Genomic DNA, 55998 nt, shown 5'->3' with positions numbered 1-55998 from the left:
CGGGCTGCTGGACGCACAGCCAGGCGCTGGGCATGAGCGTGGGTCTCTACCGTGACCTGGCGGTTGGCGTGGCGGAAGGCAGCGCCGAAACCTGGCACGACCCGGAGCTCTACCGCCTTAAAGCCTCTGTCGGCGCACCACCCGACCGCCTCGGTCCGCTGGGGCAGAACTGGGGCCTGCCGCCAATGGACCCGCATGTGATGCAGGCGCGCGGCTATCAGCCCTTTATCGACATGCTGCGAGCCAACATGCGTGACTGCGGTGCATTACGCATCGATCATGTGATGTCGCTGCTGCGTCTGTGGTGGGTGCCCGCCGGAGAGACGGCGGATAAAGGCGCTTATGTCGCCTATCCGGTCGACGATCTGCTGGGGATTCTGGCGCTGGAGAGCCACCGGCTGCGCTGCATGGTGATTGGCGAAGATCTGGGCACCGTGCCGGAGGCGATAGTCAGCCTGCTGCGCAAAAGCGGCGTCTTTTCATGGAAGGTGCTCTGGTTTGAGCAGGAGAAAGATCAGCGCTATCGCGCGCCGCAGGACTATCCGCGTCAGTCGATTGCCAGTGCCAGCACGCACGATCTGCCCACCCTTACCGGTTTCTGGGAGCAGGGCGACCTGGCGCTGGGCGAGAAGCTGGGCCTCTATCCGGGCGACGCGGTGAAGGCACTGCATGAGCAGCGGGCGACGCAGAAGCAGGCTCTGCTGGATGCCCTGCATCAGGCGGGGGCCCTGCCGGCTCGCAGTCAGAAAAAGGCGGAGAAGCTGGCGATGACGCCTGCACTGAACCGGGCAATCCACCGTTTTCTGGCCGACACCGACAGTGCGCTGCTGGGGCTGCAACCGGAGGACTGGCTCGGCATGACCACGCCGGTCAACGTGCCGGGCACGGTAGATCAATATCCCAACTGGCGGCGTAAGCTGAGCAAAACGCTGGAGGCGATCTTTGCCGACAGGGAAGTGAATGCACTGCTGAAGGTGGTCAGCCAGCAGCGTCAGTCAGGCAGGAAAGAGAAGTAACAAGAGCGCGGCAGTCTGACTGCCGCGCTCTTATCCTGTGCGTTAACATCAGTAGAAGGAGTGTTCGCCGCGCTGATGCTCGGTAATATCCCGCACGCCTTTCAGTTCCGGGAAGGCAGCCAGCAGCTCTTTCTCGATACCATCTTTCAGGGTGACGTCGATCATCGAACAGCCGTTACAGCCGCCGCCAAACTGCAGAATGGCGTAACCGTCATCGGTGATCTCCATCAGTGACACGCGTCCGCCGTGACCGGCCAGCTGTGGGTTGATCTGCGCCTGCAGCAGATACTCCACGCGCTCTACCATCGGCGCATCGTCAGACACCTTCCGCATTTTGGCGTTCGGCGCTTTCAGCGTCAGCTGTGAGCCGAGATTGTCGGTCACGAAGTCGATTTCCGCATCTTCCAGATAAGGTTTGCTCAGTTCATCAACATACGCAGAGAGCTTTTCGAACTTCAGCTCGGTGTCAGTCGCTTCAACGGCATCAGGCGGACAGTAAGAGACGCCGCACTCCGCTGTTGGCGTACCCGGGTTAATCACGAATACGCGAATCTGGGTGCCATCTTCTTGTTTGGATAGCAGTTTAGAAAAATGTTCCTGGGCAGAGTCAGTAATTCGGATCATGTCGATTGCTCAATAGTTGACTAATTTAGTTGGTTATAATACGCCCATCAATGACGCTCTACAAGGTACGGCACAGGCACCAGACCTGCACGCTGGCCGCGCCCTGCGCCAGTAACAGACGACTGATTTCGTCGACCGTACTGCCGGTGGTGATGACGTCATCCAGCAGGGCGATATGGCGACCCTGTACCGCCATTTCAAGGCGGAAGGCATCCCGTAAGTTAGTGCGGCGCTGGCGGGCAGTGAGCTGATGCTGCAATGCTCCCCTTCGCTGGCGGGAGAGGCCGTCACGCCATTCGCACCGCAGCCAGTGCGCCAGCGGGGCGGCCAGCAGGGCGCTCTGGTTGTAACCGCGCCGCCAGCGTCGCCGCCAGTGCAGCGGCACCGGCAGCAGCAGGTCGGGACGCACCACACGACCGTGCCGCCAGACATCCAGCCAGCTTAGCAAAAGCAGCCGCGCTAGCATCACCCTGAGTGCGGTTATATGAGAAAACTTAAGCTGATTAACCCACTCACTGAACGGCGGGCGATAGTCATTGACGCAGACCAGCGCCTGCCAGGCGGGCGGTTTGCGCTGGCAGCGGCCACAGGCGACCCGCGTCGTCCCGGCGGGTAACCCGCAGCGTGGACAGAGCAGGGGCAGCGGCGGTAATTCACGCAGACATAAGCTGCACAGACCGTGACGGGCGATCTGTAACGGCATCTGGCATAGCCAACACAGGGCAGGCATTGCTAGCATAGCGACCTCCTTATCATTTTCGGGATAGTAACTGATGACGTCGCTCTACTGGCACACCTGCGGAGAAGGAAAACGCGATCTTGTGCTGCTGCACGGATGGGGGCTGAATGCCGAAGTCTGGCAAAGCATTATTCCGCGACTCAGCCCGCATTACCGCCTGCATCTGGTCGATCTGCCGGGCTATGGCCGCAGTCAGAATGCGGGTGCCCTGACGCTGACACAGATGGCAGAGGCGCTGCTGCCTGCGCTGCCCGCACAGGCGATCGTCATGGGGTGGTCTCTGGGCGGACTGGTGGCAACGCAGCTGGCGCTGACCGCGCCAGACAGATTGGGTGCCCTGATCACCGTCGCGTCGTCGCCCTGTTTCACCGCCACAGAGCACTGGCCCGGCATTAAACCCGAGACGCTGCAGAACTTTCAGCAGATGCTCAGCAACGATTTTCAGCGCACGGTGGAGCGCTTTCTGGCGCTGCAGACGCTGGGCACCGAAACGGCGCGCGCCGATGCACGGCAGCTGAAAGAGGTGGTGCTGTCGCAACCGATGCCGGAAGTGGCGGTGCTGGATGGCGGACTGGAGATTCTGCGTCAGGTCGATCTGCGCAGCGCGTTACCGCAGATCGGGCTGCCGTTCCTGCGTCTCTATGGCGCACTCGATGGGCTGGTGCCGCGCCGGATTGCTGCAGAGATTGATGAAATGTTGCCAGCCTCGCCTTCAGTCGTTATCGATAAGGCAGCACATGCACCTTTTATTTCCCATCCAGACATCTTTTGTCAGCATATTATTAACTTTATCAGTGATTTGCCGGGATAATGAGGCTTTAAGTTGGCAAAATCGCTGGCAGCAGCAATACTTCTCTCTGTGAGCAAGGCCGCTGCAAATTTATGTGATTAGTCACGGAAATGACTATGCCGTTCCATACTGCCTTACGCGTTTAGCGGCTGCTTACATCTCACAATGGATCATGAATGAGGGTAAACATAATGAAGGTTTTTAAATGGGTTGTGGCTTCAATGATGATGGGCGCGATTTCATTTTCTGCGATGGCAGCGAAAGAAGTCACCAAAGAAGAAGTTAAATCAATGAACCTGCAGAAGATTGGCACTGTTAACACCACAGCGGAAACCACCTCGCCAATGGATGCTAAAAAAGTGCTGTCTCAGCTTGCTGACGAGAAAGGCGGTAAATACTACCTGGTGATCGCGGGTCGCGAACACGGTAAATTCAGCGCCACCGCTGAAGTCTACAAGTAATCAGCGTAGCCACATGAACTGCCAGGCATCCAGCTTAACCGGCTGGGTGCCATCCATCTTCTCTCCGCTTATCAGATCCTGCCACATACGTGCCTCCGGTAGCGGTGTCTCCACCGGCCGTCCACTGAGATTAAACACGCAGAGCAATCCTTCATCGCTGTCCGGCGAATGACGTCTGAGCACCAGCAGGGCATTTTCGCTCTCTGAGATCGTCATCGGATTATCGGGATGAAAAGCAGGCTGGCGACGGCGCAGCTGGATCAGCTGACCGAGCCGGGTATAGATCTGCTGACGCAGCCACTCTTCCCCCGCCAGCGCCGCTTCTATCGTCTGCAGATCATACTTCTGGCGATTAATCGCCCGGTTGTGTCCGGCGGCACGTACCCCATCGTAATCATTTCGCCCGCCCACAATGCTCTGGATATAGATGGCCGGCACGCCAGGGAACACCAGCAGAATGGCATGGGCCAGTAAAAAACGTTTCAGCCGCGTGGCGTCGTCGTCCGCCTCACGGTTTAACGCATCCAGATAGGTGACGTTGATTTCATAGGGGCTGGTGGTGCCGTCCGGATTATTTTTGTAGGAGACCAGCGCACCCTCCAGTGCCAGGTCGCGCACCAGCGCCACGATCTCCACCTCCGACAAAATTCCGCGCGCCGGATTCAGGCCGATACCATCGTGGGACGCCAGAAAGTTAAAAAAGGTGGTGTCATTGCTGCTGAGATCCAGCGAGCTGGCCCACTGCCGCAGCGCGCGCGCCGAGCCGGTATGAATCGCATGCAGCACCAGCGGCGGCAGCGAAAACTGATAAACCATCTGCGCCTCATCGTGGCCGTTGCCCAGGTAACTGATGTTGTCCCGATGTGGCACGTTGGTCTCCGTGATAATCACCGTGCCAGGGGCGACCTGGTCGGCAATCGCGCGAAAGAGCTTCACCAGCTGATGGGTTTTTTCCAGGTGAATACAGCGCGTGCCGGGCGTTTTCCACATGTAGCCGACCGCATCGAGCCGCACGTAGTCCGCGCCGCGTATCAGGTAGTCAAGCAGGACCCCGACCATGCGCAGCAGCACCTCAGGATTGGCAAAGTTCAGGTCGATCTGATCGGCGCTGAAGGTGGTCCAGATAAAGCGGGTGTCGCCATCGGCCATCTGAAAAGGGGTCAGCAGCGGCGAAGTTCGCGGACGGGTGACGGCGCTGAGGTCAGTGGCGGGCGGCATGCTGATAAAGAAATCGTCCCAGCCGGGGTCCTGCGCCAGAAAGTGACGGAACCAGGCGCTCCGCGACGACATATGGTTGCAGACAAAATCGAACATCAGCCGGGTTTCCTGATGCAGGCGGGCAACATCCTGCCAGTCACCGCACAGCGGATCAACCTGATGGTAATCAATGACAGAAAAGCCGTCGTCAGACGACCAGGGAAAGAAAGGCAGCAGGTGAACCAGCGGAAAGAGGGATTGCAGATGCTGCTGATAGAAGCGGGAAAAGGTCGTGAGCGTGGGCTTGCCGGTTTCCCGAAACTGATCGGCATAGGTGATGAGCACCACATCCTGCTCGTCCCAGTGCGCCTTGCGCGGCAGCTTGATGGCGTCGCGGGCGGTGGCGATCTCACTCAGCAGGCGCGTCAGGGTAGCCTGGGGAAAGGTGCCGGCATAAATCTTATCAATCAGATCGGTGATCGTTTCCATCGTGAGTTGGATGCCACAGCAGATGTTGTTTTTATGACAGGCGTCTTTTTAGCGTAGCGTTATGGCGGGGATTTTCAACCGGGGAAAGTGGCGGGAACAGGGGGCCAGCGTGCGGCCCCCTGATAAGCTTAGCGTTTTTTACCGAACGCGGCGGCCAGGGCATCACCCATCGCGCTGTTACCCGCAGAGGCGCTGACCGGACGCGGACGGCCTTTCGCGGCAGCCGGACGTTTCTCGTCACGCGGCGCGCCATTTTTCGCGCCGCCACGTGCATTGCCTTCGCCGGGCTGCTCATCGAGACGCATGGTCAGGGCAATACGTTTGCGCTGCAGATCGACTTCCATCACTTTGACTTTGACGATATCGCCCGCTTTTACCACCTGATGAGGATCTTCCACAAAGCGGTCAGAGAGCGAGGAGATATGCACCAGGCCATCCTGATGCACGCCGATGTCCACAAACGCCCCGAAGTTGGTGACGTTGGTAACGCTGCCTTCCAGAATCAGGCCCGGCATCAGGTCGCTCAGCGTCTCGACGCCTTCGGCAAACTGCGCCGTCTTAAACTCAGGACGCGGATCGCGGCCCGGCTTCTCCAGCTCTTTCATGATGTCGGTTACGGTCGGCAGACCAAAACGGTCATCGATGAAATCGCGCGGGCTGAGATTGCGCAGGCTGCCCGCATTACCCATCAGGTCGCTCAGCGCCTGCTCGGTAGCGGCCAGAATGCGCTCGACCACCGGATAGGCTTCCGGGTGGACCGTTGAGGCGTCGAGCGGGTTATCGCCGTGATTGATACGCAGGAAGCCCGCGCACTGTTCAAAGGCTTTTGGTCCCAGGCGACTCACTTTCAGCAGCTGCTGGCGGTTGCGGAAGCGGCCATTTTCATCCCGCCAGCCGACAATGTTCTGCGCCATCATGCGCGTCAGGCCCGCGACGCGGGTCAGCAGCGGCACCGAGGCGGTATTCAGATCCACGCCGACGGCGTTCACACAGTCTTCCACCACCGCGTCGAGTTTCTTCGCCAGCTGGCTCTGGCTGACATCATGCTGATACTGACCGACACCGATCGATTTCGGATCGATTTTCACCAGCTCAGCCAGCGGGTCCTGCAGACGTCGGGCAATCGACACCGCGCCGCGCAGAGAGACATCCAGATCCGGGAACTCCTGCGCCGCCAGTTCAGAGGCGGAGTAGACGGACGCGCCCGCCTCACTGACAATCACTTTCTGCGCCGTGACCTGCGGGAACTGCTTCTGCAGATCGAGGAAAAAGCGCTCGGTTTCGCGGGATGCGGTACCGTTACCAATCGCCACCAGCTCCACCTGATGCTTAACGCAGAGGGCCGCAACGGCGGCGGCGGCTTTCGCGGCCTGACCGGTGTGCGGATAGACGGTATCGGTCGCGACCACCTTGCCGGTGGCATCAACGACGGCGACCTTAACGCCGGTGCGCAGGCCCGGGTCCAGTCCCATGGTGGCCCGCATGCCCGCAGGCGCGGCCATCAGCAGATCGTGCAGGTTACGGGCAAACACGTTGATCGCTTCATCTTCTGCGCGTTCGCGCACCGTGCCCATCAGCTCGGTTTCCAGATGCAGCATCACTTTGATGCGCCATGTCCAGCTCACGACCGCTTTACGCCAGCTGTCTGCCGGGGCGTTGTTCAGACGCAGGTTCAGGTGTTCCGCAATCAGCGTTTCGCCGTGGCTTTCACGCGGCGCTTCATCAAACTGCGGGTCGGCATTCAGCGAGAGTTGCAGAACGCCTTCGTTACGGCCGCGCAGCATCGCCAGTGCACGGTGTGACGGCACGCTGCTCAGCGCTTCATGGTGGTCAAAGTAGTCACGGAACTTCGCGCCCGCTTCCTCTTTCCCTTCCACCACGCGCGACACCAGGTGGGCATTTTTCCACAGATAGTTACGCACTTTCGCCAGCAGCGCCGCATCTTCAGCGAAACGCTCCATCAGAATGTAGCGGGCGCCATCCAGCGCGGCACGCACGTCAGCCACCCCTTTGTCGGCATCGACATATTGTGCAGCCAGCTGCTCAGGGGTGTGAGACGGATCCTGCCACAAGGTGTCCGCCAGCGGCTCAAGACCCGCTTCAATCGCGATCTGTCCACGCGTACGGCGCTTCTGTTTGTAGGGCAGGTAGAGGTCTTCCAGCTCGGTTTTGCTGAGGGTGGTGTTGATCGCGCGGGCGAGGTCGTCGGTGAGTTTTCCCTGCTCGTCAATCGACTTCAGAATCGACTGGCGTCGCTCTTCAAGTTCACGCAGATAGCTGAGGCGGGTTTCCAGCTGGCGCAGTTGGGTATCATCCAGCCCGCCGGTGACCTCTTTACGATAGCGTGCGATAAACGGCACGGTATTCCCTTCATCCAGCAGGCGAACGGCGGCGTCAACCTGTTCGGGACGCGCCTGCAGCTCACTGGCTATTATCTGGCTCAGAACGTTCATCATCAGGACTGTCTTGCTTTCCGGGTTGAGAAATAGCGGACAGTTATACGGATTGATGGTCAAAATTGCCAGAGACGCGGGCGGCTTTCAGCCATAATCTGAAACGTTATTGCGGGTAGTCAATCGCGTTGACATACCAGAGCGCCGGACCCACTGGCGTCTCGACGGTGGCGGCATCGCCCACCTCTTTTTTCAGCAGTGCCCGCGCCATCGGCGAGTCGATGGAGATGTAATCCTTGCGGCCAAAAATCTCATCGTAGCCCACGATGCGGAAGCGTTTGAGGTCACCCGCATCGTTTTCAATTTCCACCCAGGCACCGAAGAAGACTTTGCCATCCTGCTGGGGCGAGTAGTCAACGATGCGCAGCTGCTCAAGACTTTTGGTCAGGTAGCGAACGCGACGGTCAATTTCCCGCAGCCGTTTCTTGTTGTACTGATAGTCGGCATTTTCACTGCGATCGCCAAGGCTGGCAGCCCAGGTCACCTTTTTGGTCACTTCCGGTCGCTCTTCACGCCAGAGGTAGTCGAGTTCCGCTTTCAGCTTATCGAAGCCTTCGCGGGTAATCAGTCGGGTTTTCATGCTAATCCGGCCAGCCAAATCAAAAGAGAAACAGTGTAAGGCAAACAGGGCGCGGCAAAAAAGAGTCGGGGAAGGGGTTTTTAAAGCTAAAAACCCGCGTTGACTTCCCCGGCGGCGAAAGGGGTGCTGCTGAAGCGTAATCTGGAGCCAGTCACAGGACGCTGGCCAATAAAACAGACTTATTTTCCGGCGTGAGTCGCCGTGGTGGTCGAGGTGCCGGTGCCATGTCCGTCACCGCCGCCGCCGCCCATGGTAGCCAGCGCAACGCCCAGCAGGGCCGCGACTGCGCCAACGCCAATGGCGTCAGAGTTACCTTTAGCGGTTGAGGTTGCCGCTGCACCGGCCGCTTCACCGGTCGCTGTGGCAGCATAACCTGGGCTAACGCTGCCTAATGCCAGCGCGCTCAGCAGTAAAATCGTTTTTTTCATTGTGTAATCCCCGTTGAGACGTCGAATGGTGCCTGAGCAGTCTGGTTGAAAACGGAGAAGGCGAAAAGTTGGCTTTACTGATTGATTTATGTGACTTTAATTTCAACTGGCCTTGCTGTGAGAAGCACTGAAATTAATCCGAGATGAGGATGGCGTCCCGGACGCTTTTGCTGGAATATTATGCTGTCTGAATGCGGGCAGGGTAGATTATCTGGAGCTTATCCATAATGATGACTCCGTTTTAAGCCAAATTAACTGCTAAGCCGCTGAATTTCTTAATCGAATAAATGCCGGTCCGCTTCTGACGCCAGCGATTCTGAGAAACAGGGCCGTTTTTTCAGATTTGCCGTATCCTGCCCTGTCGCCGGTAAAAAGGGTGAGCCTGGCCCCGAAATTGGCCCGAAATTAAATATAAGCTCCTGTTTAATATGCTTTGTAACAATTTTGGCTAGAATATAAACCATTAATGACTGTCACTATAAGGCATCTTTTTTTAACAATGTTGGCTCAGGCAATAGCGCCTTTGGGAGTTGAAAATGCAAGAGAACTACAAAATTCTGGTCGTCGATGATGATATGCGTCTGCGTGCTCTGCTTGAACGCTATCTCACCGAGCAGGGCTTTCAGGTGCGCAGTGTCGCTAATGCCGAGCAGATGGATCGTCTGTTAACCCGTGAATCCTTTCATCTGATGGTGCTCGACCTGATGCTGCCAGGTGAAGATGGCCTCTCTATCTGCCGTCGTCTGCGCAGTCAGAGCAACCCGATGCCTATCATTATGGTGACGGCCAAGGGTGAAGAGGTCGATCGTATCGTCGGGCTGGAGATCGGCGCGGACGACTACATTCCTAAACCCTTTAACCCGCGCGAACTGCTGGCGCGTATCCGCGCGGTGCTGCGTCGTCAGGCCAATGAACTGCCCGGCGCACCGTCGCAGGAAGAGGCGATTATCGCCTTTGGTAAATTCAAACTTAACCTCGGCACCCGCGAGATGTTCCGTGAAGATGAGCCGATGCCGCTGACCAGCGGTGAGTTCGCCGTGCTGAAAGCCCTGGTGAGCCACCCGCGTGAGCCGCTGTCGCGCGACAAGCTGATGAACCTGGCGCGTGGCCGTGAATACAGTGCCATGGAGCGTTCGATTGACGTTCAGATCTCCCGCCTGCGTCGCATGGTGGAAGAGGACCCGGCACATCCACGCTACATTCAGACCGTCTGGGGTCTGGGCTACGTCTTCGTGCCGGACGGCAGTAAAGCATGAGGCGACTGCGCTTCTCGCCACGCAGTTCGTTTGCGCGCACCCTGCTGCTGATCGTGACCCTGCTGTTTGTCAGCCTGGTCACGACCTATCTGGTGGTGCTGAACTTTGCCATCCTTCCCAGCCTGCAGCAGTTCAATAAGGTGCTGGCATACGAAGTACGTATGCTGATGACCGACCGGCTGCAGCTGGAGGATGGTACGCAGCTGGAAGTGCCTCCGGCGTTTCGCCGGGAAATCTACCGCGAACTGGGGATCTCGCTCTACACCAATGCAGCAGCAGAGGAGAGCGGATTGCGTTGGGCGCAGCACTACGAATTCCTGAGTGAACAGATGGGGCAGCAGCTGGGCGGGCCCACCGATGTGCGGGTCGAGGTCAACAAAAACTCGCCTGTGGTCTGGCTGAAAACCTGGCTGTCGCCTGATATCTGGGTGCGGGTGCCCCTGACGGAAATCCATCAGGGCGACTTCTCGCCGCTGTTCCGCTATACCCTGGCGATAATGCTGCTGGCGATTGGCGGCGCCTGGCTGTTTATCCGCATCCAGAACCGGCCGCTGGTGGATCTGGAGCACGCCGCTCTGCAGGTCGGACGCGGGATTATTCCGCCGCCGCTGCGCGAGTATGGCGCGTCCGAGGTTCGCTCGGTGACCCGGGCCTTTAACCAGATGGCGGCCGGGGTAAAACAGCTGGCGGATGACCGCACGCTGCTCATGGCGGGGGTCAGTCACGACCTGCGCACGCCGCTGACCCGTATTCGTCTCGCCACCGAGATGATGAGCGAGCAGGATGGCTATCTGGCCGAATCGATTAACAAAGATATCGAAGAGTGCAACGCCATCATCGAACAGTTCATCGACTACCTGCGCACCGGTCAGGAGATGCAGACCGAGCGCGCCGACCTGAACAGCGTGCTGGGCGAGGTGGTGGCCGCAGAGAGTGGCTACGAACGTGAGATCGAAAATGCGGTGATGCCGGAAGAGTTAATGCTGGATATCAACCCGCTGTCGATCAAGCGCGCACTGGCTAACCTGGTGGTCAACGCCGCGCGATACGGCAATGGCTGGATTAAAGTCAGCAGCGGACGGGAACTGCATCGCGCCTGGTTTCAGGTGGAAGATGACGGGCCGGGTATTAAGCCCGATCAGCTGGCGCATCTCTTCCAGCCGTTTGTGCGCGGCGACAGTGCCCGCAGCACCAGCGGAACCGGTCTCGGCCTGGCGATTGTACAGCGTATTATTGATGCGCATCAGGGGTCGCTGGAGATTGGCGAGAGCGAGCGCGGGGGATTGCGTATTCGCGCCTGGTTGCCGTTAACGGAAAATATGGCGCTGAGCCATAACAACGGCAGCAACAGCGTCTCAGGCGGATAAAACCGGCGCGGCAGAGTGACTGCCGCGCCCGTTCCGTCAGCGTTGCGGGCCCGCTTTTACCAGCGCCGCACCGGCTGCGTTATCGGTGTACTTATCGAAGTTATCAATAAAGCGCTGCGCCAGCCCTTCGGCGGCGGCGGTCCACTTCTCTTCACTCTCCCAGCTGCGACGCGGATCGAGCGTCTCACTGTCCAGCTCACCCAGTGTCACCGGCATCTGCAGATTGAAGATCGGCAGGGTTTCTACCGGCGCATCATCCAGTTCACCCGCCAGGATCGCGTTGATGATGGCACGGGTATTCTTCAGCGAGATGCGCTTGCCGCTGCCGTTCCAGCCGGTATTGACCAGATACGCCTGCGCACCGGACGCCTCCATCCGCTTCACCAGCACTTCGGCATACTGCGTCGGGTGCAGCGTCAGGAATGCCGCGCCAAAACAGGCAGAGAAAGTCGGTGTTGGCTCAGTCACGCCACGCTCGGTTCCGGCCAGTTTGGCGGTAAAACCGGACAGGAAATGATACTGCGTCTGCTCCGGCGTCAGACGGGAAACCGGTGGCAGCACCCCAAACGCATCGGCGGTCAGGAAAATCACCTTCTTCGCATGGCCCGCTTTTGAGACCGGCTGCACGATGTTGTCGATGTGATTGATCGGGTAAGAGACGCGGGTGTTTTCGGTTTTGCTGCCGTCGGCGTAATCCACGCTGCCATCTTCGCGTACCACCACATTCTCCAGCAGCGCATTACGGCGAATGGCGCGGTAGATCTCCGGCTCAGCCTGCTCTGAGAGGTTGATGGTTTTGGCGTAGCAGCCGCCCTCGAAGTTAAACACGCCGTCATCGTCCCAGCCATGTTCATCATCGCCAATCAGCTGGCGGTCAGGATCGGTCGAGAGAGTGGTTTTCCCGGTGCCCGACAGGCCAAAGAAGACCGCCACGTCGCCCGCTTTGCCAACGTTGGCAGAGCAGTGCATCGAAGCGATGCCTTTCAGCGGCAGCAGGTAGTTCATGATGGCGAACAGACCTTTCTTCATCTCGCCGCCGTACCAGGTGCCACCAATCAGCTGCATGCGTTCCGTCAGATTGAAGGCGACAAAGTTCTCAGAGTGCAGACCCTGCGCCTGCCAGTCCGGGTTGGTGCATTTCGCGCCGTTCATCACCACAAAATCGGGCGTGAAGTCGGCCAGCTCAGCGTCGGTCGGCTGGATGAACATATTTTTGACGAAGTGGGCCTGCCAGGCCACTTCGGTGACAAAACGCACGCTCAGACGGGAGTCAGCATTGGCACCGCAGAAGGCATCCACGACAAACAGGCGCTTGCCGGAGAGCTGCCGGGTGACGCAGCTTTTCAGTGCGTTCCAGGTCTCCTGCGACAGGGGCTGGTTGTCATTTTTGCCGGTGCCCTGGTCGTTCCACCACAGGGTATCGCGCGTGGTGTCGTCACGCACAATGTACTTATCCTTTGGCGATCGCCCGGTGAAAATCCCGGTGTCTACTGCAATCGCACCGCTCTGCGTCAGGGTGCCACGTGCAAAACCTTCGAGGTCCGGGCGCGTCTCTTCCTGAAAGAGCGTGTCGTAATCAGGGTTGTAAACCACTTCCGTGGTATCCACGATGCCCAAAGCGGCAAGGTCTTGCGAGGTCAGGCCGTTAACGCGCATTTTACTGCTCCTTAAATCGGTGTCTGTTCTGCAAAGCAGAGATAGGTTGGGATCGTACGGCCGGCTGTTGCACTGATGCGACGACGCACTGAAAAGTCACAGCGCGTCGTCACCTCAGCCTGCAGGCACAACCAGGCTTATCAGGGCTTCTGCCTCTGCCTTCCGGGCGGCTGCACGATCGCGCGCAGTTTACTCTTCTGCGTTGAGGGAAAAAGGGCAGCGATCTAAAAATGCGACTCAGGGCGCGTTAAGGCTATGTTTCGAACGTTTTAAAGATGTTATGAAAGTAAAAAAAGATAATTTGTCTGAGAAATTATGGGGATAGGAGGGGGAGAGGAAAACGGGGCGGCAGACGCCGCCCGGTGAATCAGTGCAGACGCTCGTCATTCCCGTGAGAATGGCTGCGAATCGCCGCGATATCGACTGCGTCAAACACGTAGTCTGAACCGCAGTAGTCGCAGTGCATGTCAATTTTGCCATCTTCCGCGATGATCTCATCCACCTCTTCCTTCGGCAGCGTGGTCAGCACTTCACCACAGCGTTCACGCGAACAGGTGCATTTGTAGATGACCGGCTGCGGATCATAGAGGGTGACCTCTTCCTGATGGTAGAGACGCCACAGCACCTCATTGGCCGGCAGGGTGATCAGCTCGTCGGTTTTGATGGTTTCCGTCAGGGTCGCCAGGTGGTCGAACGCCTCTTTCTCTGTCTCCTGTGCCGGCAGAACCTGCAGCAGGATACCAGCGGCACCCTGGTCACTGGTGCGGATAAACAGCCGCGTAGGCAGCTGCTCAGAACGCATGAAGTAATCTTCCAGGCATTCCGCCAGCGTTTCACCTTCCAGTCCCACCACGCCCTGATAGCGTTCACCTTTTTCAGGAGAAATGGTGATCACCAGGTAGCCGTTGCCCACCATGCTTTTCAGGGTGCTGTCGGCCGGGATGTCGCCTTTAATGCGCGCCACGCCACGCAGCTCCTGATTGTTGTTGCCGTTGATCACCGCCAGAGAGAGCGGACCGTCACCCTGCAGCTGCACGGTAATTTCACCGTCAAACTTCAGCGTGGCGGTCAGCAGGCTGGTGGCGACCAGCATCTCACCCAGCAGCGTCTTAACCGGAGCCGGATAGTCGTGGTTCTTCACGGTTTCACGCCAGGTGTCGGAGACGTTCACCAGCTCGCCGCGCACAGCGGCATTTTCAAACAGATAACGGTGCAGTTGATCCTGGACTGACATATTTTTTCTCTCACTGGAACGGGGCGATGGCGCGTCCGCGAAGACGGCATTACTCATCGCCCGATAATTTAAACTTCATCAAATCGCGACGCTCTTTTTTGTCAGGTCGCCGATCGGGATGGGGCATAGTCAGCGCATTCAGTTTGCGTGCCTGCGCCATTTTTTCGCGTTTCTCAATACTGGCATCGGTTTCGCGGTAGAGCTGCTGTGCCTCGCTGGCGGGGCGGCGCTGAGCGCTGATATTCGCCACCACCACGGTGCGTTCATCGTTGCCCTGACGCACGGTCAGTTCCGCATTCAGCTCGACGATCTTGCCGGGTTTACTGCGCTGACCGTTGTAGTGCACTTTGCCGCCTTCAATCATCTCCCGCGCAATCGCCCGGGTTTTGTAAAAGCGCGCAGCCCACAGCCATTTGTCGAGGCGAACCTCTTCGCTGCTTTTCTCTTTCATTGCTGCTCCTGACTCAGATCAGCGTCCGGTAGTCGCCGGTGGCGCGGTGACGCTGAAAGATTTGCTCAGGACGACCCGAATCGGGATTTTTTACGCCTAAGCACCAGCCGATGCCCCATGACGCCGCAGCATCCAGAATCACTTCGCTGTCGTCGATAAACAGCGTGCGCGGCGCAGAAAAGCCGGTGTGCTGTTGTACCGCCTGCCACAGACGCGGGTCTTCTTTCGGATACCCAAAGGTATGGGTGGAAAGTAATAAATCAAGGTGTGGCGCTAAACCTGTCTGCGCCAGTTTGACGTCGAGATTATAGGGATGCGCGTTGGTCAGCAGGATGGTGCGCTTGCCAGCGCGACGCAGCGCCTGCAAAAAGGGCAGGGTGTCGTCACGCAGTGCGACCCGGCTGCGCATCGCCCAGGTCATGGCACGAATGTCCAGCGCCAGCGCCTCTGCCCAGTAATCCAGACAATACCAGTTTAGCGTATGGGCGACGGCCTGATACTTTTCCGTGATGATCCGGTCAGCGTCAGCCAGGGTGATGCCGCGCTGCTGGCTGAGCACCGCGGGCACATGCTCCAGCCAGAAATGACGATCAAACGCCAGATCCAGCAGCGTGCCATCCATGTCGAGCAGCACGGTGTCAATTTCAGACCAGTTGAGCATCGTGGCTCTCACCCTGTAAAAAAACCGGGCGACAGGGTAGCACAGAAGGGCAGGGCTCAGAATATCGAGCGCACGCTCTGCAAAGTGCTGAGGTTATGGTTGAAACACTTGTCGTAATAGAGCTGGATGTCGATCATGCGCTGGCGATTACGGTGCATGCGGCGCAGAGCCAGCAGTCCGTTGATCACGCCGCAGGCCAGCAGCACCATCAGCAGCAGTACGGTGCCGAGATAGCGCCACTGCGCCATAGCATCGGGTTCATTGTGCAGCGCGATGTGACGCGTGCCGTTGGCATCGGTGGTGATGCTGGTGATGATGCCGCTGGCGCTGAATGGTGTATGCAGCAGCATGGCGGAGATGCGCTGCAGCTCATGCCACTGAGCGGGCGGATCGAGATCGAACAGTGACACGGCAGGCTGAGGCTGACTGACCAGCTGGCGCCCCTCGTCACTGACGATCAGGAATCCTCCCGGCGGCGGGCTGTTGAGGTTTTCAGCCGCACGGCGGGTTTCGCGGAAAAAGAAGGTCGAGGTGGCGGTATTCACCAGGTTCTCCAGCGCTTCCGCACTGACCGGTCGCAGCAGCACATTCATGCCGTTTAGCTGGCCGGAGTCGGCGCGGCGCATCAGCGCCTCCCAGTCTTTGGCGTTGCCCAGGTTTACCAGCGCGTTTTTCAGGCGCACGCAATCCTGCGGCTGATTACAGAGATCCTGGGTCTTCATGACCAGATCGGAGAAGTCATCCAGCAGAATCATGCCGGACTTCTGGATCGCTGACGCCAGCTGCGGGTTCAGTTTGGGATCGGTATTGGTTTCCGGGTGCAGCTGCCGGGTCGTGGTATCCAGCAGGGCAGCGGCTTTATCAATAATGTCAGATTGCGGCTGCGGCAACGGCTTCGCGTTATTCCAGTAGATGGCCGAGCAGTCGAACGGCATAAAGGCGTAATTCCGATTGCTCTGGTAGTTATCCGGCACTGAACACATGCCGGTACCGCTCACCTTCAGGCTGTCACCAATATTCAGGGCCACGCTGCTGAGTTTATCGACGCTGTTGACCTCCAGGCTGTCGGTGCCTCTGGCCCAGGCGAGACTGAGCTTGATCGGCATCCCGAGCGGGATCCAGGTAACCAGCAGGGTCAGCACCAGCAGCGAGCCGCAGGCCAGCACCACATTTTTCCGCCAGCGCTGAATCGGGAAATTTTTGACCTCATCCTGCAGGGATAAAAAGCGGCCCTGACGCACCACCTGACGGTTAAGGTAGATCTCCACGTCGGTCACCTGACCGAGGTCGTGCGCGACATAGGGCTGCCAGTGCGCCGGATAGGCGAGATCGATAATTCCCAGCGTGATGTTGCTCTGCTCCTGGTTCGATTCGCTGAACAGACCCCAGCGCTTCGGCGCGCCGCGCAGGCAGTGGATGTCACGCAGGCCGCGCTCACCCGGAATGCGATAGAGCAGCCACAGGCTGGCGGCGATCATTCCCGCACCGGCCAGCACCAGCCAGATCATCAGAGTCGTGGGCACCAGCAGACTGAAGAAGAACAGTAAGAAGGCAAGCGAGATGATCACCCCTTCACGCGTGCCGTCTGGCCGCGACAGGCGATACTCTTCCGGGGTCTCTTTACGCACCTGCAGCAGTTCAACGTTTTCCGTTTCTGCTTTGCGGATCGAGGCGTTGGTCGACACCGGACGCATCAGCGTCGGCAGGGACTGCTGATCCACCGCGTAATCCACCAGCGAATGGCCGTTGAGCGAAATCACCAGCGGAATGGATTGGGTGCGGATTAACTCGACGTAGTTTTCGTCGGTGATGTACTGCTCCCACAGCGGCGGCAGATGAACTTCGACTTCATCCAGATAGTAACGCCATTTATGGGGATCGTCCGTTGAGAGGCCGTAGCGGGTAATGGCGCGGGTCACTGGATAGACGTTGTTGCTCTGCGCGGTCAGCGTCAGACGTTCAGACGCGCTGCGCTTGTCGGTCGTCACGGCGGTGCGGGGCTGTTTTGCCAGTGCGGTGACATATTTGTCTACCGCCTCGCGCTCCTGAGGGGAAAGCTTACGGCAGGGCGGACTGATAAATGGCAGCGGTTTCGCCAACGGCGGACGATGCCGCATAGCGTACCAGAACCCAATACCTGCCAGGATTGAACAGGTCAGCACTATGGCCAGGATCATAAAGATTGTGCTCATGCTCTGCTCAATTCAGCCAAAATGCTGCCTTCACTTTAAACGTACGCTCCGGGGGATGCTCACTTCTGAAGAGGCATTCCGGAAGATTATATAATCCTGAGGAGTCAGACACCCGATTAAATAGTGCCAGGGAATATCTGATTAGCATTTATTAAACCCTGCCTTGTCCGAATGGTAACCGGCTCAGACTGGATTAAATATCGGTATTATCTGAAACTTATCGCAGCATATTGACTAATGCAAATTCAGTCTTAACTGATAACCAAAGGCTGTTATTCAATTGCCGGAATCTATGTAACGATATCGTTATGGTGAGACTGTCGCACAATTGCCTGGGGTTAGGTATGCTAATTCGTTCCTGATAGCCGGCGCAGAAACTTTTGAGGCTGATATGAAAATTCCAAAAAAACCTGACATCCTCAATATCACCGCCGTGGCGCGTTCGCGGCTGTTTACCGTCGAATCGGTCGATCTCGCCTTCAGTAATGGGGCGCGTCGCGTCTATGAGCGGATGAAGCCGTCAGAACGTGAAGCGGTCATGATTGTGCCCATTATTGATGACCATCTGATCCTGATTCAGGAGTATGCCGTCGGACTGGAAACTTATGAACTCGGGTTTCCCAAAGGGCTGATTGATGCAGGCGAAACCGTGAGTGAGGCGGCGGTGCGGGAACTGAAAGAAGAGGTCGGTTTTGGGGCTGAGCACCTCACGCCGCTGGGCAAGCTCACGATGGCCCCCTCCTACTTTTCCAGCAAAATGAATATCGTGGTGGCAGAAGGCCTCTATCCCGATAAGCTGGAAGGTGACGAGCCGGAGCCGCTGATTGTTCACCGCTGGCCGCTGAGCGATATGCTGTCGCTGCTGGAGGAGCCCGATTTTCGCGAGGCACGCAACGTCAGTGCGCTCTTTATGGCGCGCGAATGGCTGGTGAAGCAGGGGCGTCTGCGCTACTGAATAAAAAAGGCCGACTGATGTCGGCCTTTTAACAGGTTAAGTGTGCGGGTCACATCAGAACAGCTCGTGACTCTCGCCGTTGTCCATAATGGTGGTGCCCACATCATGAACGGAATATTCGGTCGGCTGGGTGCCGTTGATGAAGTACTCCTGACGCGTATTGCCTCCGCCATTTGCCAGCTTGCCGGTGCTGCGGTCAATCGTGACCGTGACCACGCCATCCGGCGGAGTTAACGGCTGCACCGGTACCCCCTCCAGCGCACTCTTCATATATTCATCCCATGCCGGTTGCGCACTCTTAGCGCCGCCCTCATAGCCTGAAATCTGATCGGGAATCGCGCCGGAAAGGGTGCTGCGGCCTAAATTGCGGCGCGCATCATCAAAACCGATCCAGACGGAGGTCACGACACCAGGGCCATAACCCGAGAACCAGGCATCTTTCGAGCTGTTCGTGGTACCGGTTTTTCCGCCTATGTCATTACGCTTCAGGTCACGACCGGCACGCCAGCCGGTTCCCATCCAGCCCGGTTCACCGAAGATGTTGCTGTTCAGGGCGCTCCTGATGAGGAAGCTGAGCGGGGTGTTGATGACATGCGGGGCATATTGCTGTTCGCCCTGCTGTGCCTGGGCCGGAACCTGCTCCAGTGCAGGCTGTGGCACCGCCTGGTTCTGATTGCTGTCTGACGCGGCCACGTTCTCAACGCTCTCTTCGTTCAGCGCCAGCGCTTTCTTCGTTTCGCCGTAGATCACCGGCAGATTGCACTGCGGACAGGCGATCTTCGGTTTCTCTTCAAAGACAATGCCGCCCTGTTCATTCTCAATCCGGGTGATGAAGTACGGGTCAATCAGAAAGCCGCCATTCGCCATCACGGAGTAGCCGCGCACCACCTGTAACGGGGTGAACGAGGCCGCCCCCAGGGCCAGCGACTCGGTATGAATAATGTTCTGCGCCGGGAATCCAAAGCGCTGCAGATACTCTGCGGCATAATCCACGCCCATGGCGCGCATCGCACGCACCATCACCACGTTTTTCGACTGGCCAAGTCCCTGACGCAGGCGAATCGGTCCATCGTAGGTTGGCGGTGAGTTTTTCGGACGCCAGTCGGCACCCGCACCGGCATCCCAGCGTGAAATCGGCACATCGTTCAGGATCGACGCCAGCGTCAGTCCGCGATCCATCGCGGCGGTGTAGAGGAACGGCTTGATGTTAGAGCCGACCTGGCGCAGTGCCTGGGTTGCACGGTTAAACATGCTCTGGTTAAAGGCGAAGCCGCCTACCAGCGCCCGCACCGCACCATCATTCGGATCGAGTGAGACCAGCGCCGAGTTCACATCCGGTACCTGGCCCAGCCACCACGCATCACCCACTTTGCGCACCCAGATCTGCTGGCCTGGCTGCAGCACCTGCGTCACGCTTTTCGGCGTCGGGCCCTGCACGGTGTCAGACTTATAAGGACGCGCCCAGCGCACACCCGCTAAGGCCAGCGACACATTGCTGCCATCTTTCATCATCACGGTTGCTTCATCACTGCGTGCTTCCGTGACCACCGCCGGATAGAGCGGGCCATAGACCGGCAACGCACTCAGCGCTTTCTCGATCTTAGTCTGATCCCAGGCGGGCTCGCCCACCCGCCACAGCACGCTGGTCGGACCGCGATAGCCATGACGCATATCGTAGGCGATGACGTTGTTACGTACTGAAGTCTGAGCCGCTTCCTGCAGGCGACGGGTCACGGTGGTGTAAACCTTATAGCCGTCGGTGTAGGCGTTGTCGCCGTAGCGCTTCACCATCTCCTGGCGCACCATCTCGCTGAGATAAGGGGCAGAGAAGGCGATTTCCGGGCCATGATACTTCGCCACCAGCGGCGTATTGCGTGCCTCATCATACTGCTGCTGCGTGATGTAGTGCTGATCCAGCATACGCGCCAGCACCACGTTGCGACGCGACAGGGCGCGGCTCGGCGAGTAGAGCGGGTTAAAGGTGGACGGCGCTTTCGGCAGACCGGCAATCATCGCCATTTCACTCAGCGACAGCTGGTCAACCGGCTTACCAAAATAGACCTGCGAAGCAGCACCGATGCCATAAGCCCGGTAGCCGAGGTAGATCTTATTCAGGTAGAGCTCAAGAATTTCATCCTTATTGAGTAACTGCTCAATGCGGATTGCCAGAAACGCTTCCTTTATTTTACGCATCAGGGTGCGTTCCGGACTCAGGAAGAAGTTACGGGCCAGCTGCTGAGTGATGGTACTTGCCCCCTGGGAGGCGTGACCGGAGACCAGCGCGATGCTGGCCGCCCGGAAAATCCCCACCGGGTCCACACCGTGGTGCTCATAAAAACGGCTGTCTTCGGTTGCAATAAACGCTTTCACCATCACAGGTGGCACTTGCTGCAGGGTCAAAGGAATACGGCGCATTTCGCCATACTGGGCGATCAGATCGCCGTCGGCGCTGTAAACCTGCATAGGGGTTTGCAGACGCACATCTTTCAGCGTGTTGACGTCAGGCAGCTGTGGCTCGATGTACTTGTACAAGCCATAAATCGAGCCAGCTCCCAACAGGATGCAACACACTGTAAGGATCAATAAATACTTTACGAACTTCACCTGGAGTTTCCCATCTATTGTCGTTTGAGCAGTTTATAAACAACCGCGCGGTAGTATAAAGGCAAGCCAGACGCTTTGATATGTCCATTTTCCCGGACGATAAGGAGATCGCGCGCATGGCTTTTCATACCTGGCAAATCGGGCTGGATATTCAGAACAGGCAGATGTGTGGCCTGGCCCTCCAGCGTCGTCGTGATGGCTGGCAGCTACGCCACTGGTGGCTGCAACGGCTGCCGCAAGATACGTTAAGAAACGGCGTGCTGCAATCTTCGCCTGAATTACAGGCGGTCCTGACAGCCTGGCGTCAGCAGTTGCCGCGCCGTTACTCGCTGAGGGTCGGGTTCCCCGCCCGGCTGGTGCTGCAGCGGCCGCTTCCGCTGCCCGCACAGTCACTCAGGGAGCCTGCGCTGGGGCACTACGTGCAGGTGGCCGCGCGTCGTCTCTTTCCGCTGGAGCCTGACACGCTGGCACTGGACTATCACGAGGAGGCCGGAAACCGTCAGCTCTGCGTCACGGCGGCCCGGCGGGAGAGTGTTGACCAGTGGATGATGCCCCTGTTACAGGCGGGATTCAGGCCGCAGGTGCTGGAACTGACCACCGATGCGCTGAAGCGGCTGGCCCGGCAGGCGCGACTGCCGGGCGGCACGGTGCTGGTGCTGCAGCAGGAGGGGCGCTGGCTCTGGAGCGATGCGCAGACCGCAGCAGAGTGTGACGACGCCGTCACGCTGGACGCACTGAAACAGCAGGCCTTTCCCCAGGCAACGGCCATCGCCTGGTGTGCCGCCACGCCAGCTGCGCTGCCCGCTGACGCTGTCGCGTTTTCCCCTTTTGATCTGCTTCGTTATCAGCAGCCCCCGCTGCCCGCGAATCCGGGAGCCTTTGCACTGGCGATCGGGCTGGCGCTGCGCAGCGGAGATGAGCCGGCGTGGCGGTAAATCTGCTGCCGTGGCGGCAGCAACGGCGGCAACGGCAGCGGCGGCAGAGCCTGCTGGTGCTGGCACTGGTGGCGGCCGGTCTGCTGCTGCTGATGATGCAGCAGGCGTACCGGGTCCATGAGGCGCGCCAGCAGATAGCGCAGGAGAGCAGAATGCAGCAGCAGGCGCTGGAGACACTGGCTGCGCGTTTAGCGCAGCAGAAGCAGCTGCTGGAACAGCTCGCGCTTCTGCAAAAACAGCAGGCGAAGCAGCGTGACAAGGCTGCGCAGCTGGCCGGGTGGCAACAGTTCTGGCGCGATCTGCCCGGCATGCTGCCCGATACCGCCTGGCTGACCCGGCTGGAGAAGCGCGATAACCGCCTGATCCTGGAGGGGCAGGCGCAGGATATGGCAGCAATCCGGCAGTTTCGCCAGCAGCTTGCTACCGCCGCCCTGTTGGGTCAGGTGCAGCAGGGTGGGGTCCGGCGTCAGGCGGATGGCCGCTACCATTTTTCGCTACGGGCGCAGATAGCCGGGGGACGCGATGATTGATCGCTGGTGTCAGATGGCGGCTGTTCCGCGCTACGGCCTGCTGCTCCTTCTCGCGTCGGGTCTGCTTTTGCTTATCTGGCTGCCGGGCTTACGGCCTCAGCAGCAGGCACTGGCCGCTGAACGGGCGGCGCTGTCACAGTTAACCCGAACTCTGCAGCAGCGCCAGCAGCAGTGGCGTCAGCATCCCGCCATCGCGCAGCTGCAGGCGCAGCGGGAGACGATGCAGCGCGCTCTGACTCGCGCAGCCGCATCGGAGGGGGCTATCGACGATATTCTGGCGGGCCGCTCTCACCAGCTGCAGGCGTGGCAGCCGGATGGCCCCGCCCGCCTGCTGACACTGCATCTGCCCTGGCAGGCGTTCCGGACACTCTTTGCTGAGTTTGCCCAGGCCTCTGCGCCATTGCCTGTGCATTTCCTGCTGCTGGCGCAGCCGCAGGATCTGGAGGCGCAACTCTGGCTGGAGCCAGCCGATGCGCCATAGCCTGCTGATTCTGCTGCTGTGCTGGGGTGATGTGCAGGCACGCGATCCCTTCCGGCCTGTTGCCGGTTCCCTGTGTCAGGCGGCGGTAGCCTCGCTCACCGGCTGGCGTCTGCAGGGGATTGCCGGACGGGAAACCCGCTATCAGGCCTGGCTGCTTACCCCGCAGGGAGAACGCGTCACGGTGGGCAGCGACAAGCCTTTTCCGCTGACGCCCTGGCAACTGGTGGCGATCACCTCCCGCAGCCTCACGCTTGCCGTGCCAGTGAGCTGTCACGCTCAGCGAACCACATTTTATTTAAAAGGATATGCGCATGTTAAGGATAGCGATCCTGTTCCTCATCAGCAGCCTGCAGCCGGTTTTCGCCGCTGACGAGGCGCCGCTCAGCCTCGCTTTTGACCACGCACCGGTAGAGCAGATTCTGCAGGCGCTGGCTGACTATCAGCAGGTCAATCTGCTGATCGCGCCTGAGGTTGAGGGGACGCTATCGCTGCGGCTGGATAACCTGCCGTGGCGTCAGGCGCTGGCGCTGGTGGCGCGGATGGCAAAACTGACGGTTATTGAGCAGGATAATGTTCTGCTGGTCTATCCGCTGCGCTGGCAGCAGGCACAGGACGCGGCCCGGGAGGCGGAGCGGCAGGCGCAGTTACAGCAGACGCCTTTGCAACAGCGCACGGTCACACTCCGTTATGCCAGCGCCAGCGACGTTCATGCCAGCCTGCTGAGTGAACGCCAGTCACTGATGACGCCGCGTGGCAGCGTGACGGTGGATAAACGCACCAACGCGCTGCTTCTGCGCGATACCGCCGCGGCACTGAAAGAGACGGCGCGCTGGATTCAGGGGCTGGATCGGCCACTGGAGCAGATTGAACTCTCTGCCCATATCGTCACCATCAGTGAGGAGCACCTGCAGGAGCTGGGGGTGCAGTGGGGCATGCTGGCGGGAGATGCAGCGGTGACAGAGAGCCTGCATCATCCCCGGCTCGCTGTTCCGCTGGCGGTAAGTTCACCTGGTATCAGCGCGGGGATGGCGCTGGCGCGTATCGGCGGCGCGCTGCTGGATCTGGAGCTGAGCGCCCTGGAGCAGGAGAACCAGATTGAGATCATCGCCAGTCCGCGCCTCTTCACCTCACACCAGCAGACCGCCTCGATTAAGCAGGGCACTGAAATTCCCTATGAAGTGTCGGCAGGCAACAGCGGCGCCACCTCGATTGAGTTTAAAGAAGCGGTGCTGGGCATGGAGGTAACGCCCACTATCGCCGGAAACGGCCGTATCCGGCTGAAAATCCATATCAGTCAGAATATGCCGGGGCGCAGCATCCGGACCGGTGACAGCGACATCTTATCCATCGATAAACAGGAAATAGAGACCCAGGTCACGGTCAGCGACGGACAAACGCTGGCCTTAGGCGGCATCTTTCAGCAGCAGCGAAACCGGGGAGAGAACAGGGTGCCGCTGCTGGGAAAGGTGCCGCTGATTGGCGGACTGTTTCGCCAGCAATCGGCGCAGCGCAAAAAAAGAGAGCTGGTTATCTTTATTACGCCGCGATTGGTCAGGGAAGCAGCGCTTACGACGGGATAAAACGGAAAATGAGGCCCTCGGGGTCATCTGCGTTGACGCAGAAGAGGAATTAGCTTACAAGGTTTAGCGATTTTCAATACGGTGTAACCGTCTGAACCGGATAAATCCCGGTTAACAGATCAGACAACTCCTCTGTAAGCAGCGTGGTAAAAGACGCAGCGCTGGCGCGTTACAGTTTCGCGAACACAGGCCAATTCAGAAATGGATGTGCTGAAGGCAATATAATCGGTTGCCAAACAGCCTTGAGTGTTGAGATAATTTTTCATCTGACTCTTGCTAACGCTCATGAGGTCTCAGTTCCTGTCCCGCCAGCAAAAGCTGAACGCGGGGTATCATTAACGAATTCTTAGTAATACCGACAAAATGGCAGAGAAACGCAATATCTTTCTGGTTGGGCCGATGGGTGCCGGCAAAAGCACTATTGGCCGTCAGTTGGCTCAGCAACTCAACATGGAGTTCTTCGATTCCGATCAGGAAATTGAGCGACGCACCGGAGCGGATGTGGGCTGGGTTTTTGATGTCGAAGGCGAAGCTGGCTTTCGCGATCGCGAAGAAAAAATCATTAACGAACTGACCGAGAAGCAAGGCATCGTCCTGGCGACAGGGGGTGGTTCCGTCAAATCCCGGGAAACGCGTAACCGTCTCTCCGCCCGTGGTGTTGTGGTTTATCTTGAAACCACGATCGAGAAGCAACTGGCGCGCACTCAGCGCGATAAAAAACGTCCGTTGCTGCAGGTGGACTCCCCGCCGCGTGAGGTGCTTGAAGCGCTGGCTGGCGAACGTAACCCGCTCTACGAAGAGATCGCCGATGTGACCATTCGTACAGACGACCAGAGTGCGAAAGTCGTGGCGAATCAGATTATCCACATGTTGGAAAAAAGTTGATCCAACGTTCGAAGGCTCTCTGACAGGTATTGAGCATCATGGAGAAGATCACCGTCTCACTGGGGGAACGCAGTTACCCCATCACTATCGCCGCCGGACTGTTTAACGATCCGGCTTCTTTTTGGCCGCTGACCGCGGGCGAAAACGCCATGGTGGTGACCAACCAGACGCTGGCACCGCTCTATCTTGACAGGATAACGGCGCAGCTGACGGCGGCAGGCGTAAAAGTTGATCAGGTGATCTTACCCGATGGCGAACAATATAAGACGCTGGCGGTGATGGATCAGGTTTTTACCGCACTGCTGCAGAAGCCGCACGGTCGTGATACGACGCTGGTTGCCTTAGGCGGCGGCGTCATTGGCGATCTGGCCGGTTTTGCTGCGGCCAGCTATCAGCGTGGTGTGCGCTTTATTCAGGTTCCGACCACCTTACTGTCGCAGGTGGACTCGTCGGTGGGTGGCAAAACCGCTGTGAACCATCCGCTGGGCAAAAACATGATCGGCGCCTTTTATCAGCCTGCCTCGGTGGTGATCGATACCGCCTGTCTGCAGACGCTGCCGGCGCGTGAGCTGGCCTCCGGTCTGGCAGAGGTGATCAAGTATGGCGTTATTCTCGACGGCGCCTTTTTCCAGTGGCTGGAGCAGAATATTGATGCGCTGCTGGCGCTGGATGAACAGGCGCTGGCCTACTGCATTCGTCGCTGCTGTGAGCTGAAAGCAGAGGTGGTGGCGGCTGACGAGCGTGAAAACGGTCAGCGGGCGCTGCTCAATCTGGGGCACACTTTTGGCCATGCGATTGAAGCGCATATGGGCTACGGCAACTGGCTGCACGGTGAAGCGATTGCCGCAGGTATGGTGATGGCGGCGCGCACGGCGGAACGGCTGGGGCAGTTCCAGCCGCACGAGACGGAACGCCTCATTGCCCTGTTGCAGCGTGCCGGTTTACCGGTGCATGGCCCACAGGCGATGCGTGCAGAGATGTACCTGCCGCACATGATGCGCGATAAAAAAGTTCTGGCGGGCGAACTGCGGCTGGTTCTGCCGTTGTCGATCGGCCGCTCTGAAGTGCGTGGCGGCGTGGCACATGATATGGTGCTGGCTGCAATTAACGATTGTCAGCAACCCTGAGAATAAGCAGTTGAGTGGTGACGCGGCGCGCAGGGTGCGCAGTGCGGAATGCCGCTTTACGGAGGAGGCAAAATGGATGAGTTTAAACCGGAAGATGAGTTAAAACCTGACGCCAGCGACCGCCGTCCCTCGCGCCCTCGTAAGTCGTCTACCGCAGCCAGAATACCGGTTTCGCGCCAGCGCATCATGATGGGCGTCGGGATTCTGGTTCTGCTGTTACTGGTTCTGGGGATTGGTTCCGCGCTGAACGGCCCTGATGAGAAAAAAACCGCGTCAGCGGGCACTACGCCTGCTGCGGGTGGCAGCACCGGCGGTGAGAAGAACATCGACCTGACCGGCTCCTCTTCCATGTCTGGCGCTCAGAACACGCCGGCCACCACCGACAATAACGCGGCGGCCAGCGGTGAGGCGGCGTCCGGCCAGGCGCGTGACGTCTCAATGCCGCCTGTTGCCTCTACGCCGACCCAGGCTGCACCGGTTGACGCCCCAGCGAATCAGCAGCGCGTCACCTTGCCAGGCGATCTGAACAGTGCGCTGAGCAATCAGCAGCAGCAGGTCGACAGTGCGGCAATGGGCTCGCAGGGCGGCAGCTCACTGCCGACCGCGCCTGCCACCGTCAGCGGCAATGCCGGAACGGCGGCGAATCCCGTTACCGCACCGGTGACGCGTCAGACGCCAGCCCGCTCAAACGCGGCCTCCCGTCCGGCGCACGACACCGCGCACAAAGCGGCGGCGAAGCCGGCAACCCGCGACAGCAAAACACACACGACGCCAGCACGGTCACCCGTCAGTTCTGCGCCCGCTACATCGGCAGCAGGCAGCAGCACGGCCAGCAAATCACTGCCAGGCGGCAGCTACACCCTGCAGCTGAGCGGCGCGTCTAAAGCAGAAAGCCTGAATGCCTGGGCGAAGCAGCAGAATCTGAGCGGCTATCACGTCTACAAAACCACCCGTAATGGTCAGGCGTGGTATGTGCTGGTGAGCGGCTCCTATGCCACACCGGCTGATGCCAAACGCGCTGTCGCCTCGTTGCCTGCAGACGTACGCGCGAAAAATCCGTGGGTAAAACCGGTCAGCCAGGTGAAGAAAGAAGCCAGTCAATAGCGGACAGGGGGCCAGTCTCTGGCCCCGTTTTAAGCGCAGATCTGCTGTCGGTCCAGCCACAGCCTCACAATAAGATGTAATTACCACGACAGCATGAAAAAAAATCGCGCTTTCCTGAAATGGGCAGGGGGAAAATTTCCCCTAGTCGAAGAGATCCATCGCCATCTGCCGCAAGGCGACTGCCTGGTCGAGCCATTTGTTGGCGCGGGTTCGGTGTTTCTGAACACCGACTTTGATCGCTATCATCTCGCTGACATCAACAGCGACCTGATTAATCTCTATAACATCGTCAAACTGCGCACCGCGGATTTCATTCGTGACGCGCAACTGCTGTTCACGCCGGAAGGGAACACCGAAGCCTGTTACTACCAGCGTCGCACCGAATTTAACCTCAGCACGGATGCCTACCAGCGCGCGCTGCTGTTCCTCTATCTGAACCGCCACTGTTATAACGGCCTCTGCCGTTATAACCTGCGTGGTGAGTTCAACGTGCCGTTTGGCCGCTATCGCAAACCCTATTTTCCGGAAGCTGAACTGTTATGGTTTGCCGAGCGAGCGCAAAAAGCGACGTTTGTCTGTGAATCGTACGATGTTACCCTGACCAGTGCCGGCAAAGGCTCGGTGGTCTATTGTGACCCCCCTTATGCGCCGCTGTCGGCAACGGCCAACTTTACGGCTTATCACACCAACAGCTTCAGCCTGCGTGAGCAGGAGAATCTGGCGATGCTGGCGGCACAGCTGGCCGCGTCAGAGCACCGGATTCCGGTACTGATTTCTAACCACGACACTGCACTGACGCGTCTGTGGTATCAGGATGCAGTGTTACATGTGGTCAAAGCCCGGCGTTCTATCAGCCGGAGCATAACCGGTCGCACCAAGGTCGACGAACTGCTGGCACTTTATCGCTAGTCTGTTTCGTCCGCGACCAACGCATTACGCCAGCCTGAGTGCTGGCGCACAACAGTGGGAGAATCGGATGAAACAATATTTGCTGGCCCCTTCAATCCTGTCGGCGGACTTTGCCCGCCTGGGCGAAGATACAGCCAAAGCGCTGGCGGCCGGAGGTGACGTGGTTCACTTCGACGTGATGGACAACCACTACGTGCCAAACCTGACCATGGGGCCGATGGTGCTGAAAGCCCTGCGTGACTATGGCATCACCGCCCCTATCGATGTGCATCTGATGGTGAAACCCGTCGATGCGCTGATCCCGGAATTCGCCAAAGCGGGTGCCACCTATATCACCTTTCATCCCGAAGCCAGCGAACACGTTGACCGCACCCTGCAGCTGATTAAAGAGCATGGCTGCAAAGCCGGTCTGGTGTTTAACCCGGCGACCCCGCTGAGCTACCTCGATTACGTCATGGATAAGCTGGATATCATTCTGCTGATGTCCGTAAACCCGGGCTTTGGCGGTCAGTCATTTATCCCGGGCACCCTGGATAAACTGCGTGAAGCGCGCCGGCGTATCGATCAGAGCGGCTACAACATCCGTCTGGAGGTGGATGGCGGTGTGAAGATCGACAACATTGGCCAGATTGCCGCCGCCGGTGCCGACATGTTTGTTGCCGGTTCCGCCATCTTCGGTCATCCTGACTATAAAAAAGTCATCGACGACATGCGCAACGAACTGGAGAAGGCCAATGGCTCATTTCACTGATATTCGCGCGCTGGCGTTTGATCTGGATGGCACCCTGGTGGATAGCGCACCCGGCCTTGCTGAGGCTATCGACCGCACGCTGAACGACCTGCGTCTGCCGCAGGCGGGCCTGGCGCGGGTCTCCACGTGGATTGGCAACGGTGCCGATATCATGATGGCGCGCGCGCTGACCTTTGCGCTGGGCCGCGAACCGCAGCCGGAAGAGCAGCGCGATGCGCGGGCGCTGTTTGACCGGCACTACGCTGATACCGTGGAGGCGGGCAGTACGCTGTTTCCGCACGTGAAGCAGACGCTGGCAGCCCTTAAGGCAACCGGACTGCCGATGGCGATTGTCACAAACAAGCCGACGCCGTTTGTGGCGCCGCTGCTGGAATCGCTGGGGATTGCCGATGCGTTTTCGCTGATTATTGGCGGCGATGATGTGCCGGTTAAAAAACCGCATCCGGCCGCCATTTTTATGGTGCTTGGCACCTTTGGGGTGCTGCAGAATCAGCTGCTGTTTGTCGGCGACTCCCGCAATGATATCCAGGCGGCGCAGGCGGCAGGCGTGCCCAATGTGGCCATGACCTATGGCTATAACTATGGCGAGCCGATTGCCACCAGCCAGCCCGATTTAACTCTCGACTCTTTCGACGAACTTTTGCCCGCTCTGGGGCTGTAAATATCAGGACTTAAGTATGAAACCCATCGTTTTCAGCGGCGCACAGCCGTCCGGCGAACTGACCATCGGCAACTATATGGGTGCGCTGCGTCAGTGGGTGCAGATGCAGGATGATTACCACTGCATTTACTGCATCGTTGATCTGCATGCTATCACCGTGCGTCAGGACCCTGCCGCACTGCGTAAAGCGACGCTGGACACGCTGGCGCTCTACCTTGCCTGCGGCATCGACCCGCAAAAAAGCACCATCTTTGTTCAGTCCCATGTGCCGGAGCATACGCAGCTGAGCTGGATCCTGAACTGCTACGCCTATTTCGGTGAGCTGAGCCGCATGACGCAGTTCAAGGATAAATCCGCACGCTACGAAGAGAACATCAATGCTGGTCTGTTCGACTATCCGGTGCTGATGGCGGCGGACATTCTGCTCTATCAGACCCATCAGGTGCCGGTCGGTGAAGATCAGAAACAGCATCTGGAGCTGAGCCGTGATATCGCGCATCGTTTCAATGCGCTGTATGGCGACATCTTCAAGGTGCCGGAGCCGTTCATTCCGAAGTCTGGCGCGCGCGTAATGTCGCTGCTGGAACCGACGAAGAAGATGTCCAAGTCTGACGACAACCGCAACAACGTGATCGGCCTGCTGGAAGATCCGAAAGCGGTGGTGAAGAAGATTAAACGCGCCGTCACCGACTCTGAAGAGCCACCAGTGGTGCGCTACGACGTGAAAGAGAAGGCGGGCGTCTCTAACCTACTGGATATTCTGTCGGGCGTTACCGGTCAGAGTATCGCCGAGCTTGAGCAGGCGTTTGAGGGCAAGATGTATGGCCATCTGAAAGGCGCGGTGGCGGATGCGGTGTCGGGCATGCTCTCTGAGCTGCAGGAGCGTTATCACACCTTCCGCAACGACGAAGCGCTGCTGGAGCAGGTGATGCGTGATGGCGCGGCGAAAGCACGCGCACAGGCGCAGGAAACCCTGAAGAAGGTGTATGAGGCGGTGGGCTTCGTTGCGATGCCGTAACGGCTGAGCAGTCAATGAAACGGCGGACATGATGTCCGCCGTTTTTATTTGTCGATTCAGAACCAGCGCAGCGTCTCGCGCAGACTGACCACGCTGCCAATGATCATCAGGCTGGGGCTGCTCACCTGACCGGCTAACGCTTCCAGCTCATTCAGTATTCCGGTCACCACGCGCTGACGCGTGCTGGTGCCGTTTTCCACCAGCGCCACCGGCATATCGCTGCGCATCCCATGTTTTATCAGTTGCTGCTGAATTTCTCCGGCCTGCGTCAGCCCCATGTAAAAGACCAGCGTCTGCTGTTCCGCCGCCAGCGTCTGCCAGGCGAGGGTGCCCGTTTTCTGCAGATGGCCGGTAACCAGCCTGACGCTCTGCGCATGATCGCGGTGGGTCAGGGGAATGCCGCTGTAGGCCGCGCAGCCTGATGCGGCGGTGATCCCCGGCACCACGCTGAAGGGGATCTGCTGCTGCGCCAGCGCCTCCAGCTCTTCGCCGCCCCGTCCAAAGATAAAGGGATCGCCCCCTTTCAGGCGTACCACCCGCTTTCCGCGCTGCGCCTGTTCGCAGAGCAGCTGATTAATCGACGCCTGCGGCACGCAGTGATGTCCGGCGCGTTTACCCACGAAGATACGCTCGGCATCGCGGCGCACCAGATTCAGGACCGCATCGGAGACCAGGCGGTCATAGACGATGACGTCCGCCTGCTGAATAAGCTGTAAGCCTTTCAGGGTCAGTAGTCCGGCATCGCCCGGCCCGGCACCGACCAGCGCCACCTCCCCCTGGCGGGCCGGATTGGCGTCAAAAAGCGCGTCAGCGATCTGCTCTGCACGCGGCCTGTCGCCGTTCGCCAGCGATTGCGCCAGTCGCTCGCTGTGAAAGAAGCGCTCCCAGAAGCGGCGGCGGGCACCTGGCGCGCCATACTGCTTTTTCACCCGCGCGCGCAGGTGACCGGCCAGCTGCGCCAGCTGGCCGAGATGTTGCGGCAGTCTCGCCTCCAGCTTCTCCCGCAGCAGGCGCGCCAGTACCGGTGCCCGTCCGCCGGACGACACCGCCACCATCAGCGGGGAACGATCGATGATCGATGGCACAATCGCGCTGGCCTGCTGCGGTGCATCCACCAGGTTACAGAAGATCTGCTGCCTTTCCGCCGCTTCCGCCACCTGCTGATTGACCGCGTTGTCGCTGGTGGCGGCCACCACCAGCCAGCAGCCGTTCAGCCAGTGCGGATCGAAATGTCCCGGCAGCAGCGTAAGCGCACGCTGCTGTGCCCACGCCCGGAAGGCGGGCGAAAAATCAGGAGCACCCACCCGGAGTTCGGCACCGGCTTCCAGCAGCAGGCGGGCTTTGCGCTCCGCCACATCACCCGCACCCACCAGCAGACAGCGCCGGCCCTGCAGGCGGCAGAAGAGTGGGAAGTAGTCCATCAGCGATCCTTAAAAAAGCCCGCCGGAGCGGGCTGTGAAGAGAGTTACAGGCAAACTTCGACCTGTCCGGCATTGACCCGCACCGGCCAGGCGGCCACGTTGCGCGAGGCATCCTCCATACAGACACCATCGCTGAGACGAAAACGCTGCTTTTTCAGCGGGCTGGCCACCCAGAGCGCATCCTGATGTTCCGCGATGATGCCGCGCGACAGCACACTGGCCCCGGCGAACGGGTCGATATTGCTGATGGCATAGAGCTGTTCATCACTGCGTGGACGGAAGATGGCGATCTGCTCGCCGTTGACCAGCGCACAGACGCCCGTGGCGGGCAGGATCTGCGTCAGCGCGCACACCGGATGCCACTGGCTCATGATTTCGTCTCCTCTGTCAGGGTGATGGCAATACGCTCATCGGCGCGGGCCGGACGGTGCTGGTCGCGTTCGGCCACCCGCTGTATGCCAGGGTCGCGCTGCGGCGAGTTGATAAAGTGGGCGAAGCGCGACAGGGACGGTTTCTCTTCCAGCGTGACTTTCCATTCGCAGCGGACAGTGGCGCGTAGCGCAGCCAGCTGCTGCTCCAGCTGGCTGTTGAGACCGAGCCGGTCATCCATGATTACCGAACGCAGATAGCCGATGCCGCCCTCCATGCTCTCCAGCCACAGCGAGGTGCGCTGCAGACGATCGGCAGTACGGATATAGAACATCATGAAGCGGTCAAGCGCGGCGATCAGGGTCTCCTGATCCAGATCGGCGGCCAGCAGGTCGCCATGCCGCGGCTTCATGCCGCCGTTGCCGCAGACGTAAAGGTTCCAGCCTTTTTCGGTGGCGATGATGCCGACATCTTTCCCCTGGGCTTCCGCGCACTCGCGGGTGCAGCCGGAGACGCCAAATTTCATCTTATGCGGGGTGCGGATGCCTTTGTAACGGTTCTCCAGCGTCACGCCCAGAGCGAGACTGTCGCCGACTCCATAGCGGCACCAGGCGCTGCCGACGCACGTTTTCGCCATTCGCAGTGCCTTAGCGTAGGCCTGGCCGGTTTCGAAGCCGGCGTCGATCAGCTGTGACCAGATGGCGGGCAGATCGTCTTTCTGCGCCCCGAAAAGGCCGATGCGCTGTGAGCCGGTGATTTTGGTGTAGAGCTGGTAGCGCCCGGCGATCTCACCTATCGCTTTCAGTCCCTGCGGCGTGATTTCCCCACCGGGGGAACGCGGGATCACGGAGTAGGTGCCATCCTTCTGAATATTGCCCAGGCAGAGATCATTGCTGTCCTGCAGCGGGGCGTGCTGGGGTTTGAGCACATACTCATTCCAGCAGGAGGCGAGCAGCGAACCCACCGTGGGCTTGCAGACTTCACAGCCGTAACCCTGGCCATAGCGGGCCAGCAGTTCATCAAAGGTTTTGATCTCTTCCACCTGAATCAAGTGATACAGCGCCTGACGGGAATACGCAAAATGGGCGCAAAGATGGTCGTTGACCGCAATCCCCTGGCGGCTGAGCTCACTGTTGAGCACCTGTGTGAGCAGCGGAATACAGCCGCCGCAGCCGGTGCCTGCACGGGTGGTGGTTTTCAGTGCAGCCACGGTGTGGCAGCCCGCCTGGACCGCCTGCACAATATCGCCTTTAGTGACGTCGAAGCAGGAACAGATTTGCGCGCTCTCCGGCAGAGAGTCGACGCCGATAGCCGGTTTTTCGCCGCTGCCTGTGGGCAGAATCAGTGCTTCCGGCTGGTCAGGCAGCGGAATCGCGTTCAGCACCAGCTGCAGCAGGTTGCCATAGTCGCGGGTGTCGCCCACCAGCACGGCCCCCAGCAGGGTTTTCTGATCCTCACTGAGAATCAGGCGTTTATAGATCGATTTGCCTTCGTCCAGCCAGACCACGCTGCGGGCGCCCGGTGTGGTGCCGCGCGTATCGCCAATCCCGCCGACATCGACCCCGAGCAGCTTGAGCTTCGCGCTCATGTCCGCGCCGGTAAAGGCATTGTCGCGGCCCAGCAGATGGTCGCTGGCGACCTGGGCCATTTTGTACCCCGGTGCCACCAGGCCATAGGTCCGGTTCTGCCAGGCGGCACACTCGCCGATCGCGTAGATGGCGGGGTCGCTGGTGCGACACTGGTCATCAATCGCGATGCCGCCGCGCGGCCCCAGCGTCAAGCCACACTGCTTCGCCAGCGCGTCCTGCGGACGGATACCGGTGGAGAAGACGATAAAATCGACCGCCAGCGTGCTGCCATCGGCAAACTGCAGCGTTTTGCCGCCCTGCGCATGATGCACAATCTGTTGGGTATTTTTGCCGGTGTGGACCCGTACACCCATCTCTTCGATCCTGCGACGGAGCTGCTCTCCGCCTTGCTGATCCAGCTGTTCTGCCATCAGCACGGGGGCAAATTCAATGACGTGGGTTTCTATGCCCAGATTTTTCAGGGCACCCGCCGCTTCCAGGCCCAGCAGACCCCCGCCAATCACCGCGCCACGTGTGCTGCGGCGTGAGCAGGCCTCAATCGCATCAAGATCCTCAAGAGTGCGGTAGACAAAGCAGTCGCTGCCGTCCGCTCCCTTAATCGGCGGGACCCAGGGATAAGAGCCGGTGGCAAAAATCAGCGTGTCGTAGCGGACCGTGCGACCGGTGCTGGAGTGGATCAGTTTCTCATCACGGTTAAGGGTGATGGCGCGCTCGCCCAGCAGCAGCGTGACCTGATGTTTCTCGTAATACCCTTTACGCACCAGCGAGAGTTCTTCTGCGGTGTGGTGGGAGAAGTAAGCCGAGAGGTGGACACGATCGTAGGCGACGCGCGGTTCTTCACAAAAGACGGTCAGCGAAAACTGGTCAGGTTCCGCTTTCTCCATTAACTCTTCTATGAAGCGGTGGCCGACCATGCCGTTACCGATAACGACGACATTGTGCTTGCTCATTTTTGCCTCAGATTTGCGATTTCTGCGGCTACAATAGCGCGCCCTTTCTGGCGCTTATTGATGTACATCAACCACCCGTCCATATACCTATTTAGGGTTAGGTGGTTGATTTTAATTGATTTTATCCGGAAGAGCTAACCCGCTGATAATCCGGTATTGCCGCCGGGACGACGATTCGTGCTAGTTTTAACCAAAACCCGGATAAGGAGCTGGCAATGCGGTCACCCAAGTGGATTAACAACGTGCGTTTACCCTGGCGGGAAGGTCTGTGGCAGATCGAAATTGCCGACGGCAGGATTGTCCGTCTGTCGGCCCAGCCCCAGCAGGCGACACCGGCCGATCAGTCACTGGACGGTGAGGGCGGTCTGGCCTGTGCGCCCTTTATTGAGCCACACATTCATCTGGATACCACCCAGACCGCGGGTCAGCCCGCGTGGAATCAGTCCGGCACCCTGTTTGAAGGCATAGAGCGCTGGGCGGAACGCAAGGCGATGCTCAGTCACGAGGATGTTAAACAGCGGGCGATGCAGACGCTGAAATGGCAAATCGCCAACGGCATCCAGTTTGTTCGCACCCACGTTGACGTCTCCGATCCCTCCCTGACGGCGCTCAAAGCGATGCTGGAGCTGAAGGCGGAGGTGGCCCCCTGGATAACCCTGCAGATCGTCGCCTTTCCGCAGGAGGGGATCCTCTCCTATCCCAACGGGGAGGCGCTGCTGGAGGAGGCGCTGCGGCTGGGTGCTGATGTGGTCGGGGCGATTCCGCACTATGAATTTACCCGCGAATATGGCGTGGAGTCGCTGCATAAGACCTTTGCGCTGGCGAACCGCTACGACCGGCTGATCGATGTTCACTGCGATGAGATCGATGATGAGCAGTCGCGCTTTGTGGAAACCGTGGCGGCGCTGGCCCAGCGCGACGGCAACGGCGCACGCGTGACCGCCAGCCACACCACCGCCATGCACTCCTATAACGGTGCCTACACTTCGCGGCTGTTCCGCCTGCTGAAGCTGTCGGGCATTAACTTTGTCGCGAACCCACTGGTCAATATTCACCTGCAGGGGCGTTTCGACACCTATCCTAAGCGGCGCGGCATTACGCGGGTGAAAGAGATGCTGGAGGCGGAGATCAACGTCTGCTTCGGCCACGACGACGTGTTTGATCCCTGGTATCCGCTCGGAACTGCCAGCATGCTGCAGGTGCTGCACATGGGCTTACATGTCTGTCAGCTGATGGGCTACGAGCAGATTGATGCGGGGCTGGATCTGATTACGCATAACAGCGCGAAGACGATGCAGCTTGCAGGCTATGGCATTCAGAGCGGCAACGAGGCGAGCCTGATCATTCTGCCGGCTGAGAGTGGCTTTGATGCGGTGAGAAGGCAGGTTCCGGTGCGCTACTCGGTGCGGCGTGGTGTGGTGGTGGCGGAGACAAAACCGGCGGAAAGTGAAATTTACTGGCGGGAGCGGGAGCGCGTAGATTTCCGGCGTTAACGAGCAGGGCGGCGATGAATCGCCGCCCTGAAGCATTAATGCGTGATGTGACCGTGCGTACGATGACGGCTGACAAAGCCGAGCAGCGCACACATGACAAACACCACCGCGTAAAGGGCGTTGGCGGTCGCCAGTGCCGTGTGCACTCCGCTTTTCTCAACGATAGGCGCCGTCACCACAAAGGTCAGCATGGTGCCGACGGTGCCACAGGTCAGGATAAAGTTCACCAGCTTCGGTGAGGCGACTTTGGTCTGCAGCGAGCCCAGCGTGATGATGGTGGTGTAGATCGCACTGGAGCTGAAGCCAAGAATCATGATGATCCATTTCAGCATGCCGGCATCGTTGCTGCTGACGAACCAGTACATCAGCACCGTGGCCAGACCCGCCAGCACCATCAGAATGCGCTGCAGGTCGAAGAAGCGCAGCAGGAAGCTGAAGACCCACATGCCGACCATATAGGCTGTCCAGAAGCTGCCCACCAGCTGTCCGGCATCATTGATGTTCATGCCCATGACTTTGGTGGCATATTCCGGCACCCAGGAGATGAAGCCAAGCTGGCCGAGAATGTAGCAGAGAGCCGCCACTGCCAGCAGCAGCACGCCCAGACCCCATTTCTCTTTTTCCACCGTCGGGCTGTTTTCAGGCTTGCGCAACACCGGGAACTCCACACACAGCGTCATGATGAAGATTGCGACGTAGATGAAGCCGATGCAGACGTAGACCCAGTACCACGGCAGCTGACGCGCCAGCAGGATCCCGGCCAGTACCGGAAACAGCGTGCCCGCCATGCTGAAGAAGGAGTCCGTGAAGAGCAGGCGGGAACCACGCTGACGACCCTCATACAGATGGGTGATCAGGAAGGTGCCGATCGACATGGTAATGCCGCTGACCACGCCCAGCACAAACATACAGAGCGAGAAGATGGTCAGATCGCGGCTGGTCATCAATCCGACGATCGCCAGGACCATCAGAACGAAGCCGAAAATCAGCTGGCGCTTCAGGGGCACAATCACCATCAGCCAGGCATTCAGGAAGACCGCAGCCAGAATGCCGCTGTTGAGGAAGGTGAAGGTGTTACTCATGCTGGAGACAGGGATCTGGAAATCTTTTGCGATATCGCCCATTACCATGCCGGTAACGATTACCAGTGCGCCCGTCAGCGCATAGGAGAAAAAGCTTATCCAGGTAAGGCCAATACGATTTCGGTTTGTCATGTTCTGAACCTGTTAGGGACCGGGTGCCAAAAAGTGTCAGAAAGTGTAAACGGAACTGTGATCTTAATAAACAAGCAGTGAAACTACAGATCCAAATTTCATGTGTTGTGTGATTTTAATCACGTAATTGCTGAGGGTTAACGTTTGCGTCTCGCTTTTGCGCAGGCAGCGTAAATATAGGTAAAACGCTGGCTCTTGTATTCCATGCTCTTTACACTTAATCACTTTTTTCGATCCCCACTCTCCAGGGTAAGGAACCTTTCATGTTCAAACGTACTTTAACAGCGGCCATTACCCTGTTAGCGCTCTCATCTGTTTCCGCCCAGGCGCTGGCCGCAAAAGGCGACACGCACGTTCTGCTTACCACCTCCGCCGGTAATATCGAACTCGAACTGAATAACCAGAAAGCGCCGGTTTCCGTAAAAAACTTCGTTGATTACGTTAACAGCGGTTTTTACAACAACACCATTTTTCATCGCGTGATCCCGGGCTTTATGGTGCAGGGCGGCGGTTTCACCACCGATATGCAGCAGAAGCAGACCAACGCGCCGATCAAAAATGAAGCCGATAATGGCCTGCGCAACCTGCGTGGCACCATCTCGATGGCGCGTACTGCGGATAAAGACAGCGCAACCAGCCAGTTCTTCCTCAACGTGGCGGATAACGCCTTCCTTGACCATGGACAGCGCGATTTTGGCTACGCCGTTTTCGGTAAGATTGTGAAAGGCCAGGATGTGGTTGAAAAAATTTCTCAGGTGCCGACCAAAGATGTTGGCCCTTACCAGAATGTCCCGTCTAAACCGGTCGTTATCCTCTCCGCGAAAGTCCTGCCTTAACGCCTTTTGTCGCCATCTGCGGATGGCGATCGCCCGCCGCCTCCGGCAAAGCCAGAATTTGCTCTTATACTTAGGGCAAAAACCTGAGCAGGAGGCGGCATGGCGAACAAACTCACCGAAAAACAGAAGGTCACACTGTGGCAACAGCGGCGCAGCGCCAGCTATCAGGCCAGCTGTCGGCTGGAGGGCTTCACACCGAATGAGATCAGCGTGAAGAGTGACGATGCGGAAACGCGTCTGGCGTCACTGAGGAGGCAATATGGACTCTAACAGCGCCGTCAGCCAGGACCCCTACCTGTGGCAGCACGACAATGTGCTGAAAAATCTGGCCGAAATCCACGATGCCGCCCAGTTGCGTAAGGCGGAGCTGAGCTTCAGTGCGGCGCGTCTCGCCACGCTGGAACTGGGGCCCCGCAACCCCGGTTTGCCCTGGCTGCGTCAGATTCACCGCACCCTGTTCCAGGATCTCTACAGCTGGGCCGGTGAACTGCGCACCATCGATATCTGGCGCGATGAGACGCCGTTCTGTCATTTCGAATATATCGAAAAAGAGGGCAACGCCCTGATGGCCGCGCTGGAAGAGGAGAAGGGACTGGCTTACCTCCCGCGTGACGCCTTTATCCCGCGTATCGCCCACTACTATTGTGAAATCAACATGCTGCATCCGTTCCGCCATGGCAACGGACGGGCCCAGCGCATCTTCTTCGAACAGCTGGCGCTGCATGCCGGATATCTGCTGACGTGGGAAGAGACCGATGCGGAGAGCTGGAAAGCGGCTAATCAGGCTGGTGTGGCGGGCGATCTGGCTCCGCTGGAGGCGGTTTTTGCGAAAGTGGTGAGTGAGGCGGCTTAACCACGTAGAATAGCGGCGCGGTTTATCATTCTGGATCAGTCATGCTGCTGCTTATCGACAACTACGACTCCTTTACCTGGAATCTTTATCAATATTTCTGCGAACTGGATGCGCAGGTTAAGGTGGTGCGCAATGACGCCATCACGCTGGAGCAGATGGCTGCCTTACCGCTGACCCATCTGGTGATCTCCCCCGGCCCCTGTACGCCTTCGGAGTCGGGGATCTCACTGGCGGCCATCCGCCACTTTGCCGGGCAGCTGCCGGTGCTGGGCGTTTGTCTGGGTCATCAGGCTATCGCGCAGGCGTATGGTGCGCAGGTGGTGCGCGCCCGTCAGGTGATGCACGGCAAAACCTCCGCCATTCAGCACACCGGCAAAGGTGTGTTCCGCAATCTCAACAATCCCCTGACGGTCACCCGTTACCATTCGCTGATCGTGCAGCGCGAGACGCTGCCCGATGCGTTCGAGGTCACCGCCTGGAGTCTGCGCGACGGTGAGCCCGACGAGATCATGGGTTTCCGTCATAAAACGCTGGCGCTGGAAGGCGTGCAGTTTCATCCCGAGAGCATTCTCAGCGAGCAGGGTCATCAGCTGCTGCGCAATTTCCTGACGCAATAAGTTGCCTTTGAGTGATTTTTTATGCATATTTTGTGATTATTATTTCAATGTTGCACAACTATCATTCAAATGGGGTCATCAATGGCGGCGGAAAAAATTGCGGTTACCCGGGAGACGTTCGATAACGTTATTTTGCCTGTTTATGCACCTGCGCAGTTTGTGCCGGTAAAAGGCAAAGGCAGTCGTGTGTGGGATCAACAGGGCAAAGAGTATATCGATTTCTCCGGCGGGATCGCCGTCACTGCACTGGGCCACTGCCATCCGGCGCTGGTGGAGGCGCTGAAAAGCCAGGGCGAAACCCTGTGGCACACCAGCAACGTTTTCACCAACGAACCGGCCCTGCGCCTGGCCAGTAAGCTGATCCAGTCCACCTTTGCGGAGCGCGTTTTCTTTGCCAACTCCGGTGCCGAAGCGAACGAAGCCGCCTTTAAGCTGGCGCGTTACTACGCCTGCAAACGTCACAGCCCTTTCAAGAGTAAGATCATCGCCTTTCATAACGCCTTCCATGGGCGGACGCTGTTTACCGTCACGGTTGGCGGTCAGCCAAAATATTCAGACGGCTTCGGCCCGAAACCGGCGGACATCGTGCATGTGCCGTTCAACGACCTGGAGGCGGTAAAAGCGGTTATCGACGATCACACCTGTGCCATCGTGGTGGAACCGATTCAGGGCGAAGGCGGCGTGATGCCCGCGACGCAGGCCTTTATGCAGGGACTGCGTGAGCTGTGCGATAAGCATCAGGCGCTGCTGGTGCTGGACGAAGTGCAGAGCGGTATGGGCCGCAGCGGCAAGCTGTTCGCCTATGAGCACTATGGTGTTCAGCCCGATATCCTGACCTCAGCCAAAGCGCTGGGCGGCGGTTTCCCGGTCAGCGCCATGCTGACCACTAATGAGATCGCCTCGACGATGGCGCCAGGCGTGCATGGCACTACCTACGGCGGCAACCCGCTGGCCTGTGCCATTGCCGAAACCGCTCTCGATATCATCAATACGCCAGAGGTGCTGTCAGGCGTTGAGGCGCGTCGTCAGCACTTTGTGACCGCCTTACAGGCTATCGATGCGAAGTATGATCTGTTCAGCGATATTCGCGGCAAGGGGCTGCTGATTGGCGCGGCGCTGAAACCGCAGCATGCCGGACGGTCGCGCGACATTCTCAATGCCGCGGCCGCTGAAGGCGTGATGGTACTGGTCGCCGGCACCGACGTGATGCGTTTTGCCCCGTCGCTGATCATCGAGCCTGCTGACATCGAAGAGGGCATGAGCCGCTTTGCCACGGCTGTCGGCAAAGTGCTCAACGGCTAGCGGATTTTTTCCGTAAGTGTCTGATCAGCCAGCGGCCATGTTGTGGTCGCTGGCTCCACGCCAGCGAGGAGATGGTGTGCATGACGCTGAGATGATCGAGAATGCGTCGCACATGCTGCTCCACCACCGTTACCGGTCCTTCACTGATATTCCGCAGCTCATCCAGCAGATTAACCTGCGAACTGGCACCCTCATATTCCAGCCGCTGCTGACAGCGTTGCAGCGCGATCTCACAGGATTGCAGGTAACGTTCCGCCAGCGAGGGGGTCAGCATGGTGTGCTCACGCGCCAGAATGGTCATCGCATTGATGTGCTCGACGATAAACTGGCTGTGCGTGACCCAGAGCCGCATATCTTTCAGATACTGGGCGTTGAAACCCGGCTCCTGCATCGCCTGATTCAGCGAGTTAAACAGCGCATTGTGCGCCTGATTCACCTGCACGCGCTGATAAGCCAGCTTGCCGGGTGCCTGTTCCTCTCCCAGCAGGAGGCGCAGCGCATCCTGATAGGTTTCCAGCGCGTCATGGGCATTTTGCCGCAGTAAGCCACTCTGCCACTGCGGCCAGAGCCAGATCATGCCGCCAAAGGCGATCAGGCAGCCCATCAGCGTATCCATCAGTCGCGGCAGCAGAAACTGCGCGCCATTCAGTGAGAGGAGCTGCAGCGAGTAAACCGCGGTGACCGTAAAGCCAATCATCGACCAGCCATAAAACTGACGGGTGAAGCGATAGCTGATAAAGGTAATCGCCAGCATCACCAGCAGGACGACAGGTTCCGGCACCGCCAGACGCAGTGTGGCCGCCGCGACCACCAGACCGGCAAAGGTGCCGAGCGCACGGTGCTGGATACGGACGCGGGTGGCGCTGTAGCCGTTCTGGCTGACGAACATGATCGTCATCAGAATCCAGTAGGGCTTAGGGATGTTGAAGAAGAGCGCCAGCGCGCTGCCCAGCATCAGCATGACCGCAAAGCGACCGGCAGTGCGCAGCGCTGAGGAGCGAAATGAGAGGTAGCTGCGCAGCGCCGGGAGCAGCGGCAGACGGCGCTGGCGGTCAGCCATCAGGTCGCGCTGGTAAAGCGGTTTCTGGGTGCGCAGCACCCGCGCAATGCGGTTGAAGTGATAAAGGCAGAAGTGGCCCACCGGATTGTCGGGATGCTGACGGGCGATCTTCTCCAGCGCGCCAAGCTGTTTATCCATCGCAAAACGATCGGCTAACTGGTGGTAGAGAATGGTATCGGCCAGCACCCGCAGCCGGGCTGAGATGGTTTTGGCGTTCCAGCGGATCACCGCTTCAGCATGGCTCTGCTCAACCAGTTTCTGCACCTCTTCCGGCCGGTGCAGGCTGACCGAGATGTGCTCCTGCAGATCCAGCGCCACCTGAAAGGCGCGCGTCAGCCGTTTATGGCTATTGTCGCGGCTCGCCGACAGCATATGCATCTGCTGATAACAGGTGTTGATCAAATCGACCACTTTCTGCTGCCGAGCCAGCAGCGGTGGCAGGGCCTTCTCCGGATCGGTCAGCTGCGTCAGCAGGGTATATTTGGCGTCGCAGTAGTTCGCCAGCTCGCGGTAGATCAGGCTCAGGCTTTCGCGCATCGGCTGCTCTTTCCACAGCCAGAACCAGAACCAGTTAAACACGCCATACCAGAGGGTACCGCCGATATAGAGCAGCGGTGGCACATAGATGGGCATGCGGCCCGTCAGGCTCAGGGTAAAAATAGCGGCGATGAGGGTGCCGGAGAGCAGGCGGCCATGCAGCGGGCTGATCTCCCCGGTGACACCCAGCAACAGGGGCATCGCAAACAGGATCAGCGGCAGCGGAACCGCATGCAGGGTAAGCCACTGGATCAGGAAGCTGCCAAGCGCAAACAGGCTGCCGCCCACAATCAGACGTTTGAAGAAGCGTTTATGCGGGGTATCGAGACCGGCAATGTTGCAGCAGGCGGGGACTAACGAGAACAGCAGACCTTTTTGCAGGTCGCCAGCCAGCCAGCCCAGCGCGACCGGCAGGCAGAGCACCAGCGTTTGCCGCAGGGCATAGTTCACTTCAGGGTGATAAATAATTCGACGCCACATCGGCTCAGCACAAACAATAACGGCGTGATGCGAACATCACGCCGTGGATGACAGGAATTAGCGGGTGCCGTAAACGACGATGGTTTTGCCGTGTGCAGAGATCAGGTTCTGATCTTCCAGCATCTTCAGAATACGGCCCACGGTTTCGCGTGAACAACCTACAATCTGGCCAATTTCCTGACGGGTAATTTTAATTTGCATGCCGTCGGGATGCGTCATGGCATCTGGCTGTTTCGCCAGATTAAGCAGAGTCTGTGCAATGCGTCCGGTCACGTCGAGGAAAGCGAGGTTACCCACTTTTTCTGACGTCACCTGCAGGCGACGCGCCATCTGCGATGAGAGTCGCATCAGGATGTCAGGGTTCACCTGAATCAGCTGGCGGAATTTCTTGTAGGAGATCTCCGCCACTTCGCACGCGCTTTTAGCACGAACCCAGGCGCTGCGCTCCTGACCTTCTTCAAACAGGCCAAGCTCGCCGATGAAATCCCCCTGATTCAGGTAGGAAAGAATCATCTCTTTGCCTTCTTCATCTTTAATCAGAACCGCGACGGAACCTTTCACGATGTAGTAAAGCGTTTCAGCTTTTTCACCTTGGTGAATCAGCGTACTTTTGGATGGATACTTGTGAATATGGCAATGGGACAGGAACCATTCGAGTGTAGGGTCTGTTTGCGGTTTGCCGAGAACCATTCGCTATTATCCTCTGTTGTAATCGTGCCCAAAATACAGGGGGCAGTTTTCCCTGTCAGGCGGTGAAAGCTTCAAGCGTTTCCTTTTCAGGAAATTATTCGGGCCGCATCAGGCGCAGTGCGCATCATTCTTCCCGGCTTCGCCATCGGGTGACGAAAAATATTTTCAGCTCTGTTTGTAGCACAGCTTTTGCCGACTGTCTTCTGTTGTCTCGCTTCAGCTAAGGGCGGATTTCTCTGGATTGCTGTTTATCAGGCGAAAGCGTACTCTGGCGACAAAACAGCGTATTCCGGAGCAAAAATCATGCAGGCAAGAGTGAAATGGGTAGAAGGGATGACATTCCTTGGTGAGTCATCCTCCGGCCATCAGATCCTGATGGATGGCAATTCAGGGGATAAAGCGCCCAGCCCAATGGAGATGGTGCTGATGGCGGCGGGCGGATGCAGCGCGATCGATGTGGTATCAATTCTGCAAAAAGGCCGCAACGATGTGGCTGATTGTGAAGTAAAACTGACCTCAGAACGTCGTGAAGAGGCGCCGCGAATCTTTACGCACATCAACCTGCATTTTATCGTGAGTGGCAAAGCACTCCAGGATAAAGCGGTCTCACGCGCGGTGGATCTTTCTGCTGAAAAATATTGCTCGGTCGCGATCATGCTGGGGAAAGGTGTGACGATGACGCACAGCTATGAGGTGGTTGAGCTGTAATAGCCGCAGGTTTTTTTAAAGTTGCTGGCAGTCCGGTGTGAGGCCGTGCCTGCGCAGGAAACCGGGTCAGATCGGAAAGTCGCTTGAGCCAATCCATGGCCGCTCGGCCCGCGCGATTACGCACCTCATCCCTGAGGTGCGCCCGTAGCCGGGCCAACACGTTGCGTTGTTCAAAAACGCTCCCGGCGTTTTTATCCGGGCGGCGGGACGCTTTCCTCTTCTGACCCGGTTCCCTGCATGATGAGCTTTCGTGTTGCTGTCAGATTCTTTGTATGCAGGTTTTGTTTGTAGCGGCCTTACTGAAACCGGATGCGGCTACCGGACATGAAGCGAAGGGAGCATACGCCTGTAGCAAAGCATAGCGGGCCAGGAATGGCGGTTTTGCGTCTTTACGAAAGGCGTATTCTCCCTGAAGCCTGCTCAGCAGTAAGCCTTTATCCGCAGAAAAACCGGTTTTACATTTTTGCGAAAGGCATCTGCTCTCTGAGGGTTTTTTGCTGACCCCTTACTCTATCCGTTTACCTTCCATCAGCCGCTTCACCAGCGGCCCCATGATCAGCTCCATCGCCAGACCCATTTTGCCGCCGGGCACCACCAGCGTATTGATATGCGAGATAAACGACCCCTGCAGCATCGCCAGCAGATAGGGAAAGTCGATATCCTCCAGTCCCTGGAAGTGGATCACCACAAAGCTCTCATCCAGTGACGGGATAGCGCGGGCGGCAAACGGGTTCGAAGTATCCACGGTCGGGACGCGCTGAAAGTTAATATGGGTGCGGGAGAACTGAGGCGTAATGAAGTTGATGTAATCCTCCATCGACCGCACCACCGAATCCATCACTGCTTCGCGTGAGTGGCCGCGCTCGCTGGTATCCCGCACCAGCTTCTGAATCCATTCAAGGTTAACAATCGGCACCACGCCCACCAGCAGATCCACCTGTTCTGCGACGTTATGCTGCGCGGTAACCACGCCGCCATGCAGGCCTTCATAGAACAGAATATCGGTGTCCTGCGGCAGCGGCTGCCACGGCGTAAAGGTGCCAGGCACCTGATTCCACGGCACCGCCTCATCATAGGTGTGCAGATATTTACGCGACTGGCCCTGTCCGCTTTGACCATACTCTTTGAAACTCTGCTCCAGCAGGCCAAAGTCGTTGGCCTCCGGGCCGAAATAGCTGACGTGACGTCCTAAATCGCGCGCTTTACGAATCGCCATATCCATTTCAGGACGGGTAAAGCGGTGAAAGCTGTCGCCTTCCAGCTCCGCCGCATGCAGATTTAGCTGCTGGAAGATTTTGCGAAACGCGAGGCTGGTGGTAGTGGTTCCTGCGCCGCTGGAACCGGTCACCGCGATAATGGGATGACGAGCAGACATAGAAAAGCTCCCTGTGTGGTCGGGCAATGAGCATTGTTATCATGAAATGCCCGCCGGTGCATCAGCCGCGAAATTCTTTGCGCGGCATAATATTGACCGACTCATGCAGTTCCGACCATACCAGCACCACTTCGCCAGACTCCAGCTGCCGACGCACATCCGCGACCTTGTCGACCAGGCTGCGCTCCTGTTCGCCATAGTCGGTGCCTTCGCGCAGCACAAACGTTTCAATCAGGTTTTCGAGGGTCTCCGGGGAGACCTGTTGCCAGGGAATAATCACGCGATCAGTTATCCAGAATAGGGGCGATCCACTGGGGGATGCGCTGTTCCAGCCACATTTCGGGCTGACGTAACGTTCCACCGACAAAGCCGACGTGGCCGCCGTGTGGGCTCAGTTGATAAGTAATAGTGGCAGATAATTGGCTGCTGTGCGGGATCACCTCATCGCTCATAAAGGGATCGTCTTTCGCATGGATGATCAGCAGCGGTGTTTCGACCTGCTTCAGCCACGGCATGGCGCTGGCACGCTGATAGTAGTCGGTCGCATCCGCAAACCCGTGGGCACGGGCGGTGATGGCGTCATCAAAATCGCGCAGTCGCCGCAGGGCTTTCAGCTGCGCCAGGTTGACCGGCAGCGTATCCGGCCAGGCGTGTAGCTTGCGGCGGGCATTTTTCTTCAGTTGCGCCAGCAGATAGTACTGATAGACGCGGGAAAAGCCGCGCTCCAGTCTCAGGCTGCAGGGTTCCAGCTGCAGCGGGGCGGAGACGATCACGCCCGCATCAACCCCGGCGTCTGCACCCTGCTGACCCAGCAGGCAGCCCAGCATATTGCCGCCCAGCGAGAAACCCACGGCGGCGGTGGGCACGCGTCCCCAGCGGCGGTGCAGCCACTGCAGGAAAAAGCGGGCATCGTCAGTCTCGCCGGAGTGATAGATCCGGTTCAGCCGGTTAGGCTCGCCGCTGCAGCCGCGAAAATGCATCACCACCGCCAGCCAGCCGCGCGCACGGCAGATTGCCATCAGGCCATGGATATAGGGGCTGTGAAAACTCCCCTCCAGACCGTGAAACAGCACCACACGCGGTTTATGCTGCGCCGTGTGCGGATCTTCGCTCCAGGCGAGGTCGACAAAATCGCCATCCGGCAGATCGAGACGCTGCCAGTGGGGCTGGAGAGTGACATGGCGCCGCAACAGGCGCGGCAGCACGGTCTGCAGATGCGCATTACGCAGTGAGCCCGGCGGGATAAAGCGCTCATTTCCGGGTCCGGTAAATTTCATGGGGTAAAAGCTTGTCTGTTCCATATCACACTGTTAGCTTCGAAAGGTTTTTTCTTGCAGGGGTAAGGAGTACCCGATTGCCATGGAACTGAGTCTTTTCTTATCGATGTTAGGGTTTCTCTGGGTCGCTGCCATTACGCCAGGCCCTAATAATATGTTACTCACCGCCTCGGGCGCTAATTTTGGCTTTGTGCGCACCATTCCGCTGATGATTGGCATCATGATCGGCATGCAGGTGATGTTGCTGATGGTGGCCTTTGGAGTGGGTGGCCTGATCCTGCTCTATCCGTCACTGCATCTGATGCTGAAAATCGCCGGCAGCCTCTATCTGCTCTGGCTGGCGTGGAAAATCGCCACAGCCAGCTATGAAAAGCTGGAAACTGACCAGGGCCCGGACGCGCCGATGCCGTTCTGGCAGGGGGGCGTGCTGCAGCTGATCAACCCCAAAGCCTGGCTGATGGCGCTGGGTGCGGTCGCCAGCTTCAGCCTGGCAGGGGACGCTTATCGCCATTCGATTGCCGCGATAAGCATCGGCATGTTTATGGTCAATCTGCTGTCGGGCGCAATCTGGATGGGATTCGGCGCGATGATTGGCCGCATTCTGCGCAGCCGTCGCGCCTGGAAAATCTTCAACCTCGCCATGGGGCTGCTGACTGCCGCCTGCGTGCTGTTAATCTGGCACTGAGTTAACTGGATGCGCGTTCAACGCGCGTCCAGGGCAGCACTTCGCGAACTACTGGCGCGTTCGGATTACGGATCTTCTGCAACAGCAGCTGCACGCTGCGAGCGCCCAGCTGGTTCATCGGCTGTTCGATGGTGGTCAGCGGCGGATTCAGGCTGCGGGTGAACGGAATCCCATCAAAACCGACCACCGCCAGATCTTCCGGTACGCGCAGACCTGCCTCCAGTGCCGCATGCACCACGCCCACCGCCAGCACATCGGAAACCGCAAACACCGCATCCGGCGGTTCCGGCAGCGCCAGCAGCTCCTTCACGGCCTGACTGCCCGCCTCAGGGGAAATTTCATCGGTATAAGCGACGCCAGACCAGGGATACTCCAGCTCTTCCAGTGCCTGCCGGTAGCCCTTTTCACGATGATGTGAATAGAGGTAGCGCATATCGCCATTCACCAGCCCGATGCGTTTACATCCTTTACCGGCCAGGTAATGGACGGTGTCACGCGCAGCTTCAAGATGATCGATGGTGACCGAGGAGGCGGGGATCGTCGGATCAAACTCGCAGCACTGCACCCACGGCGCACCGGCGATCAGCGCCTGCAAATCCTGCAAGCCCGACGCGGCATCCATGGTAATCACGCCATCCACCACTTTTCCGGTCAGCAAACTCAGATAGGCGGCTTCCCGCTGCAGTTGCGAAGCGGAGTTGCAGAGCAGGATGTGATAGCCATGCAGCTCGGCTTCTGCCTCTATCCCCTGCACCACGCGAGAGCAGAAGGGATTGGTGATATCTGAGATCAGCACCAGCAGCATGTGGCTTTGCGCCGTACGCAGCTGACGTGCCAGTAAGTTGGGCTGATAGTCGCAGGCAGAGATCGCCGCCAGAACTTTCTCACGCGTATCGGGCTTGACGCCAGGATGCGCGTTGAGTACCCGCGATACCGTGGCTTTGGAGACGCCAGCCAGCTGAGCGACTTTCTCAATCGACATCGGGTTACTGAGACCTTAACAGGCAATGAATGGGAACACATATCAATATCACAGGGACAATGTGAGCGCCTGACATTTTTGCTTACTTTAGCTATTTTCAGCATTTGCGATTTCTGACTTAGGTTTGCAGATAGTGATCTAAGAACTTATTTCTATTAGGGATAATTTTTAATTCCTTTATGAAACTATAGTGCGCAGAGACACTGCCCCCACGATAAAAAAACAGGGGGGAAAACGATCATGGCAACAACACGTTTCACACTTTTAGCCGCCGCGCTGGCGCTGCTGGCTTTCCGGGCTGATGCGGTGAATGTCACCGTGGCCTACCAGACTTCCGCCGAACCGGCAAAAGTGGCGCAGGCGGACAACAGTTTTGCCAAAGATAGCGGGGCCAGCGTCGACTGGCGTAAGTTTGACAGCGGCGCGGGCGTATTGCGTGCGCTGGCCTCCGGTGACGTCCAGATTGGTAATATCGGTTCCAGTCCGTTAGCAGTGGCCGCGGCGCAGAAGCTGCCGATTGAAGCCTTTTTACTCGCGTCGCAGCTGGGTAATTCGGAAGCCCTGGTCGTCAAAAAGAGCATCACCTCCCCGAAAGATCTTATTGGCAAGCGCATCGCGGTGCCGTTCATCTCCACCACCCACTACAGCCTGCTGGCTGCGCTGAAACACTGGGGCATTAAGCCGTCGCAGGTTCAGCTGGTCAATCTGCAGCCGCCCGCGATTATTGCTGCCTGGCAGCGCGGCGATATTGACGGGGCCTATGTCTGGGCACCCGCGGTGAATGAGCTGGAAAAAGAGGGCAGGGTATTAACCGACTCTTCGCAGGTGGGGAGCTGGGGATCACCGACGCTGGATGTCTGGGTCGTACGCAAAGATTTTGCCGAACAGCATCCGGAGATCGTCACTGCCTTTGCCCGCAGCGCTATCGAGGCGCAACAGGCCTACCTGAAGAGTCCCGACAGCTGGCTGAAGCAGCCTGAAAACCTCAGCAAACTGTCACGCCTTAGCGGGGTGCCGGAAGCGCAGGTGCCGGACCTGGTGAAGGGGAATACCTATCTGACGGCGCAGCAGCAGGTTGAGCAGCTGGGCAAGCCGGTCAATAAAGCGATTGTCGATACCGCGCAGTTTCTGAAAGCGCAGGGCCGAGTGCCACAGGCCGATAACGACTACAGCAGCTACGTCACTTCCCGCTTCGTCGCGCCACTCGTTAAATAGTAAGGAGGCACTATGCTGCGCATCGCTCACCTTAATGCACGGTATGCCGGGCAGCCGGTGTTGCAGGATATCAACCTGCAACTGGACAGCCAGGAACTGCTGGTGGTACTGGGCCCCTCCGGCTGCGGCAAAACCACGCTGCTGAATCTGGTCGCCGGATTCCTGCCGGTTGAGTCGGGCTCCATTACGCTGGATAACCAGCCGGTGACCGGACCGGGCGCGGAGCGCGGCGTGGTGTTTCAGAATGAGGGGCTGCTGCCGTGGCGCAACGTCCTGGATAATGTCGCGTTTGGCCTGCAGCTGGCCGGGATGCCCCGCCAGCCGCGTGAGGCGGTGGCGCGCCGCCTGATCAGACAGGTGGGGCTGGAAGGGGCGGAGAAGCGCGCCATCTGGCAGCTCTCTGGCGGTCAGCGTCAGCGGGTGGGCATCGCACGCGCGCTGGCGACCGATCCGCAACTGCTGCTGCTGGATGAACCCTTCGGTGCGCTGGATGCGTTTACCCGCGAACAGATGCAGACCCTGCTGCTGACACTGTGGCGTGACAGCGGTAAACAGATCCTGCTGATTACGCACGACATTGAAGAGGCGATTTTCCTCGCCAGCGAACTGATTCTGCTCTCACCCGGACCGGGCCGCATTGTCGAGCGGCTGCGCCCCGATTTTGGCCGGCGCTTTGCCGCGGGCGAGTCGTGCCGCAGCATCAAATCCGATCCGCAGTTTATCGCCCAGCGCGAGTATGTGCTGAGCCGGGTGTTTGATCAGCGGGAGGCATTTGCATGAGCGCGCTTATCAACGACAAATCTCTGCCGGTGCGCCGTCGGCTGCGCTGGCCTTTCTCAACGGCCCTGACGCTGAGCCTGCTGAGCCTCTCTCTGCTGTTACTGCTCTGGTGGGGCGTGACCGCACTGGGCCTGATCGCGCCGCTGTTTCTGCCATCGCCGCAGCAGGTGTTCAGCAAGCTGCTGCTGATTGCCAGCGCACAGGGGTTTATGGATGCCACGCTCTGGCAGCATCTGGCCGCCAGCCTGACGCGCATGCTGATTGCGCTGACCGCTGCTGCCGCCATCGGTATTCCGACCGGCATTCTGATGGGCCTCAGCCCGGTTGCGCGTGGACTGCTCGATCCGCTGATTGAGCTTTATCGCCCGATTCCGCCTCTCGCCTATCTGCCCCTGATGGTGATCTGGTTCGGCATCGGCGAAACCTCAAAAATTCTGCTGATCTATCTGGCCATCTTCGCACCGGTGACGCTCTCCACCCTGGCCGGGGTACGAAACACACAGCCGGTGCGGCTGCGGGCGGCCCGCTCGCTGGGGGCTAACCGCTGGCAGCTGCTGCGCTGGGTGATTCTGCCGGGTGCGCTGCCGGAGATCCTGACCGGACTGCGCATCGGTCTGGGCGTGGGCTGGTCGACGCTGGTGGCGGCTGAACTGATTGCCGCCACGCGAGGACTGGGGTTTATGGTGCAGTCGGCCGGAGAGTTTCTTGCCACCGATGTGGTGCTGGCAGGTATCGCGGTGATTGCCGTTATCGCTTTTAGCTTAGAACTCGGGCTCCGCGCATTGCAGCGCCGTCTGACGCCCTGGAGTGGAGAACAATCATGAGTGAACGTCTCAGTTTTACCCCGCTTGGCCCCTATATTGGCGCACAGGTTTCTGACCTGGATGTCTCGCGTCCCCTGAGCGATGCGCAGTTTGAGCAGCTCTATCACGGCCTGCTGCGGCATCAGGTGCTGTTTCTGCGCGATCAGCAGATTACGCCGGAGCAGCATCGCGCGCTGGCGGTGCGCTTCGGTGACCTGCATATTCATCCGGTCTATCCGCATGCGGAAGGCGTGGAGGAGATTATCGTGCTGGATACCCACCAGGATAACCCGCCGGATAATGATAACTGGCACACCGACGTCACCTTTATCGACACGCCGCCTGCGATTGCGCTGCTGGCTTCTAAGGTGCTACCGGCGGCGGGCGGCGATACGCTCTGGACCAGCGGGATAGCGGCTTACGAGGCGCTCTCTGAACCCTTTAAACAACTGCTGACGGGCCTGAGTGCGGAACACGATTTTAAAAAGTCCTTCCAGGAGTATAAGTACCGCAAAACCCCGGAGGAGCATCAGCGCTGGCAGCAGGCGGTCGATAAACATCCGCCGGTGCAGCATCCGGTGATCCGCACCCATCCGGTCAGCGGCAAAAAAGCCCTGTTTGTGAATGAGGGGTTCACGACGCGGATCGTGGAGTTAAGTGAGAAGGAGAGTGAGGCGGTACTGCGCTTTCTGTTCGCTCACGCCACCAAACCGGAGTTTCAGGTGCGCTGGCGCTGGCAGCCCAACGATCTGGCTATCTGGGATAATCGGGTCACACAGCACTACGCTAATGCCGACTACTATCCGGCGCGCCGGATTATGCAGCGGGCCACCGTCCTGGGCGACAGACCCCGTTAAGCGCACAGCCTTCTCCCTGCGGGCAGGGAGAAGGCCAGCCCGTCAGGACGCCATCATCTGTTCGAGCTGCTCCTGCGCCTCCAGCCACGCCATCTCCACCTCTTCCAGCGCCGATTTACTCTCTGCCTGACGCTGCAGCGCGGTGGTCAGATCCGCTTTGCGGCCAGGATCATAAATGGCACTGTCCGAAAGCTGAGCTTCGGCATCGGCCAGCTGGCTCTGCCATTTGCTCATCTGCTTTTCCAGCTTTTCGATCTCTTTACGCAGCGGCTGAGTCTGCGCACGCAGTTCGGCATCGCGGCGCTTCTGATCTTTTCGCGCCTGGGCGCTGTTGCCGTTGTCCTGCTTTGGCGCGGCCTCCTGTTGCGCCTGCTGCTTCTGCAGATCGCTCAGCCACTGCTGATAATCTTCGAGGTCGCCGGCAAAGACATCCACTTTGCCGTCGTGCACCAGATAGAGATCGTCCGTGGTGGCGCGCAGCAGATGGCGATCGTGCGACACCACCACCAGCGCACCTTCGAAGTCGATCAGCGCTTCCGTCAGCGCCTGGCGCATATCCAGATCAAGGTGGTTAGTCGGTTCATCCAGCAGCAGCAGGTTAGGGCGCTGCCAGACAATCAGTGCCAGCACCAGGCGCGCTTTCTCACCGCCGGAGAAGCGTTCGGTCATTTCCGTGACTTTATCGCCGCGGAAGTCAAAGCCGCCCAGATAGTCGCGCAGCTGCTGTTCCAGCACGTTCGGCGCAATGCGCGCCAGATGCTGCAGCGGGGACTCGTCGGCCCGCAGGTACTCCAGCTGATGCTGGGCGAAGTAACCGAGCTTGATCCCTTTCGCCAGGCCAATCCTGCCCTCCATCGCCTCCAGCTCGCCCGCCAGCAGCTTAATCAGGGTCGATTTACCCGCTCCGTTACGGCCCAGCAGACCGATGCGCGAACCCGGTACCAGGTTGAGCTTGATGGCGTCGAGAATGATGCGATCGCCATACCCCGCCGTGACCTTCTCCATCTTCAGAATCGGGTTGGGCAGGTTTTCCGGCTTGCGGAAGGTGAAGCTGAACGGGTTATCGACATGGGCAGGCGCGATCATCTCCATGCGCTCCAGCATTTTGATGCGGCTCTGCGCCTGTTTCGCCTTGGAGGCTTTGGCACGGAAGCGGTCAATGTAGCTGTGCAGATGCGCCACCTTCTCCTGCTGACTCTCATACAGCGACTGCTGCTGAGCCAGTTTGGCGACGCGCTGCCGCTCAAAGGAGGTGTAGTTGCCGGTATATTCGAACATCGACGCCTGTTCGATATGAATGATTTTGTCGACCACCGGATCGAGAAAGTCACGGTCATGCGAGATCAGGATCAGGGTACCTTCGTAACTCTTCAGCCAGCGCTCCAGCCAGATCACCGCATCAAGATCGAGGTGGTTGGTCGGTTCATCCAGCAACAGCAGATCGGAGCGGCAGATTAGCGCCTGTGCCAGATTGAGGCGCATCCGCCAGCCACCGGAGAAGTCGCTGACCGGGCGCTGCAGCTGCTCCTGACTGAAGCCCAGACCATGCAGCAGGCTGGCGGCGCGCGCATGGATACTCCACGCCTGCACCGCATCAAGCTTGCCGTGCAGCAGGGCGATCGCATTGCCGTCGTCCCGCCGGTTCGCCTCCGCCAGTTCAGCCTCAAGATGGCGATAGTCGCGATCGCCATCAATCACATACTCCAGCGCGGCTTTGTCCAGCGCGGGGGTTTCCTGGTTAACCCAGGCCAGCGCCCAGTGAGCAGGAAAGGTGACGGTGCCGGCATCGCTGGTGATCTCACCTTTTAACAGCGACAGCAGCGTGGATTTTCCACAGCCGTTTTTACCCACCAGCCCGACCTTCTGACCGGGATTAATGGTGGCGGTGGCATTGTCGAGCAGGACGCGGATGCCGCGGCGAATTTGTAAGGCAGAGAAGACAATCATGTAAGCGCCGTATCGTCAGAATATGTTAATTTACTGGCAACATAATGAGATTTTGCTGCGTCGTGCATGGTAGCCGAAAACCGCACCAATGACGACGCTTTGGAGGGAAAGGATGTCGCAGCCACCCCGCGTGTTACTGCTTTTTGCTCATCCGGAATTACAGGATTCCGTTGCTAACCGGATTTTGTTGCAGTCGGCGCAGGCGCTGGAACACGTCACCGTACACGATCTGTACGCCACCTATCCGGATTTTTTTATCGATATTCATCATGAACAGCAGCTGCTGCGCGAACATGATGTCATCATTTTTCAGCATCCGCTCTATACCTATAGCTGTCCGGCCCTGCTGAAAGAGTGGCTGGACCGGGTGCTGTCGCGCGGTTTTGCCAGTGGCGTGGATGGCAATGCGCTGGAAGGAAAATACTGGCGCAGCGTTGTGACGACCGGGGAGCCGGAGAGCGCCTTTAAACAGCAGGGGCTGAACCGCTATTCACTCAATGACATCATGCGGCCCTTTGAGCTGACCGCACAGATGTGCCGCATGCACTGGATGCCGCCGATGATCGTCTACTGGGCGCGTCGGCAGAGTCCTGAACTGATGAAAAATTATGCCCGCGCCTATGGCGAGTGGCTGGCAGCTCCGCTGCCGAATGGAGGGATATAGATGGAAGGGCAAACGCTGCTGACCGCCGGGGTGATTTATCTGGTCGCGGCGGTATTAATTGTACCGGTGGCGGCTCGCCTCGGGATTGGTGCTGTACTGGGCTATCTGGTGGCGGGGATCGCTATCGGCCCGTGGGGATTAGGTTTTATCAGCGACGTCG

At 58.6% G+C, this 55998-nt stretch carries 55 protein-coding genes (2 of these 55 running past the window's edge); 32 read left to right on the top strand and 23 right to left on the bottom strand.

Annotated features, from left to right (window positions below; genetic code table 11):
- Positions 1-1016, top strand: partial view of a 4-alpha-glucanotransferase gene (gene malQ / locus AC6I7A_RS17965; protein ID WP_058957854.1) — the 3' portion only. It extends 1066 nt beyond the left edge of the window; the window shows 1016 of its 2082 coding nt (coding positions 1067-2082); the start codon falls outside the window, past its left edge; the stop codon is at positions 1014-1016.
- Positions 1017-1064: 48 nt separating this feature from the next.
- Here malQ and nfuA read toward each other — a convergent pair whose 3' ends face one another.
- Positions 1065-1640, bottom strand: coding sequence for a Fe-S biogenesis protein NfuA (gene nfuA / locus AC6I7A_RS17960; RefSeq protein WP_009087718.1), 576 nt, complete (start codon positions 1638-1640; stop codon positions 1065-1067).
- A 58-nt stretch (positions 1641-1698) separates the two neighbouring features.
- Positions 1699-2379 (bottom strand): DNA utilization protein GntX, encoded by a 681-nt coding sequence (gene gntX, locus AC6I7A_RS17955; RefSeq protein WP_033736076.1) that lies wholly within the window; start codon positions 2377-2379, stop codon positions 1699-1701.
- 34 nt (positions 2380-2413) lie between these two features.
- Between gntX and bioH the strand changes: the two genes are divergently transcribed.
- Together bioH and AC6I7A_RS17945 are read left to right on the top strand one after the other, a co-directional pair.
- Positions 2414-3190, top strand: coding sequence for a pimeloyl-ACP methyl ester esterase BioH (gene bioH / locus AC6I7A_RS17950; protein WP_058957853.1), 777 nt, complete (start codon positions 2414-2416; stop codon positions 3188-3190).
- A gap of 170 nt (positions 3191-3360) precedes the next feature.
- Complete coding sequence (locus tag AC6I7A_RS17945) at positions 3361-3630, top strand: YdgH/BhsA/McbA-like domain containing protein (RefSeq protein ID WP_009087712.1); 270 nt, start codon at positions 3361-3363, stop codon at positions 3628-3630.
- Here AC6I7A_RS17945 and AC6I7A_RS17940 read toward each other — a convergent pair whose 3' ends face one another.
- The 4 genes from AC6I7A_RS17940 to yjbE all read right to left on the bottom strand — a co-directional run bounded on the left by AC6I7A_RS17940 (position 3631) and on the right by yjbE (position 8777).
- Positions 3631-5316: an alpha-amylase family glycosyl hydrolase gene (locus tag AC6I7A_RS17940; protein WP_009087710.1), complete on the bottom strand. Its 1686-nt coding sequence runs from the start codon at positions 5314-5316 to the stop codon at positions 3631-3633.
- A gap of 128 nt (positions 5317-5444) precedes the next feature.
- The gene (locus tag AC6I7A_RS17935; RefSeq protein WP_058957852.1) at positions 5445-7772 is read right to left on the bottom strand and encodes a Tex family protein; all 2328 of its coding nucleotides are present in this window, start codon (positions 7770-7772) and stop codon (positions 5445-5447) included.
- 103 nt (positions 7773-7875) lie between these two features.
- Positions 7876-8349 (bottom strand): transcription elongation factor GreB, encoded by a 474-nt coding sequence (gene greB / locus AC6I7A_RS17930; protein WP_009087707.1) that lies wholly within the window; start codon positions 8347-8349, stop codon positions 7876-7878.
- 179 nt (positions 8350-8528) lie between these two features.
- Positions 8529-8777, bottom strand: coding sequence for an exopolysaccharide production protein YjbE (gene yjbE, locus AC6I7A_RS17925; RefSeq protein WP_009087705.1), 249 nt, complete (start codon positions 8775-8777; stop codon positions 8529-8531).
- Positions 8778-9313: 536 nt separating this feature from the next.
- On the opposite strand from yjbE, the gene ompR reads away from it, so the two are divergent.
- Entirely contained in the window at positions 9314-10033 is a 720-nt protein-coding gene (gene ompR, locus AC6I7A_RS17920; RefSeq protein ID WP_003853014.1) for an osmolarity response regulator transcription factor OmpR, read from the top strand.
- A complete protein-coding gene (gene envZ / locus AC6I7A_RS17915) occupies positions 10030-11400 on the top strand; it encodes a two-component system sensor histidine kinase EnvZ (RefSeq protein ID WP_009087704.1) in 1371 nt (456 codons plus the stop codon). The genes ompR and envZ overlap by 4 nt, the downstream gene beginning before the upstream one ends.
- Positions 11401-11436: 36 nt before the next feature.
- Here the strand turns inward: envZ and pckA are convergent, their stop codons facing one another.
- The 5 genes from pckA to AC6I7A_RS17890 form a co-directional block, all read right to left on the bottom strand.
- The gene (gene pckA, locus AC6I7A_RS17910) at positions 11437-13056 is read right to left on the bottom strand and encodes a phosphoenolpyruvate carboxykinase (ATP) (RefSeq protein WP_009087703.1); all 1620 of its coding nucleotides are present in this window, start codon (positions 13054-13056) and stop codon (positions 11437-11439) included.
- Positions 13057-13423: 367 nt separating this feature from the next.
- Entirely contained in the window at positions 13424-14290 is an 867-nt protein-coding gene (gene hslO, locus AC6I7A_RS17905; RefSeq protein ID WP_009087701.1) for an Hsp33 family molecular chaperone HslO, read from the bottom strand.
- Between the two features lie 49 nt (positions 14291-14339).
- The gene (gene hslR / locus AC6I7A_RS17900; protein WP_009087700.1) at positions 14340-14741 is read right to left on the bottom strand and encodes a ribosome-associated heat shock protein Hsp15; all 402 of its coding nucleotides are present in this window, start codon (positions 14739-14741) and stop codon (positions 14340-14342) included.
- A 13-nt stretch (positions 14742-14754) separates the two neighbouring features.
- Entirely contained in the window at positions 14755-15402 is a 648-nt protein-coding gene (gene yrfG, locus AC6I7A_RS17895) for a GMP/IMP nucleotidase (protein WP_009087698.1), read from the bottom strand.
- 56 nt (positions 15403-15458) lie between these two features.
- The gene (locus AC6I7A_RS17890) at positions 15459-17594 is read right to left on the bottom strand and encodes an intracellular growth attenuator family protein (protein WP_058957851.1); all 2136 of its coding nucleotides are present in this window, start codon (positions 17592-17594) and stop codon (positions 15459-15461) included.
- A gap of 391 nt (positions 17595-17985) precedes the next feature.
- Between AC6I7A_RS17890 and nudE the strand changes: the two genes are divergently transcribed.
- Positions 17986-18549 (top strand): ADP compounds hydrolase NudE, encoded by a 564-nt coding sequence (gene nudE, locus AC6I7A_RS17885; RefSeq protein ID WP_058957850.1) that lies wholly within the window; start codon positions 17986-17988, stop codon positions 18547-18549.
- A gap of 54 nt (positions 18550-18603) precedes the next feature.
- On the opposite strand, the gene mrcA is transcribed toward nudE, so the two are convergent.
- A complete protein-coding gene (gene mrcA / locus AC6I7A_RS17880) occupies positions 18604-21153 on the bottom strand; it encodes a peptidoglycan glycosyltransferase/peptidoglycan DD-transpeptidase MrcA (RefSeq protein ID WP_009087693.1) in 2550 nt (849 codons plus the stop codon).
- 116 nt (positions 21154-21269) lie between these two features.
- On the opposite strand from mrcA, the gene pilM reads away from it, so the two are divergent.
- From pilM to trpS, 12 genes are all read left to right on the top strand, one after another.
- Entirely contained in the window at positions 21270-22088 is an 819-nt protein-coding gene (gene pilM / locus AC6I7A_RS17875; RefSeq protein WP_058957858.1) for a type IV pilus biogenesis protein PilM, read from the top strand.
- The gene (locus AC6I7A_RS17870; RefSeq protein ID WP_058957849.1) at positions 22079-22618 is read left to right on the top strand and encodes a PilN domain-containing protein; all 540 of its coding nucleotides are present in this window, start codon (positions 22079-22081) and stop codon (positions 22616-22618) included. Before pilM ends, AC6I7A_RS17870 begins: the two co-directional genes overlap by 10 nt.
- Positions 22611-23099 (top strand): HofO family protein, encoded by a 489-nt coding sequence (locus tag AC6I7A_RS17865; RefSeq protein ID WP_058957848.1) that lies wholly within the window; start codon positions 22611-22613, stop codon positions 23097-23099. The genes AC6I7A_RS17870 and AC6I7A_RS17865 overlap by 8 nt, the downstream gene beginning before the upstream one ends.
- A complete protein-coding gene (locus AC6I7A_RS17860) occupies positions 23089-23469 on the top strand; it encodes a HofP DNA utilization family protein (protein WP_058957847.1) in 381 nt (126 codons plus the stop codon). The genes AC6I7A_RS17865 and AC6I7A_RS17860 overlap by 11 nt, the downstream gene beginning before the upstream one ends.
- Positions 23411-24679 (top strand): DNA uptake porin HofQ, encoded by a 1269-nt coding sequence (gene hofQ, locus AC6I7A_RS17855; protein WP_072215511.1) that lies wholly within the window; start codon positions 23411-23413, stop codon positions 24677-24679. The genes AC6I7A_RS17860 and hofQ overlap by 59 nt, the downstream gene beginning before the upstream one ends.
- Before the next feature lie 363 nt (positions 24680-25042).
- The gene (gene aroK, locus AC6I7A_RS17850; RefSeq protein ID WP_003852989.1) at positions 25043-25564 is read left to right on the top strand and encodes a shikimate kinase AroK; all 522 of its coding nucleotides are present in this window, start codon (positions 25043-25045) and stop codon (positions 25562-25564) included.
- Positions 25565-25602: 38 nt separating this feature from the next.
- Positions 25603-26691, top strand: coding sequence for a 3-dehydroquinate synthase (aroB, locus tag AC6I7A_RS17845; protein ID WP_009087678.1), 1089 nt, complete (start codon positions 25603-25605; stop codon positions 26689-26691).
- Positions 26692-26763: 72 nt separating this feature from the next.
- Positions 26764-27795, top strand: coding sequence for an SPOR domain-containing protein (locus AC6I7A_RS17840; RefSeq protein ID WP_058957846.1), 1032 nt, complete (start codon positions 26764-26766; stop codon positions 27793-27795).
- A 93-nt stretch (positions 27796-27888) separates the two neighbouring features.
- Positions 27889-28704, top strand: coding sequence for an adenine-specific DNA-methyltransferase (gene dam, locus AC6I7A_RS17835; protein ID WP_046100717.1), 816 nt, complete (start codon positions 27889-27891; stop codon positions 28702-28704).
- Between the two features lie 67 nt (positions 28705-28771).
- Positions 28772-29455, top strand: a complete 684-nt coding sequence (gene rpe / locus AC6I7A_RS17830) for a ribulose-phosphate 3-epimerase (RefSeq protein ID WP_009087670.1) — start codon at positions 28772-28774, stop codon at positions 29453-29455.
- Positions 29439-30116, top strand: coding sequence for a phosphoglycolate phosphatase (locus tag AC6I7A_RS17825; protein ID WP_058957845.1), 678 nt, complete (start codon positions 29439-29441; stop codon positions 30114-30116). Before rpe ends, AC6I7A_RS17825 begins: the two co-directional genes overlap by 17 nt.
- A 16-nt stretch (positions 30117-30132) precedes the next feature.
- Positions 30133-31134, top strand: coding sequence for a tryptophan--tRNA ligase (gene trpS, locus AC6I7A_RS17820; protein ID WP_009087666.1), 1002 nt, complete (start codon positions 30133-30135; stop codon positions 31132-31134).
- Between the two features lie 56 nt (positions 31135-31190).
- Here trpS and cysG read toward each other — a convergent pair whose 3' ends face one another.
- Genes cysG through nirB form a run of 3 tightly spaced genes read right to left on the bottom strand, consistent with a single transcriptional unit; the run spans position 31191 to position 35463 of the window.
- Positions 31191-32555, bottom strand: a complete 1365-nt coding sequence (gene cysG, locus AC6I7A_RS17815) for a siroheme synthase CysG (protein ID WP_058957844.1) — start codon at positions 32553-32555, stop codon at positions 31191-31193.
- 44 nt (positions 32556-32599) lie between these two features.
- The gene (gene nirD / locus AC6I7A_RS17810; RefSeq protein WP_058957843.1) at positions 32600-32926 is read right to left on the bottom strand and encodes a nitrite reductase small subunit NirD; all 327 of its coding nucleotides are present in this window, start codon (positions 32924-32926) and stop codon (positions 32600-32602) included.
- Positions 32923-35463 carry a nitrite reductase large subunit NirB gene (gene nirB / locus AC6I7A_RS17805; protein ID WP_058957842.1) on the bottom strand — a complete coding sequence of 847 codons (2541 nt, stop codon included), beginning with the start codon at positions 35461-35463 and terminating at the stop codon, positions 32923-32925. Before nirB ends, nirD begins: the two co-directional genes overlap by 4 nt.
- Before the next feature lie 215 nt (positions 35464-35678).
- On the opposite strand from nirB, the gene AC6I7A_RS17800 reads away from it, so the two are divergent.
- Positions 35679-36956 (top strand): cytosine deaminase, encoded by a 1278-nt coding sequence (locus AC6I7A_RS17800; protein ID WP_082668207.1) that lies wholly within the window; start codon positions 35679-35681, stop codon positions 36954-36956.
- A gap of 35 nt (positions 36957-36991) precedes the next feature.
- On the opposite strand, the gene tsgA is transcribed toward AC6I7A_RS17800, so the two are convergent.
- Positions 36992-38170 carry an MFS transporter TsgA gene (tsgA, locus tag AC6I7A_RS17795; protein ID WP_046100712.1) on the bottom strand — a complete coding sequence of 393 codons (1179 nt, stop codon included), beginning with the start codon at positions 38168-38170 and terminating at the stop codon, positions 36992-36994.
- 263 nt (positions 38171-38433) lie between these two features.
- Between tsgA and ppiA the strand changes: the two genes are divergently transcribed.
- From ppiA to argD, 5 genes are all read left to right on the top strand, one after another.
- Complete coding sequence (gene ppiA, locus AC6I7A_RS17790) at positions 38434-39006, top strand: peptidylprolyl isomerase A (protein WP_046100711.1); 573 nt, start codon at positions 38434-38436, stop codon at positions 39004-39006.
- Between the two features lie 99 nt (positions 39007-39105).
- Positions 39106-39276, top strand: coding sequence for a YhfG family protein (locus tag AC6I7A_RS17785; protein ID WP_009087653.1), 171 nt, complete (start codon positions 39106-39108; stop codon positions 39274-39276).
- A complete protein-coding gene (locus AC6I7A_RS17780; protein ID WP_058957840.1) occupies positions 39266-39859 on the top strand; it encodes a putative adenosine monophosphate-protein transferase Fic in 594 nt (197 codons plus the stop codon). The genes AC6I7A_RS17785 and AC6I7A_RS17780 overlap by 11 nt, the downstream gene beginning before the upstream one ends.
- A 41-nt stretch (positions 39860-39900) precedes the next feature.
- Positions 39901-40476: an aminodeoxychorismate/anthranilate synthase component II gene (locus AC6I7A_RS17775; RefSeq protein ID WP_009087650.1), complete on the top strand. Its 576-nt coding sequence runs from the start codon at positions 39901-39903 to the stop codon at positions 40474-40476.
- 81 nt (positions 40477-40557) lie between these two features.
- Entirely contained in the window at positions 40558-41778 is a 1221-nt protein-coding gene (gene argD, locus AC6I7A_RS17770; RefSeq protein ID WP_058957839.1) for a bifunctional acetylornithine/succinyldiaminopimelate transaminase, read from the top strand.
- Here argD and AC6I7A_RS17765 read toward each other — a convergent pair.
- Together AC6I7A_RS17765 and crp are read right to left on the bottom strand one after the other, a co-directional pair.
- Positions 41768-43855 carry a YccS/YhfK family putative transporter gene (locus tag AC6I7A_RS17765; RefSeq protein WP_058957838.1) on the bottom strand — a complete coding sequence of 696 codons (2088 nt, stop codon included), beginning with the start codon at positions 43853-43855 and terminating at the stop codon, positions 41768-41770. The genes argD and AC6I7A_RS17765 overlap by 11 nt on opposite strands.
- A 57-nt stretch (positions 43856-43912) precedes the next feature.
- The gene (gene crp / locus AC6I7A_RS17760; protein ID WP_003852956.1) at positions 43913-44545 is read right to left on the bottom strand and encodes a cAMP-activated global transcriptional regulator CRP; all 633 of its coding nucleotides are present in this window, start codon (positions 44543-44545) and stop codon (positions 43913-43915) included.
- A gap of 303 nt (positions 44546-44848) precedes the next feature.
- Here crp and AC6I7A_RS17755 point away from each other — a divergent pair, with 303 nt between their 5' ends.
- Positions 44849-45253, top strand: coding sequence for an OsmC family protein (locus AC6I7A_RS17755; RefSeq protein WP_009087644.1), 405 nt, complete (start codon positions 44849-44851; stop codon positions 45251-45253).
- Positions 45254-45758: 505 nt separating this feature from the next.
- On the opposite strand, the gene AC6I7A_RS17750 is transcribed toward AC6I7A_RS17755, so the two are convergent.
- The 3 genes from AC6I7A_RS17750 to AC6I7A_RS17740 form a co-directional block, all read right to left on the bottom strand.
- Entirely contained in the window at positions 45759-46628 is an 870-nt protein-coding gene (locus tag AC6I7A_RS17750; RefSeq protein ID WP_009087643.1) for a phosphoribulokinase, read from the bottom strand.
- Positions 46629-46689: 61 nt separating this feature from the next.
- The gene (locus AC6I7A_RS17745; RefSeq protein ID WP_009087640.1) at positions 46690-46908 is read right to left on the bottom strand and encodes a YheU family protein; all 219 of its coding nucleotides are present in this window, start codon (positions 46906-46908) and stop codon (positions 46690-46692) included.
- Between the two features lie 4 nt (positions 46909-46912).
- Positions 46913-47929: a hydrolase gene (locus AC6I7A_RS17740; RefSeq protein WP_046100708.1), complete on the bottom strand. Its 1017-nt coding sequence runs from the start codon at positions 47927-47929 to the stop codon at positions 46913-46915.
- A gap of 58 nt (positions 47930-47987) precedes the next feature.
- Between AC6I7A_RS17740 and AC6I7A_RS17735 the strand changes: the two genes are divergently transcribed.
- Positions 47988-48590: a LysE family translocator gene (locus AC6I7A_RS17735; RefSeq protein ID WP_009087637.1), complete on the top strand. Its 603-nt coding sequence runs from the start codon at positions 47988-47990 to the stop codon at positions 48588-48590.
- Between the two features lies 1 nt (position 48591).
- Here AC6I7A_RS17735 and AC6I7A_RS17730 read toward each other — a convergent pair whose 3' ends face one another.
- Complete coding sequence (locus AC6I7A_RS17730; RefSeq protein ID WP_058957837.1) at positions 48592-49572, bottom strand: LacI family DNA-binding transcriptional regulator; 981 nt, start codon at positions 49570-49572, stop codon at positions 48592-48594.
- Positions 49573-49812: 240 nt separating this feature from the next.
- Here AC6I7A_RS17730 and tauA point away from each other — a divergent pair, with 240 nt between their 5' ends.
- From tauA to tauD, 4 genes are read left to right on the top strand one after another with little or no spacing between them, the layout of a single operon-like run.
- A complete protein-coding gene (gene tauA / locus AC6I7A_RS17725) occupies positions 49813-50787 on the top strand; it encodes a taurine ABC transporter substrate-binding protein (RefSeq protein WP_082668206.1) in 975 nt (324 codons plus the stop codon).
- A 12-nt stretch (positions 50788-50799) separates the two neighbouring features.
- Positions 50800-51567: a taurine ABC transporter ATP-binding subunit gene (gene tauB, locus AC6I7A_RS17720; protein WP_009087632.1), complete on the top strand. Its 768-nt coding sequence runs from the start codon at positions 50800-50802 to the stop codon at positions 51565-51567.
- The gene (tauC, locus tag AC6I7A_RS17715) at positions 51564-52391 is read left to right on the top strand and encodes a taurine ABC transporter permease TauC (protein ID WP_009087631.1); all 828 of its coding nucleotides are present in this window, start codon (positions 51564-51566) and stop codon (positions 52389-52391) included. Before tauB ends, tauC begins: the two co-directional genes overlap by 4 nt.
- A complete protein-coding gene (gene tauD, locus AC6I7A_RS17710) occupies positions 52388-53227 on the top strand; it encodes a taurine dioxygenase (protein ID WP_009087629.1) in 840 nt (279 codons plus the stop codon). The genes tauC and tauD overlap by 4 nt, the downstream gene beginning before the upstream one ends.
- A 42-nt stretch (positions 53228-53269) precedes the next feature.
- Here tauD and AC6I7A_RS17705 read toward each other — a convergent pair whose 3' ends face one another.
- On the bottom strand, positions 53270-55174 hold the full coding sequence (locus tag AC6I7A_RS17705) for an ABC transporter ATP-binding protein (protein WP_058957835.1): 1905 nt from the start codon (positions 55172-55174) through the stop codon (positions 53270-53272).
- 112 nt (positions 55175-55286) lie between these two features.
- Here AC6I7A_RS17705 and kefG point away from each other — a divergent pair, with 112 nt between their 5' ends.
- Positions 55287-55838 (top strand): glutathione-regulated potassium-efflux system ancillary protein KefG, encoded by a 552-nt coding sequence (gene kefG, locus AC6I7A_RS17700; RefSeq protein ID WP_009087624.1) that lies wholly within the window; start codon positions 55287-55289, stop codon positions 55836-55838.
- A protein-coding gene (kefB, locus tag AC6I7A_RS17695) for a glutathione-regulated potassium-efflux system protein KefB (RefSeq protein WP_058957834.1) crosses the window boundary here: on the top strand, positions 55839-55998 show its 5' portion. Its footprint extends 1646 nt past the window's final position; 160 of the gene's 1806 nt are visible here — the first part of the coding sequence; it begins with the start codon at positions 55839-55841; its stop codon lies off the right edge, out of view. It begins immediately after the preceding gene.

The sequence above is a fragment of the Type-F symbiont of Plautia stali genome, from assembly GCF_059731105.1.
The sequence above is the reverse complement of the archived record's forward strand: the minus strand, read 5'-3'. Positions and strand labels throughout refer to the sequence as shown.

Excerpts from the sequence above, each read along its gene's own strand:
- nfuA (WP_009087718.1), bottom strand. The coding sequence starts at position 1,640 with ATGATCCGAATTACTGACTCTGCCCAGGAACATTTTTCTAAACTGCTA.
- gntX (WP_033736076.1), bottom strand. The coding sequence starts at position 2,379 with ATGCTAGCAATGCCTGCCCTGTGTTGGCTATGCCAGATGCCGTTACAG.
- bioH (WP_058957853.1), top strand. The coding sequence starts at position 2,414 with ATGACGTCGCTCTACTGGCACACCTGCGGAGAAGGAAAACGCGATCTT.
- AC6I7A_RS17945 (WP_009087712.1), top strand. The coding sequence starts at position 3,361 with ATGAAGGTTTTTAAATGGGTTGTGGCTTCAATGATGATGGGCGCGATT.
- AC6I7A_RS17940 (WP_009087710.1), bottom strand. The coding sequence starts at position 5,316 with ATGGAAACGATCACCGATCTGATTGATAAGATTTATGCCGGCACCTTT.
- AC6I7A_RS17935 (WP_058957852.1), bottom strand. The coding sequence starts at position 7,772 with ATGATGAACGTTCTGAGCCAGATAATAGCCAGTGAGCTGCAGGCGCGT.
- greB (WP_009087707.1), bottom strand. The coding sequence starts at position 8,349 with ATGAAAACCCGACTGATTACCCGCGAAGGCTTCGATAAGCTGAAAGCG.
- yjbE (WP_009087705.1), bottom strand. The coding sequence starts at position 8,777 with ATGAAAAAAACGATTTTACTGCTGAGCGCGCTGGCATTAGGCAGCGTT.
- ompR (WP_003853014.1), top strand. The coding sequence starts at position 9,314 with ATGCAAGAGAACTACAAAATTCTGGTCGTCGATGATGATATGCGTCTG.
- envZ (WP_009087704.1), top strand. The coding sequence starts at position 10,030 with ATGAGGCGACTGCGCTTCTCGCCACGCAGTTCGTTTGCGCGCACCCTG.
- pckA (WP_009087703.1), bottom strand. The coding sequence starts at position 13,056 with ATGCGCGTTAACGGCCTGACCTCGCAAGACCTTGCCGCTTTGGGCATC.
- hslO (WP_009087701.1), bottom strand. The coding sequence starts at position 14,290 with ATGTCAGTCCAGGATCAACTGCACCGTTATCTGTTTGAAAATGCCGCT.
- hslR (WP_009087700.1), bottom strand. The coding sequence starts at position 14,741 with ATGAAAGAGAAAAGCAGCGAAGAGGTTCGCCTCGACAAATGGCTGTGG.
- yrfG (WP_009087698.1), bottom strand. The coding sequence starts at position 15,402 with ATGCTCAACTGGTCTGAAATTGACACCGTGCTGCTCGACATGGATGGC.
- AC6I7A_RS17890 (WP_058957851.1), bottom strand. The coding sequence starts at position 17,594 with ATGAGCACAATCTTTATGATCCTGGCCATAGTGCTGACCTGTTCAATC.
- nudE (WP_058957850.1), top strand. The coding sequence starts at position 17,986 with ATGAAAATTCCAAAAAAACCTGACATCCTCAATATCACCGCCGTGGCG.
- pilM (WP_058957858.1), top strand. The coding sequence starts at position 21,270 with ATGGCTTTTCATACCTGGCAAATCGGGCTGGATATTCAGAACAGGCAG.
- AC6I7A_RS17865 (WP_058957848.1), top strand. The coding sequence starts at position 22,611 with ATGATTGATCGCTGGTGTCAGATGGCGGCTGTTCCGCGCTACGGCCTG.
- AC6I7A_RS17860 (WP_058957847.1), top strand. The coding sequence starts at position 23,089 with ATGCGCCATAGCCTGCTGATTCTGCTGCTGTGCTGGGGTGATGTGCAG.
- hofQ (WP_072215511.1), top strand. The coding sequence starts at position 23,411 with ATGTTAAGGATAGCGATCCTGTTCCTCATCAGCAGCCTGCAGCCGGTT.
- aroK (WP_003852989.1), top strand. The coding sequence starts at position 25,043 with ATGGCAGAGAAACGCAATATCTTTCTGGTTGGGCCGATGGGTGCCGGC.
- aroB (WP_009087678.1), top strand. The coding sequence starts at position 25,603 with ATGGAGAAGATCACCGTCTCACTGGGGGAACGCAGTTACCCCATCACT.
- AC6I7A_RS17840 (WP_058957846.1), top strand. The coding sequence starts at position 26,764 with ATGGATGAGTTTAAACCGGAAGATGAGTTAAAACCTGACGCCAGCGAC.
- dam (WP_046100717.1), top strand. The coding sequence starts at position 27,889 with ATGAAAAAAAATCGCGCTTTCCTGAAATGGGCAGGGGGAAAATTTCCC.
- rpe (WP_009087670.1), top strand. The coding sequence starts at position 28,772 with ATGAAACAATATTTGCTGGCCCCTTCAATCCTGTCGGCGGACTTTGCC.
- AC6I7A_RS17825 (WP_058957845.1), top strand. The coding sequence starts at position 29,439 with ATGGCTCATTTCACTGATATTCGCGCGCTGGCGTTTGATCTGGATGGC.
- trpS (WP_009087666.1), top strand. The coding sequence starts at position 30,133 with ATGAAACCCATCGTTTTCAGCGGCGCACAGCCGTCCGGCGAACTGACC.
- cysG (WP_058957844.1), bottom strand. The coding sequence starts at position 32,555 with ATGGACTACTTCCCACTCTTCTGCCGCCTGCAGGGCCGGCGCTGTCTG.
- nirD (WP_058957843.1), bottom strand. The coding sequence starts at position 32,926 with ATGAGCCAGTGGCATCCGGTGTGCGCGCTGACGCAGATCCTGCCCGCC.
- nirB (WP_058957842.1), bottom strand. The coding sequence starts at position 35,463 with ATGAGCAAGCACAATGTCGTCGTTATCGGTAACGGCATGGTCGGCCAC.
- AC6I7A_RS17800 (WP_082668207.1), top strand. The coding sequence starts at position 35,679 with ATGCGGTCACCCAAGTGGATTAACAACGTGCGTTTACCCTGGCGGGAA.
- tsgA (WP_046100712.1), bottom strand. The coding sequence starts at position 38,170 with ATGACAAACCGAAATCGTATTGGCCTTACCTGGATAAGCTTTTTCTCC.
- ppiA (WP_046100711.1), top strand. The coding sequence starts at position 38,434 with ATGTTCAAACGTACTTTAACAGCGGCCATTACCCTGTTAGCGCTCTCA.
- AC6I7A_RS17785 (WP_009087653.1), top strand. The coding sequence starts at position 39,106 with ATGGCGAACAAACTCACCGAAAAACAGAAGGTCACACTGTGGCAACAG.
- AC6I7A_RS17780 (WP_058957840.1), top strand. The coding sequence starts at position 39,266 with ATGGACTCTAACAGCGCCGTCAGCCAGGACCCCTACCTGTGGCAGCAC.
- AC6I7A_RS17775 (WP_009087650.1), top strand. The coding sequence starts at position 39,901 with ATGCTGCTGCTTATCGACAACTACGACTCCTTTACCTGGAATCTTTAT.
- argD (WP_058957839.1), top strand. The coding sequence starts at position 40,558 with ATGGCGGCGGAAAAAATTGCGGTTACCCGGGAGACGTTCGATAACGTT.
- AC6I7A_RS17765 (WP_058957838.1), bottom strand. The coding sequence starts at position 43,855 with ATGTGGCGTCGAATTATTTATCACCCTGAAGTGAACTATGCCCTGCGG.
- crp (WP_003852956.1), bottom strand. The coding sequence starts at position 44,545 with ATGGTTCTCGGCAAACCGCAAACAGACCCTACACTCGAATGGTTCCTG.
- AC6I7A_RS17755 (WP_009087644.1), top strand. The coding sequence starts at position 44,849 with ATGCAGGCAAGAGTGAAATGGGTAGAAGGGATGACATTCCTTGGTGAG.
- AC6I7A_RS17750 (WP_009087643.1), bottom strand. The coding sequence starts at position 46,628 with ATGTCTGCTCGTCATCCCATTATCGCGGTGACCGGTTCCAGCGGCGCA.
- AC6I7A_RS17740 (WP_046100708.1), bottom strand. The coding sequence starts at position 47,929 with ATGGAACAGACAAGCTTTTACCCCATGAAATTTACCGGACCCGGAAAT.
- AC6I7A_RS17735 (WP_009087637.1), top strand. The coding sequence starts at position 47,988 with ATGGAACTGAGTCTTTTCTTATCGATGTTAGGGTTTCTCTGGGTCGCT.
- AC6I7A_RS17730 (WP_058957837.1), bottom strand. The coding sequence starts at position 49,572 with ATGTCGATTGAGAAAGTCGCTCAGCTGGCTGGCGTCTCCAAAGCCACG.
- tauA (WP_082668206.1), top strand. The coding sequence starts at position 49,813 with ATGGCAACAACACGTTTCACACTTTTAGCCGCCGCGCTGGCGCTGCTG.
- tauB (WP_009087632.1), top strand. The coding sequence starts at position 50,800 with ATGCTGCGCATCGCTCACCTTAATGCACGGTATGCCGGGCAGCCGGTG.
- tauC (WP_009087631.1), top strand. The coding sequence starts at position 51,564 with ATGAGCGCGCTTATCAACGACAAATCTCTGCCGGTGCGCCGTCGGCTG.
- tauD (WP_009087629.1), top strand. The coding sequence starts at position 52,388 with ATGAGTGAACGTCTCAGTTTTACCCCGCTTGGCCCCTATATTGGCGCA.
- AC6I7A_RS17705 (WP_058957835.1), bottom strand. The coding sequence starts at position 55,174 with ATGATTGTCTTCTCTGCCTTACAAATTCGCCGCGGCATCCGCGTCCTG.
- kefG (WP_009087624.1), top strand. The coding sequence starts at position 55,287 with ATGTCGCAGCCACCCCGCGTGTTACTGCTTTTTGCTCATCCGGAATTA.